Genomic DNA, 57,671 nt, shown 5'->3' with positions numbered 1-57,671 from the left:
GTAAATCCCCCACCCATTTCGAGTTTCCTGTAAAGACGGCTTTATTATAGATTCATGAGCAAATTCGCTAATGATTTTTCCTATGTGAATCTCATTAGCCTTTTCCCAAAATTCTCTGGTGATGTGGGAATTTAATTCCTTGTCCATAGCTTAAATAGTTTGGCCATTGATATTACAATTTCAACTGATGCAAAACTATATTGATTGAAGAGCAGCTACAATCGCTTTTGGGAGGTAAAAAAGGGGTAGTCAGTAATGGTAGAAACTATACCACATCAAGGGTACAATTAAATTGGCTTTTACCACTGATAGTAAAATTACCTTACCTATCAGTTCAAAGATTCTATTATTGGTTCTAAATGTTCTGCTTCCTTCAGGAAAAGAATCAGGGATAAATATTTCTGATATGAGAGCTAAATCTTATAAGAATCAAAAAAAATAGCCCCGTATTTTCGGGGCTATTTCAATTTACGAAGTATAAAATAAACAGGTGTATTACGAATTCACTTCTTTATTGACAGATGTAAAGATAAGAGCAGGTGCTCCCTCTCCCTCTATTATTGTCTGACAATTTTATAAAATCTTATGCCCAGATTATCTTCTATGGAAAGAAGATATATTCCAGGAAACAAATTTGAGTTTACACTATAGTTATCAAATGCTTTTCCCTCTTCCATTATAGCGCCCTGCATATCCGTAATTCTGAACTTAAAATCTCCAATATGATTGATTCTTAAACCTTCATTACCAAATGGATTAGGACTAAGTGAAGTTGCAACACTCTTATTATCTTTTAGATCAGTAATTACTTCGTCATTAAAAACCAGATAATTTAAATTCATATAATTCGAATCAAATACCAGACGTAATTTATGCTGACCTCCTGTTAGATTAATATTGCGAAGCGTTACGGTTTGCCAGGTCTGCCAGCCTTGAGTGTTTGGAATATTAATCGGTCCTGTAATGTCAATGCCATCCACTTCTATATGAAATATTTTTCCATCGCCATCGGCGGCAGCTCTCACATCAAGACTATATGCCCCAGATGATTTAACATTAACGGTGTATTCCAGCCATTCATTCTGCATAATATAGGCAATATTATATCCTCCTCCCTCATCACTACATAGTTCTATCTCTACATCTTCATTACTTCTGTAATTAACAGCTGGTGTGACCTGGCTCCCCGGGGTGTCATCAAAGTATGCATATCCATTTCCACCAAGATCAAATTCTTCCAGCTGAATTGTACCTGGGATATTATGAGGTTTTCCGTTAAAAGGGCTTTGAGGAATATTAACTTTAACTGCTACAGCTGCTGAAGTTGTCTTATTTCCTGAGTTATCAGTAGCCACAGCAGTAATGGAATATGAACCTGCGCTTACATTTGTCCATGAATAAGTATAAGGCGATGAAGCATCTTCTCCTAACTTGGCTGCACCGTTATAGAACTCTACTTTTGAAATTGATCCATCAGGATCAGAAGCATTGGCAGTTATATTTATAGTAGCAGGAGAAGTGAATATTGAATTATTAGCTGGCGCGGTAATGCTCACTATTGGAAATCCAGCTGGAGCTTTTCCAACAAAGGAGGTCATGCTTTGAGCATCCAGACTTACTTGAAACGACCCATCAGGATCGTTGATATTACCTTCTTTCAGAAGGTTCTTTGATCCTGATGTCACGTATCTTTCCCATGTCTGAACCTTAGTACCTGGAATTGACAGCGTAATGGTTTTCGAAGAAGTGCTTCTGTTTAAAGCAACAATAACTACATCATCACCTTTTTTATAGGCAGATACATATACATCAGTAGTAGGATTTTTGGTAGCATCAACTCTGTAATATCCCGGGCGTACAAATTTAGAGTAATGCGTCATCATGTATCCTCGCTTGCTGATGGTACCATCTTCTTTCATAGGACTGTATTGTCTTCTGATATACCACCATACATATGCCTGAAATTCCGCATCTGCCAATGCACTGTGAATATGAAACCCAGTTTCAAGTGCTTCAGGCCAACGATCTGCAGATTGCGCTTCACTATTGGGATGATAAACCTCCGTCATCCATAGTTCTTTTCCTGCACCTTTTTGCTTAAAAAGCGGATAGGTAAAATTACTGTACGCAGTTCCGTAAAGGTGCGCTCCCAAAATATCCATATTGGCCAGAGCCTGAGGGTCATTTAAAATAGGATCAGACATGTTTTTCAGATAAGAAAATGATTCAGGGGATATCACTCTGCAATTGATTGAACCTGCATTTTCCTTCATAAAACGCAGCATCTCCTGTGGAGTCCACCAGGTCCAATCGTGCGCATAATCCGGTTCATTCTGAACAGAGATTGCGAACAAGTCTACACCATTATCTTTCATGTACTTGACAAAATCATTCAAGTGTTGCGCATATGCACCATACATATCAGATCTCAATCTCTTGGCATTTGTCTGTGTCCCACGAGTAAAGGTTTCAACCATGTTGGCTGGAGGATTCCAGGGGGAGGCAAAAACGATCGCTCCTAGTTCTATTGCTCTTTTGGCAGTGGCTAGTTCCCTTGACCATTCACTTGGTTTATCAGAAACCCAGATACGAAGAACAGACATACCCATTTGTCCTGCTCCATTACCAAATGCAGTTTCTCTTTGTGAAGCTGTTAAATCACCAGCCCATACAGGGTGATTGATTCCCCCAAAACCACGGATGTACTGCTTTTGAGAAGACAAGGTAACAGTTGCAGTTTGTGCAAATACATTGATGCTAACAAGCAGTGCTAAAATCGATGTTATTAAATTTTTTCTCATGATTACCAGATTCTCTATAACTCTTTGCTGTTAATATTTTCTACTTATATAGTTTGAAGTCCGATAAGTTATCCATCAATAATCCATCTATTCATGATAAGCTAACTTACTCATTCTATATGATCTAAAAATTTCTATTCTACAAAATAAGGGATCAGATTGTAAACATATTTAGAAAGAATAATAAAATAATCGACATAAGATTGAAGCCATCACCTAAAGTGATGGATTCAATTATGCAGAAGATTTAGTTATGAGGTTATTTGGAATGATGGGCGATCCAATAAAATTTAAAGAATAACTATTTTGTTATAGTAACCGTTCCTTCATCTACACTTCCATCAGAATATTCTATTGTAAAAAAATACAAGCCAATTCCTAAACTAAGTCCCATATTACTTTCACCGGACCATTCCTCCGGATGAAAATTCTGCACCCTGGATTGATAATAAACTTTACCACTTTTCTCAATGAATACAAGATTAACAGGATCTTTATCTCTATCATATGGAACAGACCAGGCTCGGTCATATTCAGGATTAAAGACATAAGCCCGTGATGTTCTGCATATCTGTTCTGTAATCACAACTTTGTTTGTATTTTCAACAATACAATTCCTGGAATCTTTTATCTTAAGGCTATATGTTCCTGATGATAGTTCATCAAAATGTGATAATGATTGTTTATCATTCAAGATAAATGTATAAGGCGGTTTTCCACCTTTAACAGTTTGAGGATACAGTTGAACTCTACCAGTCTCTTTTCCTTTGCAGCTTGCTGTTACAGCAAATCTGACATCTCCTTTCAGGTCTTCACAAGGATCTGCAAGAGTCACAACAGAAGTGTTAATCTTCTTCTCTTCCCCACTGGTTACACTATCCTTTAGTGTTAATCCTGGTTGAGGGATCATTACAAGTTCATCCTTTTCTGGGAATTCGGAAGGCGCTTCCCCTTTTGATCGGACTGATTGTTTATCAGAGTGAATGGTTAATTTTTCTTTTGTAATTTTATCCGACTTTGATAAAGGTATGGTTTCAGATTCCTGAGCCTTTTCAGAAGTTACAACCTGCTCATGTTTTGAAGGCACATTTACAGGGCCATCAGGTTCTGAGCTAAGATTATAATATATATATATTCCTCCTGCAAGACCTATTAATAAAGCCAGGGCATATATATTCCAATTAGGCCTGGACTTATATAAGTATAAGTCCTTACGCATCTGCTCCTTTAGTTTTAAAGTTTCCTGAGCAATAACCAATTCATCAGCTAACAAGGAAAGCTCAAGACTCTTTCTTAACTGCTCATCCGAAGCAAGTTCATCTTCAAACAATACTCTTTCCTCTTGGCTCAACTTGCCTTTGGTATAGAGTTCTATCTTTTCTATTATTCCACTATCTGAGCTCATTCTTAAAAAAATTTATCATTGTACCATCATTTTCAACAAGCTCCATGAGCTTCTGCTTACACCTGTAATGTGTACTCTTAGCCACCGTTTCTCCTGCAAAATTCATTTTCTGAGCCACTTCTTTCATGCTCAGATTGTCATATATCACGTACTTGAGTATCTGTTTGCATTTATCGCCAACTTTACTCATAAACCGTTCTATCAATTCTTCTTTTTCCTTTGTAATGATCACAGCCAGATGGCTCTCTTCCAAAGGTTGCATGTGCATTTTTGAAATATCTAATTGCTTATTTCTTCTCTTTATTCTATTGATCCATAAGTTTCTGGAAACAAAATACAGAAAACCATTTACATCTTTGCCCTGTTCAAACTTACCAAGCCGCACTGTTGTAAAAAGTGATACTACTGCGTCCTGAAAAATATCTTTTGCTTCGTCTTCATCACCATTGTTCATGCAAATATATTTCATAATCTGTGGTAAAGCCGACTGATATAAATGATTAAGGACTCGAGAATTCTGGCCATTTAGAATAGCTTCAATAATTTCCTGATTTTTGTCCTTTTTTAGCATATTCTTCCTACAAACAACGAGTTTAAAAAGTAAACACCTGTGTCAAGAGCTGAAGAAATCAATTTCATGATTGGTAGAAAACCCAATTACTACTTATTGATTCTGAAAGCCAAAGAATTACACCTTCATTTTCAGAAATATATTATTCCCTGATAATGTAATAATGAAGGTTTAACTCATACTGATTCGCAACAGGGTATACGTTGGATTGGGACATGAGGTACGCCAGAGAGAAGTCAAAATAATTTTTATAAAGGTTTATTTTATAAAGGTCGAGGATTAGACCTGATCCTTTGTCGGTATAATGAAAAGCGCTGACGCCTACGGTATTGGACAAAACAATACCTGCCTGAAGAATATAAGAAGATGAAATACCAGGGACCCAGTTGCACCTGGCAGCACCACGAATTTGCGTATTAGGTCCAATATCAAAAAACTTTTCACCATATAGATTAACATATCTATTTATTAGAAAGGTATAATTGATAGGCGTAACAGTAGGGTTATTAAAATCGTTGAGAGAAACACCCATACGAAAAGTAGGAGAATATAATGTGGCACTCCCCTGACCTGTCCAGGTGAATGAAGAACCTGATGCGCCTGCAGAAGATGCGTCAAAATTGTAGTTGATCATATGAATTGCAATACCTCCGGAAAGGTATAAATTCTCTTTCAATGGAATATGAATAGCATAGCGTATTATTGCTCTTATTCTGTTGAAATATTCTCCTTCCCGATCATTATAAATACCCCCTCCGATGATATGCTTCTTATTTACAGACCTTTTTGTTTCATTCTGTCCCTTTTGCAAATTTACATTTGCATCAGCATAATATGTTCTGATTGCCGAGTATCTTCCAAAATAAGACCTGAAAACAAAATTTGACTGAAATTCATTGTCGAGACAAATATGAGAAGGGACGTGTAATTGAATATTTTTGGGAAAGTGTATAAACGACTCTGAAAAATTGCTTTGTGTAAAAGCCTTCAAAGAGCATAAACATATATAAATCAACAAAAAAAGTCCCTTTGTGTACATTTTAAACACAGACTAGTGCCGTGATTTTAGTTTTATTTTTCCGAAATTTCAAAAATACATTTACTTTTTTATTTTTCGTTTGTAGAAAAGTAAATCAGGAAATAAAATCTTAAAATATTTCTTCGCAAGAAGATTTATATTTACATGTTTAAGCCTTCAAAGGTTGTTGAACTACCTGAAAAGCAAAGGAAAAAATATGAAATTACTCATGAGGTCCTACATTTTAACATCTTTATTCTTGTGTCTTAGCTTCATTGCTCAGGCACAAACAGGTCCCGCAGGAGTAGGTATGAATGACGGAAGTTCATCACTTAAACTATGGCTGGACGCAGGAAACGGAACATTTTCAGATACCTTACAAAAAAGTAGCGCCAAGCCTGGTGACAAAATTTTATTCTGGAAAGATCTGAGTGGCAGCAACAACCATGTAATGTCTGGCAGCGATACAACCAACCCGGTATTAACAACTTCAAATCCCCTTTTAAATAATCAGGATGGGATTCGGTTTTTCAGAAATGATGGCAAAGGGAACAAAAAAAATTTCCTGGTATCCAAATCTTTCTCTAAGACCAATGATATTACTATTTACTGCATCTTTCATGCATTAACCAAAGCAGGGGGAACAAATGTAAGTCCATTCAAAGCTACAAACTATGACAGTAATATGTGGTATTTCGGAGCGGGCCTTGTTGACGGAGGAGCGAACGGATTTACAAACGACATAAGTCTTGCTTTTTGTGATACCAGTATTGCAGCTGGTGCCGGAGACTCTACTTCTTCTACGGATTATTGTGTAAAAGCTCCTGCATCATTGAATAAAACATATTTTGCAGTATTGCAAAAAGAGGCTTGGACAGGGAAACTTAAGATCGGGCATAACACAAACACAGACTCCGTTTTTCAGGCTGGTACTCAACCCATTAATGTACCCACAAGGTATTATATAGGTTCAACATCCAATGCGAAAGCAAATACAGAACCTTCTTTCTTTGATGGATATATTGCCTGTGTATTGGTATATAATAAAATACTCAGTAGCGCTGAAAAAATTATACTTGAAAACTATCTTTCAGCAAAATACAATATCCCCCTTAAAGACAATGACATATATCAGTTTGATGAGCCGCACTCCGGCAACTTCGATTTTGAATTGGTAGGAATAGGTAAAGCTAATGATGGTACGGCTCAACTTTCAGCGAGAGGAGATGGAATGATAGAACTACTAAACATATCAGAATTGAGCAAAGGTGAATTTATGTTCATTGCTAATAATGGCAAATCTTTAACTTCAGCAAAAGACAATTTACCAATAGGAATTCAATACAGGCTGGATCGCGAATGGATATGTTCTAAAATAGGAAAATCTTCGAAGGTCGATCTTATCATAGACCCAAAAAACATATCTGCAATAGACTCTAAAGATATAAGACTTATAATAGATACAGACAATGATGGTTCTTATACCATGGAGAAAATAGGAGAAGGAGTCATTGAAATCTCAGAGGTGACTCGTGATGGTCGCTACGTCTTCAGAGGAGTGGATTTGAAACATGGCAATCGCTTTACCTTAGGAAAAGTTAACACAGATTTTATTAACAGTGAGGCTGATTATTTTTCTCCCAATGGTGACGGAGTGTCAGATACGTATTATATTTCTTGTGCTGGCAAAGCCAATATCTACGACAGAAATGGGAAACGGATCAAAACCCTTACAACTCCTGCTTTCTGGGATGGAACCAATGATAGAGGAGAATTACTGGCTCCAGGATTATATTTTTTAAATATTAATGAAGATCTTCAAAAAACTGTCACGTTGATCAGGTAAAACTCTATTAGCTTCGATTTAAATTCATCTCAAGCACTTAAACTATCAGCTGCCAAGGAATATTTCATGGATTCCACCACTATTGTTGGTTTGCTGACGTTTATTGAGGAAATTTAAACTAATTTTTAATATAAGATTTCTCGAAATGAAGCATTTCCATCTATTTTTTTTCTCCTAATCACTTCTTTTTGTGTTCATAAGAAAACTGAAAACATTAGACTTAACCTGGAATTAATTGAGGCTGCTCATCATGAGCTAGACTCGTCATACATTCTCAGCTTGCTTGAAGAGGGAGCTGAATTAAATTTCCAGGACTCTACAGGAAATTCTGCATTGCATTATAATCTTTCAAATTATGGTCATTGTAAGAATGTTAATATGTTTCTCACAAGAAAAAATATTGATGTCAACCTTCGAAACAAAGCCAGTCAGACTCCAATATTATTAACACTGGACAACGACGTTATAAAAAAATTAATCGCCCTTGGTGCAGATGTAAATGTACAGGATTATTCAGGGAAAACGCCCCTTCATTATGCTTGCAGTAAGAATGATCCTGAACTTGTAGATTTATTGCTTAGCAGTGGGGCAAACGTAAACATAAAAGATAGCCTTGGCCTTACCCCGTTAATCTACTGTTTCATGGAAGTTACATGGCCGAGTTTCAATGGGCCTGTACATGGATGTGGATATCGACGGATAAATAGAATACAAAGAATTGCATCATATAAAACTGTAAAAGCTTTACTGAACAATGGAGCAAAGATAAATGAGCCGGACAAAGAAGGCAGGTCAGCTCTAAATTATGCTATCATACAGAATAACCAACCGGTCTTATTACTTCTTCTATCATCTGGAGCAAAGGTAAGTAATGAGACTTCTGTTAGGGAAAAATTATTGACAAATGCTATTTATGGAGGAAACTCAGAAATAGTAAAATGGCTGCTTGAAGAAGGATTTGATCCTAATCAAAATTATAATGATGGTAAAACAATCTTATATGCGGCTGCAGAAGTTGGGACATCCAAAATGGTACAGGATCTTATTCTAGGTGGTGCAAATCCATCCGTTCCATCCTTCTCGTGTCTGAAATGCAAAAGCGGCAAACAAATTTCTTTTCCTATTCATGCTGCAGCAAATACAGGTAATATAGAAGCTTTGGAAGAATTACTTAAAAATGTTAGTATTAATGTAAATATTAAGGACTATAGCCAGCAGTCACCATTACACCTGGCGGTTGAACAAGATTTATATTATAATTCTTATCAGAATCATAGAGAGCACTTGTTAAGATACACAGATTGTATAGAACTGCTTTTAAAAAATGGAGCGGATCCTAATCAGGTCAACCAATATGGCCAGACTCCATTAATGCTAATTAAGCCTGACCCCTATCTTTCATTAAAAAAGAAAATAAGCAGGACTGATAAAATCAAAATTATCAATTCATTTGCGAATAACTGCACTGACTTTAACATCAGGGATGCAAATGGCGTCAGTGTTTTTATGTATATATCACGTTGTCATAATATTAAAATGGATGAACGAATGTTATTGGCAGGCGCAAACATTAATATCAAAGATAATAATGGTAAAACAGCCCTGGACTACGCTTTAATGTATCAAAATGATTTGAATAGAAGGAAAGATGAGAACGCCAAGAATATTAAAGGAGGAATGGTTTATATTTTAAATAAGGTGGAATCACAAGAAGATGAAATTGACAGATATATCAATTACCTTATTAAAAATGGAGCTAAGAAAGGGAAGGATATAAATTAAAACTAAATATTTCGCTTTTTTCATTAATTAGTTGTATCTGATAAAAAACATTAAAAATGAAAAAGGCTGCCCTTTCAAAGCAGCCTTCAATTTTATCTGATCAAATCCGGAGTTCTATATTCTCACTGTAAGTTAAACCTTACTTCTTTTCTATCTCTACCTCCTGCAACTTCAATCCCGGCCCCGTATACTCCAATTTATTTGTTGTTTGTTCGCTTAATGGTTCTTGCAGATAAACGTCAAGTGTTCTCAGGTCGCGATGCAGCTTGGTTTTAATTGCTCCTTTACCATCTACTTTGAAATATTTCTTATTAGCATAAGGTGCATAGGTATCACCTTGGAAAGTGACCCGAAGTTGCTTTTCATCGACCATCTTAACTTCTTGTATTTGGCCTTTGCCTTCAGAGCTTTTTTCTTCTGTTTCAGTTTCTCTGACCGGCATTGCTTCTTTGGAGAGAATTAAAATCAGTTTACCGTTTTTGAATTTAATATTATCACTGGTAAAATCTACCTTGTTACCATCGAAAGTATGAGATGCGGCAGACCACCTTTCCATATTCCAGGAATTAAAATCATCTGTCCATTTCAGGTTAAAAGTTTTATCTTTTTTATATTCATAATACTTAACATAGTCATATTGCGCAGACCTTGGCAATATTGAATCGTTCCATGGGCCTGTCCAATCATAAAACTCTGAAATCCATATATTCATCATTATTTTCTGCGGTTTATTCATTCTGGCTATATGTTCTCCATCTTGCCTGTATACTTCCTGACCGTCAACACTCCATGCAATATATTCGGGAGTCCAGTCAAAAGCATAGGTATGAAACTCCTCATGAGGGTTAAAAGCTAACACTTGCCTGTGTTCATGCATCTTGTGCCTGCCTTCTATCACATTAAACTGTGCTTCATTATTGTACCTGCCGAGTATTTCCAAATCGATTTCGTTCCAATTGGTAGTAAAGTCAGGATTATCATAAAAGGTGAAAAGTGAGCTAACAATACCGCTTCCTGCTGCAGACTTCATACTTACTTCAAATCTGCCGTAAAGAAATGTTTCATTGGTCCTAAGCTCCGCTCCTTTATATTCTTTCGCTTTCGTTATAAATGGAATACATAACAAAAGAACAAATGAGGTTAAGATGTATTTTTTCATTAAATAAACGTTTGGATTATTGTCTTACAAAGGTACAATGAAATACTTAGCCTATAAACGAGGAAGCCTGTAAAAATTACAGGCTGATTGCATATTTCTGAATTTTATCTGAAAATATCCTAAGCAGAAACGAACTCCTTGGCTTTTCTAAGAAACCCAGATCTAGTCTTTACTTTCTGTATAGATTTGGCTAAACTGTCATAATTAATTACAAACTTTATCCAGTTATAGAAATCATTTTTTTCCTTATTCACGTGGTACATAAAGGTCTCCTCACTCATTTCTCTTAAGCCTTTTAATAGCTCATCTACATTGGTGAATACCTTTCCATCGTTGGAATAAAAGAATTTATCAGGTGTCAATTGTTGTAAGGACATTTCTATTAAAGAGTTATGATTTGTTAATACATGTTAAATGCTTTTAATGATAACATAGTTCCCCTCATATTAACATTTAGGGAAAAATAACTAAACTCCAACTTTTAAAGAGTAACAAATTCAAAGCATATGCAAATAGGATGGAAGATTTCATTTTGTTTATATGATAAAAACATTCTATTAGTTGCATAGTTTGGTGCATCAAAAACAAAAAAAGGGATCACCCGCCGATGATCCCTCAAAAAAAACAACAACTTAAAAAAACAATTACTTCGTTATTGAAGCTTCACAAGTTTTGAAACTTCAATGCTTCCAGATGCATATTCTATAGTCATCAGATATGTACCTCCTTTCAGATCTTGCCCGATACTGCTGGTCTGATCTGCAGGTATATCATTTAATACTTCTACTTCTGCTCCATAGATATTTGTAATCCTTAATTGCTTTATGGCCATATTAGAAGTAATATTAAAGAATTCACTTGAAGGGTTTGGAACTATCCCGGTAAAGACTTTATATCCGCCAGAGAAAATACCAGTAGTAACACTCACATTCAGGGATACAGGATTAGAAGTAGTTACTCCTCCATTGCTGTCTGTTACTTTAACCAATATCACATGATTGCCCGGACTTGCATTCTTGTATTCAAATATATATGGTGATGAATTAGAGGAACCTACCAATTGTGCATCCAGATAATACTCTACTTTGGCAATTGTCCCATCCGGATCATCTACTGATACATCATATGTAATGACATCACCAATAATATTTTCATTAGATACTGGAGCATTAATCGTGATTACCGAAGGCTGATTCGGATTAACAGTAACAGCAGTCGGCGCTGAAGAAGATTTACATCCCGCTCCATTTGTCACGTCTAAAGAATAGTTTCCTGATGTCGTTGCAGTGTAGGAAGCATTGGTTCCTACCTGAGTATTGCCATTAAACCACTTATAACTTAAGCCAGTTCCGTTATTGGCATTCAGCACCACACTATTACCCTCAACTACAGTTGTTGGACCTGAAGCTGATATTGTCGCAAGAGGCAAAGAATTTACTGTAACTGCAATAAGAGCACGGGAACTTTCACAACCGTCTAAAGTCTGAGATACATAATAGTTTGTTGTACCTGGCGCACCGGTAGCAGGAACAGGAGCAGTCCCAACTCCTGTTCCATTTGAAGACCCGGTATACCATTTTAAAGCTGAACCATTAGCTGAAAGTGCTGTTGCACCTTCATTCTGGCAATATAAAACAGGCGATGTTACTTTAGGTAATGGTGGGGTTGGATTTACTTTAACCTCAACAGCATCTGAAGATACCGACTGCCCATTTGCCGTCACTGTTACTGAATAATTTCCGGATTGTGTAGCAGTATAAGAAGCAGAATTTGCCGCATTAATTATTGCATCACCCCTTTTCCACTGATAGGTATAACCAGTGCCGCTATTTGCGTTTAGAACAACTGAAGATCCTTCACAGATAGTAGTACTTCCTGTATTTGTAATTTCTGCTGTTAACTGAAAATTGCCTTCACTCATTTCCACTTTATCTATTACAATACATGTAGAGTTATTTCCTACATAAAATTTCAATTTAGAGACCGCATCTGTTACGGTAGCATTGAACTCCAATGAAAATAACTGGGCACTAGTTGTAAGATCAATTGATTTACTAAAATGAGTAGTATAAGGATCTGCATCTTGCTGAACACTGACAATCATACTTCTTGCAACATCAGCTTTTGCCAGAAAGCTGATCTTATAGTTTTTCCCTTCTGTAATTGGAGTAGCTTGTCTTACTTGTACATGCCATTCTGCTGTTCCAGGAGTTGCAGGACAAATTTTCAATGAGTTGGTACCAGACATGTTTCCATTTGTGATAACGGTCATAGTACCGCTTGCACTGCTATTATTCTGAATTTCCCATTCGGTAGTACCCTGATCGAACTCTCCATTTTTAATCAGTTGAGTTCTTGGATTCCCAACAGTTATAGTAACTTCAGCAGAAGTTACTTTATTACCTGAATTATCGGAAGCTACTGCTGTTAGTTTATAGTTTCCTTCTGCAACATTGTTCCAATCAAAAGAATAGGGTGAAGTAGCATCTTCGCCCAATTTTGTTGTTCCATTATAGAACTCAACTATGGTAATGCTTCCGTCTGCATCACTGGCAGTTGCCGTAAGCGTGATATTTGCACCTGCTTTAAAAGTTGTATTATTGGCAGGACCTGTTAGGGCCACTTTAGGCAATTCACCATTACTTGTACATGCACCTGTTGAACAAGCAGGGTAGCCAACACTGGTTCTGCCGGAAACATAATTCTTAAGCCATGTAAATGCCGGTTTTTCAGTTCCGGAACTGCTCATGATCCCGGTTCCGGTTCTCCATGTAGCACCTGTAATATATCCCCATAGAGTGATACCGGCAACAGCAGGGTGTTCCCAGTATACAGGGAAGTGAGTCTTATAACTGTTTTCCTGCTGAGTATTATTATTTTCTGAGTCAGTCCCACCATTAAGGTCAAGTTCTGTTACAAATACCGGCACACCGCCGGTTGCCATGAGATCCACTGCTGATTTTAACTGAGAAGCGCTTGTCTGATCAACATTGAAGCAATGTGCCTGCGTTCCGAATCCATCAATCAATCCCCTGTCACGAAGAGCTTTGACCAAACCTAACATACTATTTATTTTACTGGTATTGTTTTCCAATCCATAGTCATTAAGGATAAGTTTAGTATTAGGAAACAATGCACGAGCCTGGGTAAATACCCAAATCTGCCAGTCATAGCCAGTGCTTCCTGTACCTCCTAATAATCTCTCAAAAACCGGGTTATCTGCCTGGTGCCCTGCCAGCTGTTCATTAATAACATCCACCTGATCTGTTAATGGGTATCTTTGAGCAACAGCAGTCATATACTCAAGAGCTTCTTCTCTTGCCTCTGTTACTGAACTCAGATTTTTAAACCAGGATGGATATTGACTTGCCCACATTAATGCATGATAGCGAAACATCATATTGTTGTTCTTTGCATGATTATAAGACACATCTGCTCCTCCCCAGTTAAACTGATCTCGTGTTCCTTCCACTGGTCCCCATTTACAACTATTCTCAGCAGTAACACCATTCCAGTAGGTGTTATAGTTAATCTGAGGAGCATTCGGTATAATATTAGCAAGGTATTTACCTTTGCAGGCGCTCATACCCCTTTGTGTAACATTATTATTGCCAACTGTAATAACAATGCCGACAGAGGTAAACATAACTCCTCTATTGTTTGTAGCCCTTGCCTTAATCGTATATGTCCCTGCAGGTACACACCCCCAGACATATTTATAAGTATTATTGGTATGAGATGTAGCTTCTCCTAAAAGTGTTGTTCCATTAAAAAATTCGACCTTTGTGACTGTCCCGTTATTGGTTGATTTTCCCAAATCTGTTGCATACACATGAATCTCAACATCAGTCCCGGCCTTAAAATACGCATTGCTGTGCGGCATCGTAACAGTACACGATGGAGGATAGTTTAATGTTTGGGCCTGGAGCAACGTAATGAGTCCCAGCAGGAAGACAAGAATAAGTAAACCTTTTCCTTTCATATAAAATTTCTTTCAAGTTCAGTATCTGAAAACAGCCTTTTTCATTTTTTCAAAAAATTATTCTATTACTTTTGAAAGAATTAAAGACATAGACTCATATCAAAATCATGGAACTGAGCTATCTACACAGAAAGAAATAAAAAGTAAACCCCAAAAAATTTTATTTGATCGAATAATTATCCTATTCTGCCTATTAAAAAAAGGAAAAGGGGCTCCAAATATCTGACAGAATTATAAGCAAGAGGAAGATGACCAGATTAACGAACAACTGTAATATTTGTCAGTTTCTTATTGTCAATAGTTATAACGTAGTATCCGGTATTTACGACTTCACCTCCGGAACCTGTACCGTCCCAAGTTGCAGGAGCAAGAAACTCGCGAATGATATTTCCATTCATATCAAATATCCTTGCAACACCAGGCTTATCAATAAAATAGGAGCTCTGCTGACCACCATCAAGCGGAGATATAACAGGGTCACAATCAGAAGCTCTGTAAATTGTAAGATCCGTATCAAGCAAAATACGGCAACCCTTCTGATCTTTCAGACGAAGCATATAGTTCCCTGCAGGAATATTTGTAAACACACCAGAAGCACTGCGAATAGTATCAATTGTACCTGCTACATTTAAAAAGTACGTAATTGGTGGCTCAGATCCTTCTGTTGACACCTCAACACTAAAGCTTGTACCCTCTTTACAATCCTGACTTAATAATTTATAGCCATAGGACTTAATCTCCATACAGGAACTATTCACATTAAGTCTCCACGATCTGTGGTGAAGTTTAAGCAAAGGCAATGCAGAATTAGTAATTTCTGCCCGATAGTCTCCTGCATCTGAAAGTTGTACCCTACTAATACTAAAATCAGCTGAAGATCCAGAACTTAATAAAGTATTACTCTTATACCATGAATATCTATTTCCACTTAAAGCTTCATCATCGTTTACCATAAAATTTATAGATTCAAGAAATCTTACAGTCCTTTCAAAACCCTCCCCAATGGAATCCTGAGGAGCATAAGTAAAATTCGGAAAACCATTTAATTGTGTTAATGGCAACAGATCTTTAAATGTCAACTTGTTATTAATAACAGATAATTTTCTCAAAGAGGGTTTATTAGAAACGTCAGGAAGGGATGTGAGCAAATTGTCCTCAGCGTATAACTCCTCCAGAGTTGTATTATTGTTTAATTCTGAAAGATTTTTAAGCTGATTTCCCCAGCAATAAATAATCTTCAAGCCTGGCAGTTTTTCTATTCCATTAAGATTTTTAAGTCTGTTACGGTCACAATGGAACTCTATAAGTTTGGTATTCTTCGAAAAATCAGGAAGACTGTCAAACCTGTTCACACCAAACTGAATATTTTCAAGAGAGGTAAGATATTGAAGACCAGAAATCCAAGAAAGCTGATTTCCTGACAGAAATAATTTCTGAAGTTTTGTAGCATTGGGTAATTCAGGAAACGATGTAAGCTGATTATAATACAACTGAATCTGTAAAAGATTTGTATTACCTATAACAAAATTGGCATTGGTGATCTGGTTATAGTTCAGGTAGATGTACTCAAGATTAGCGATAGCAGAAAGATTTGGTACTGTCTTGATCTTATTATTGGAAGCATCAATTTTAAAAACAGATCTAAAATTTTCTATGCCTGTCAGATCCGAAATGTTTGCATTGGTCAGGATAAGATCAAAGAGAAAATTATTAGCAGCTGGAATATTCAATTTATTCCCAAGCATCACCGAAGGATATCTTGACAATAACACATTTCTGAAATTTGTATCCGGCAGAGTAAAAGTCTGAGAATAGGCTTTATTCTCTAAAAGTATCAGAGTCAGGACTATGCTTATCAGCTTTATTATATTTTTAAAAATTGCACTCATTATCTGATCACTGTTATCTGACCATTTTCCTTTTTGCCATTAGTGTATTCAGCAATATACACGTAAAATCCCGTTTCAATCATGGAACCGGAGTTACTGATGCCAGACCATTCATAGACTCCTGATAATAAACCGGATTTAAATACCATTTGTCCTGCCTGGTTATATATGCTAAGATAATAACTATTCCTTTCATTCCCATTAAATGTCCATGTCTCTCCTTGTGCAGGAGAGAAAGAAATACTTGCAGGCTGACAGTTTTTTTCTGGCAGCTTAACATTCCATTTGCCCTGGCAACCATTTACATCAATGATCCTTAAGGTATAATTGCCTGAATACAAGCGATCCAGATCTGAAGCGTCGATTTTTTGATTTCCTGAATAAAGCTCAAACTTATAAGGACCTTCACCACCCTGAACTGCACTCTCGTCAATTTCAATCCTTCCATCATTTCTAGCCTGACAAGCTTCAGAAATGGACCATTTACCTTTTATTATTGTTTTTGAACAAGGGTCGATATTCATTTCTGACTTCAGATATGTATCAGAATCAGGTTCTTTAACTGCTTTATTAGTCTCGTTCCTCGTTTCAGAATAGTTCTCAATAACAGCAGTATCCACTCCAACTTTACTTATTGACTCAGTAGTGTTTTGAATTTCAACATGCTGATCATTTTTGATTACGTCTGAAGGTTTGCTATTTTTCTTACCTACTGCCTCCGGTTGTTCTTGCCTACTTGGAACATCATTTCCATGCTTATCAATCAGTTCCTGGCGATGAGCATTTTCAGGTGAAGTCAACTCATTTTTATCGTTGACAGCTAATGCAGCATTTTCTTTACTCTTGTCTTTCAACAGAAAATAACCTCCGGCGATAGATAAAAGACCAGCAATCAAAATTACACTAAAGGTTTTACTTAAACCTTTACCACTTGTTCCTTTATCAATATTGGCGATATCTTCAGATATTTGATTCCGCAGCTCGTGATATGCATTTGCAGATATCAGTTCATTTACTTCACTCTGAAAAGCAACATCTTCTGCCAAGCCCGGATCATTTGAAAGATTTTTGGTAAAATCTTCAAGCTCCTTCCCGGTAAGCTCTCCGCGCAGATAGCGATCTATCAGATGATATTTTTCCTGTTCCGTGCTCAATTTCTAAGAAGATTTTCCAGTAACTTATTTCCTTTAATCAAACTGATAAGCGTTTGCTTACAACGATAATGACTGGCCTTGGCCACTTGTTCATTATTATAACCAAGCTTTTCACTTATCTCTTTCATAGACAACCCTTCATGATTGTAATAGTGAAGGAGCTCTCTGCATTTTTCATTTAATTGTCCGAACAACTTATTAACTGCCGCTGATCGTTCTTTTGTGATGAGGTCAGAGAGAGAATCTTTTCCGGACTCTGCAACTTCAAAGACTGACATATCTTCGTAATTTGAAATGCGTTTCTCGTCCCGCAACTTATTCAGCCAAAGGTTTTTTGCTACTGTGTAAACAAACGCATCGATCGCATGTCTTTCATCAAACTTACCTTTTCTGACCTGATTAAACAAGATAATCACAGCATCTTGAAATATGTCACTCGCCTGATCCATGTTTCCCCCATGTGTAAGAATATAATGCCTTACCTTTCGTAAGGTAGTTTCATACAAATAAGATAGCACCTGACTGTTTTTGCCAGACTTTATACTTGCTAATATTTCTGGGTCCTTGTTCAAGATTCGATTGGTATTACACTGTCAAAAGAGAAAAGTAAACTTTACTTTCCTGCTTTTTTTCCAGACGGCTAACCCTGATTTTAAGTTACACGTTATCAACGGAAAAATAGAACTGTGTTTATCTCTCTTAAACTTAATATTTTATTGGGGGCAATTAAAATTGATTTATTTTCCTTTATTTTAGGAGTTTTTCAGGACTAAATATTAAATACAATTTTCCTTCCTTAATTAACACGGTAAAAAATGCAAACTCCTAGACTCGTCAGTCTGCTTCTGATTTTGCTTTCTTTTTTGCCCGGACAGGTTAAATCCCAGTCTGTGGGAGGATCTTTTCTGACCTTTGATCAGTTCTTTCAAAACTATGCAATGTTTAATCCCGCAAGCGAAGACACTTCCGGAAAATTTAAATTAAGGATTGGGAATAGTGCATTATACGGATTGTTTGAAGGAGTTAACAGAAGATATCTGGACCTTGATTTTAAACCTGAAAACAGGAAATCGCTTTCGTACAGCAAAATCGGCGCCCTTGTACAAACAAACAATGACGGACCATTTATAAAGCGAAGCAGATATTACGGAAGATACTCAAGAACTATAGCAATAGGCAGAGAACAATATGTTTCACTTGGTGTTGCGCTTGGTGCCGTATCTCTGACACTCAGTGGTTCTCAATCTGTGGGTGGAGGTACTTCTACTGTATTCGATGGGTATGCGGGAATGTGGTATCATTGGAAAAAATTAAAACTAGGAGCATCGGTAGAACAATTCACTCAATCGGTTCTAACCCCGATACAACAAAATTTTAAGCTTGAACCTGTGCTGAATTTCAATGGTATATATAGCTTTGACATCAGTCCGAGAATTACAATGTATAATCATCTTTATTTCCGCAAAGAATACCAAAACGCAGGTTCATTTGAATATGCTCCTGTATTATTGATGGCAGAAGTAATTGAGGCAGGCGCCAATTTTAAATTCAAGAGAGGTATAGCCATCATGCTTGGAATTAATGCTCATACATTAGACTATGGCACTATTAGTTTTATGGGATCTTTTCTGATTAGCACAAGACAACTCTCTACTTCTGCAGATAATAAATTTGAAATTACAGCAAGGTATTCTTTCTAAGTATAAGTAAAAGTAATTTTCTTTACTTCTGAGCACAATTTCATTAAACTTAATCAACTAGCTCCTCCTCAAATTTTAGAATTGAAAAAAAATCAAAAAAACTAAAAAAAATTTTGCCATAAAAAAATAAGCTCTTCAAAGTTAACTGGCCCTACACCTACTAGGGTTTTCCCTGACATATTTACAGCTTTTCTAAAAAAAGACTATTTTTTTTACATTCTCCCTCAAAAATATCAGCAATCAGTATTCTCGTTTTAAAACCTTCTTAAAGTAACACTTCTCAACATTAAGAAATATGCTGAAACCATTAAAAGCAAGTTGAAATTTTCATTACATAGTCATTTTCTATGGACTATCCGGACAACAACCGTCATTTTCTGTGGAAAAGCCCCAAAAACCTCAGGCATTTTGGAGTTTTCAGAAACTTTAAGCATTTTAAAATCAATAACTTATTACTCATTTTTACGGTATTAGAACTGATTACAGTTATTTTAAAATATAAAATCTGAATCTTATGAGAACGAATAACACAGATATAAAAAAGACAATTGGCAATTACTTTCAGTATTTCGCTCTTGTTGCGTTCACATTATTCTCAATATATTTCTCATTTTCATATTACCGCTTATACCACCTCGATTCCCAGGAATTAAATGAGCTGACGGGTAAAGTGGAAGCGATACGTATGAAGGAAGCCAAAGGCAAACAAGGAAAACCAGAAGTGTGGATCACAATGGCTGAAACAGGCCAATTCAGAGTAGCTTACGGGAATAACAAAACCATGAAAGAAGTAAGCAGCCTGATAAAAAAAGATGATGCAATCACAATATATCTGAAAAAAGCCCAGAATGCCTTTATAGATTTAGGCAATGATAATGATGTGCTTCAGCTTGTAAAAAATGGAGTTATTATTTATTCATTGGATATTCCACAGAAAAATTTTCAGAAGTACTTCATGTTTTCAGCCATAATGAGTATTCTTCTGCCATTAGGCTGTGTGTTTTACTGGGTAAAATCAAGAAGCAATATGATGGCTAACCTTCATCATCCCACTATTTAATTACAAGAAAGGCGGAAGAAATAAAGACAAAAAAGGTCCTTCAATCTTTTGAATTGAAGGACCTTTTTTATTACTAAAGATTAAGGTAGAGTTATAAATGATAATGATAAAATTAAAGGATTTTCAAAAAGGGGCTTTGCATTAGGTATTCACCTAATGTAAATTCAATGAAAAGGAAAAAACAAATAGAAACTGCTTTTGGATTGAAGGATGTCTGGGAGCAAATTGACTAAATTCAACCATAGCTAAAAGACAAAGGTGTTGGAAGAAATTCAGAAATCACCAATGGAAAGATAAATAAACAATGTTCATTTGCGATACCAAAGAGCTTCTAAGAAACCTGAAGCTTTTTTTTTAAATCATTTTTTAAATCCAATGGCTTGAAATTCTATCTTGCATTGTCTGTCATTTAATAAATACATAATCAATATACAATAGTAAGATGAAAGTCCACACTACCAATTATATTAACACCTTTATTGAAGTAGCTGATGATTGTCCTGCAGAAACAGGTGAGATTCCACCGGTAAAGAAATCTGAAAAAACTATTGCCGCCATTCTATTTGAACTGATCAATGAAAATCCATATCGATATACATCTGACGAAATAATATTTAAATGTTTCGTGATAAAAAACAATATAAAAGAATCAGAAATATCGAAAAACAGGGAAGCCTTCTTTTCTAAAGGACAAGCTTGCTTACGCTCATCTCCATTGACAAAAAGGTATGGATATGGAATTCACTTCAATGGAGAAGGGAAAATTGCATTGTATGGTTTAGAAACTGAAGAATATAAAAAGTTATCAAAGGATAAAAATTTAAGAGTCGTTAAAGCAATGCGCTCAAAAAAAAATAAATAATTTCAAACCAGAGGAAGATTTCTGATAAATCTTCAATTTAAGAATTGTATGTGCGATCTAGCTCTGTTGTCAGCCCTCTTATATATAATAACAATGGTCTTCATTATGAAGACCATTATTATTATTTCACAACATATTTACTCCTTCTTTTCCTTAGGCTTCTCAGATTTTGTCTGACCTTTAGGTGGCCTTTCGCTTTCACGTTGAGTAAAAGCCTTAGACTTTTTCTGATCTTCCTGCTGGACAGGTTTAGCCTCTTCAGTAAATCTGACTTCATTGGCAGCTGCCATCTTCTCTAATGCCTGATCAATTGTAAAGCTAGCAGCTTTTTGCCTAGGTGGAAAATCCTTAAAGGTATTTGCAAATTCAAGAGCAATTGATTGCGCAGCATAAATCAGATATGCATGATGGATAAACCAGTCATAATAAGTATTTGATGTAATGTCTGCTCGTTCAAACGGGTCTGTTCGCAAATTATACAGCTTAGGCAACCTTAATGGAGTGAATGGCTCTCCCCAGATCCTCAAAGTTCCCTGAGCTCTTTGCTCCATAAAAACCATCTTCCAGTTATCATATCTTAAGGCTACAAGATTACCATCATCATCGAAGTATATAAAGCCCTTGCGCGGACTTCTCACTTCTTCTCCAAGCAAATAAGGAAGAAGATTATACCCATCTATATGAACTTTAAATGTTTTATCACCAGCAGTGTGTCCTTTCTTAAGCTTTTCTACAATATTTGGATCTCCGGCCATAGCCAGGAAAGTAGGCAACCAGTCATGGTGATGAACGATCTCATTGGAAACAGTTCCTGCCTTTATTTTTCCAGGCCATCTTATAAGCTCAGGCACACGGAATGCGCCCTCCCAGTTAGTATCCTTTTCACTTCTGAAAGGTGTCATTGCACCATCAGGCCAGGTGTTCATATGAGGTCCGTTGTCAGTACTGTAAACGACAACAGTATCTTCAGTAATACCCAGTTCATCAAGATAATCCAGAAGTTGTCCGACATTTTTATCATGATCAATCATTGTATCATGGTATCTGGACTGCCATCTTCCAGCCTGACCTATGCTCTCGGGCTTGGTATGGGTATATAGGTGCATATGAGTTGTATTAACCCATACAAAAAATGGAGTTTCAGCATCCGTCTGTTTCTTTATAAATTTCTTTGCTGCATCAACGAATTCGTCATCACAGGTCTCCATTCTTTTTGTATTTAGAGGACCTGTGTCTACGATCTTTTGCTTTCCAACTCTCCCCCATCTTGGCTCTTCAGTCGGGTCGTCAACATCAGTAGCCCATGAATGGATTACTCCCCGCGGACCAAATTGCTTTCTGAAATTGGGAAAGTCTTCCTCCGGCGGGTAATCGTCCATTTCAGGTTCTTCTTCAGCATTTAAGTGATAAAGGTTACCAAAGAATTCATCAAACCCGTGAACAGTTGGAAGATACTTATTCAAGTCTCCCAGGTGGTTTTTACCGAACTGTCCTGTTGCATAACCAAGTGGCTTAAGCAATTCAGCAATTGTAGGATCTTCCTTCTGAAGACCAATTGAAGAAGCAGGTACACCTACTTTTGTTAACCCAGTCCGATATCCACTTTGCCCTGTAATAAAGGACGCTCGTCCTGCGGTACAACTCTGCTCTCCATAGGAGTCAGTAAACTTTAAACCTTCATTTGCCAATCTATCAATGTTTGGCGTACGGTACCCCATTAGTCCGTCTGAGTAACAGCTCAGGTTAGTAATACCGATATCATCTCCCCAGATGACTAATATATTGGGCTTCTTATTTGCCATAGTATTTAAATCTCTTTATCAATCCCCTCAACACTCACAAACTATGAGCTTTCTACAAATCTAACCCTGGTAAATTTGGCATTGTTAAATATCAAAGGGAACGGTCCCTATCGTTATTAGCCTTTTATAAATCTTCATAATCGCTGATTAAAACTCATTACTATCTTACTTCGGTAATAACAAATTCTTTCTAAGGAATATAACTTTTACAGGAATATCATTTTTTAATCAAAAAATAATTAAATCATGATTTAATTATTAACTCAAAGGAAAAAATAAAAACCAAATGTAAATTATTGCATACAAAGACTATAAAAGAACCAACAAACAAAAAATTAAATTGAATTATTTTTTACTAAAATTACAAAGTATTTAAATAAATTTTGATATATAGCTGACATTCAAAATTTTATCCAAATCATTTTTAAACCCTACAAATCCTATGAAAAAGATTTTCATTATCGCTTTCCTATGGATAGGAATGCATTTAAATTTATTTTCTCAGCCGGTTTTCCTCAAGGAACTTCCCGAATCCAGCAAGTCCTTCTTTGAAGGAAACGGGAATCTGTACTTCTTTGCAGGAGATTCCTTATGGAAATCCGACGGCACAGTTGCAGGAACTGTATTTGTTAAGAAAATTGGCGAAACACCTATAGGTTATCCCAAAAACAGCAATGCCCTTTCAATTAAGGGAGCCAGTATTTTTTTCACACAAGACGCTCCATCTTCCATAGGAGTATGGAGAACTGGAGGTACCAATGCAACGACATTAAAAATCCGATCATTCAATTCTATATCCCCCATTTCATCATATCAAAACAATCTCTATTTTGCAGCCAATGATGGAGTTAACGGAAGCGAGTTGTGGAAACTAAGCTCCTCATTTAACTTTTCACTGGTAAAGGATATTAATCCGGGCAGTGCAAGTTCGTTCAGTAACAATCTTGGTTACAATGGCAATGTCCAGATCATACACTCGGTCATATCGGATAATATCCTCTACTTTACAGCTTCCAATGCATCCACAGGATTTGATGTTTATAGAACGAATGGCACTACCGCCGGCACTTCAATATTAAAAGATTTTCCAAATCCTTCTTATTTATTGAATGAAGTAAATGGCACAGTCTTTATTGCTACCAATTATGTTGAATCCTTAGAGTGGGATTTTAATGTCTCCGAACTGTGGAAATCGAATGGGACGACTGCTGGAACTGCTCTGGTAAAGAAAATCACCATAGATGGATATTCATTTGGCTTTACAAAAAGTTTCATTCTAAAAAATCAATTGGCATTTCTCCATGAAACTGAATATAGTACAGATTTGTATACCTCCAACGGAACTGAAACCGGGACAACATTTATAAAAGGATATTCTCCCAAATGGCGCGGTAGAGTCCTTCATTCATTTGTGATCAATGATGCTTTAATCCTGACGGAAGGGTATGATTATTTTGTTTCATGGATTAGCAGGACAGATGGAACCCCTGAAGGGTCTATAAGACTTGCAAATTATAATCATGCTTTTAGTGATGGATCCGAAGAATTTATAAAGGTAAATGAACGCCTCATATATATTGATGGTAATTGGCCATACCCTGATCCCACATCAGAGGAATTTAATCAGCTATATGAGACTTCAGGATACCCAGGAGTAGGCTCAGTGAGGCGAACCAAAGATATTTATCCAAATGGCAATTCGTATCCAAACTCCAAAAATCTGACAGAAGTGAACGGAAAATTATTCTTTACAACCCAAGCTTCCGGATCATTTACTCCGTCTGGAAAATTCAAGTTGTGGGTTTATAATCCTGATAAACCGAACACAAATACACCTTACTTTACGCTCGTAAATGCTGATACAGATAAGGACATTGGACTTATAAGAGAAGGAGATACATTATTCAGACCTACAGGAGGAAACATTAATATCAGGTACAATGCAGCAACAACAATTGGTAGTGTCATTCTAAAGGTAAACGATGTTCCAAGTAGAACTGAAAATACGGCACCATATGCTCTTGCAGGAGATAATAATGGTGACTATTCAGCATGGGCTACAGGTCCAGGGCAATATAAAATAACGGGAGTTACTTATTCCGGAAACGGCGGCAAAGGACTTCAGGGAGCATCAACATCTGTAAATTTTCTTCTTAAGGAGTTTATTCCTAATGTTGCTCCGATAGTAGATGCGGGACCAGACATGACATTCTCCTATCCGGCCGGAATTATAAAAATAACAGGAACCTGGTCAGACCCCAATGAAGATGCACCATACAGATACTGGCAATTGCGCACTGACTCACCTTGCGACCCTATATATTGCCCAAATAGATATAGAAGTAACGGAGACACACTGGTTTTAGAAAATTTTATACCAGGTGAATACATATTCAGATACATAGCAACAGACCGCTCTGACCTTTCGGATTATGATGAAGTCAAGATAACCATTACCGGACAGGCAGTGATAAACTTTTCACTTATAAATGCAGACACTGACCAAGAGATCACATATGGATTGTATGATGGAAGAATTATTGACCTTGCCTATTTATCTTCAAATATTAATTTCAAGGCTAATGTTTCTCCTGCTTCTATTGGAAGTGTAAAGTTTATTTATGATGGTGTTGTCCGAACTGAAAACATTGCCCCTTATGCTTATTTTGGAGACAACAAAGGCGACTATAATCCAGGAACGTTGACTATAGGAAATCATACATTAAGCGCATGGCCTTATACTGGCAGAAATGCTACCGGAACCCAAGGGCATGGACTCACCTATAACTTCACAGTTATAAACTCGGCGGCAAGATTAGCAGAAACTGAAAGTATGAAACTAACAGCCTATCCCAACCCATCCTCTGATCAAATCAATATTTCAATACCAGAATCAGGCGATGGGCCTCTCACTGTTTCAATATACAACAGTCAAGGATCATTAGTTACAAACCTTTTCGAAGGAACATATCAGAAAATTGAGATGGTATGGAATGTAGCAGACCTTCCTGATGGAATATACCTCTGCAAAATGAATACTTCCGCTGGAACCAAAGTAGAGAAGCTTGTGGTAAAAAGATAAGTCCATTTAATAACTTAAACAATAGGTTACTTAAAGTAACCTATTGTTTTTATATATTTAAGGAAAGGTGATACAAAGACTTATAGGGAGTAAAATTTAAACAATAAATTCTTTGTCAAGAATCAAAAGATCCCAGTCCATTACTTTACTCTTATTAACTTTTTTGAGCACCTGCATTCTGGAAAGTATCTTGTTCTTAAAATTCTGACAAGTGATGCTTTGGAGTTCAAGCATTCGGGAGAGTTCGGAAGCAGGAATATCAGTTCTGGTCTGTGACACCAGATAGAGCATATAGAATGCTTTTTGAAGCGAGAATTTGGTCCTGTGAAAAATCGTGTTCGCTGTTAGTGATTCGTTGTAATTGCATTTAGCGCATCTCATGTCAAATTTTGCTTTGCCTTTAATTGATCGCGTATTACCACACATTTTGCAAAAAAAACCATTTTTTTCTTTAAGATCCAAAAGATAACGCATACAAGATAAATCGTCAGGATATGCTTTCTTAAATGCCTCAAAATCCACGTGGGTATTCATTACCACTGATTGTGCAAATGCACTTAAATGTTTCTGAAGTTTGTTATTAGCAAGATCAAGAGCGATATTCATTTTTTGATTCTCTTCAGCCCTTCTTTCCAGCTCTACTTTTGCTTTATTCAGCTCTAGTGTTCTTTCCTTTACCCTCTCTTCAAGTTCCCTGTTTACCTTTTCTCTTAACAGATCGTTTTGCTCCAGCTGAAGGATCAGATTTGCCTGAACAGCATTCTTTTCCGCATAAAGCTGCCTAACTTTCTCCGCAATACATATGGATAAAAACATAAGTTGAAAAATGACTCCGGCATTGATGGCATAAACAGAAAAAATATTGGAAGGAATGAGGGTAACGCTTTCCAGAAAGCAAATCACGCCGGTAAAATTCAACAAAGAGAAACCAACAACAAACCATTTTGCTGAATTATTTCCTGCCCTGTAAATGTGAATTCCATAATAAAACGCTATCTGATAACAAATAAGGTCCAGCAGAAACATATACTCCAAAGGCGGAAAAGCCAGCTGAATAAAAAAACAGAAGATCCGAAAATAAATAAGTATGCGAAATAATCTGTATACATTAGATGCATTCTTTTTCAATTCAAAAAAATCAATAAAAAACTGGAGCATTGAAACAGTGCATATAAACAAGCTTACAAATGGAAGATAAATATTAAACCCTGGATGATTAGACCAGATATATTGAAATCCTATTCCACTTCTTGTAAGAAAAAATATTGTTACTGCCAGGGCATAACTTACATAATACAGATAATAAGCACTTCTGAGAATTATAAAATATAAAATGTTATAAAAAATCATAAGCAGTAAAAGACCATAAAATATGCCGAACATGATGTATTCATTCAAACCATATTTTATAAATCTGGCATAAGACCTTATTATCGGCTCCATAAGATTCAGACTTTCCGATCTGAATCTCATAAATACTGTTACTGCTGTATCACTTCTGAAGGCAATCGGAAAACTAACATTTTTGTGACCTATCTTTCTTGAAGAAAAGGATGTGTTGAAACCAGCTTTATCTTCATTGTAAACTCCATTCGAATCAGGATAAAAAAATGAAATCTCATCGATATCAAAGTCAAACATCTCAATGAGGTAGCCCTTTTCATTAGTTGTGGGATTGATGATCTTAAATTTAAGCCAGTAGGCTGAGCTGGCTCTGGTATTTAATAAATCCTGGGCAGTACTTGTTTTAAAACTCTTTCCGTCTTCAGCAATCCTTAAGACTTCCGAAAAGGTTAAATTTGCAGACTTATCCTCCCAATAATCGACATAAGAACGTGTTACTGACCATTCTTCAGTATCATCAGTTAATATAATAGGAACAGATGCATTAATTCTTGTAATATGAAATATGCAAAGCAGAATTGCCAAAATAAGCCTACCAAGATATGGCCTTATTAATAAAACAGCCTTTCCATGTAGGGCTTTCGCAAAATTTAAATAAATATTATACCTCACCTTTCACTAAAAAATCACTAAATCATACAGTTAATTTAGTCCTGCATGATGAGATACTTGCACCTACAATTTTTCTCATAACCATTTGAAACATTCTGATATGATCTTTGTGCGGTTTTCAAAGAATCAGATCAGAATTCTAAACTTTTAACTATACCTCAACTAAAAAAGCGAACTAACCACCTCCAAAAGAAATTTCCCACTCTTTTCTAATTGTACAGCTAAATAAACTCAAACCCGTCAATATTCAAAATCGACGATAAAAATAACTACTCAATTTACAAAGATAATTGAGCCACTAGTTTTAATAAAGGGTCTTTCTTTCTTACTGAAACCGGAATTGATGCTCCATTTTCCATAATCAGATAGCCACCATCACTTTTAATATACTTACTTATAAAGTTTATATTTATTAGATATGATTTATGAATCCTGTAAAACAGATCTTCAGAAAGCTTATCAGCAAATACCTTAACATTCTTTGACACAACCAGTTTTTTTCCATCCTCGAGATAAATATTTGAGTATGCCCCGTCTGCTTCTATGTAACATATATTTTTGACCTTTAAAAATATACATTCCTGCTTATCCATTACCACAATTTTCTGTTCAGCAGGCTGGCTATTCTGTTCAATAGCCGATTTGTCAAGAATCAGATCTGAATACATTAAATCATTGAAGTTAACATTTTTCATAAAAATCCCTCAGTTTTTTAAATAAGTAATACAAATTAAGAGAGCGATCTTCTATCAATGAAAAAAAGGAGTTAAAATCCAGTGGATTGAGCAGGATTTACCCTTAAAATTCCCTTAAAAAATTATAGTTAAAAGACGTAAAAAATATTCAAAAGCCTTTAAAAATCGTCAGAAACCTGGTTTTATAATTATTTAAAAGACGTGCAATAAAACATTGTTTTAGAAAAGACAAAGAACTGAGACATTACCAGATTTGATTTCTACTTAAAACATTAACCACCCTCATAAAATAGCTATAAATCAATAAGATACAAAAACAAAAACTCTTTCATTCATGAAAAATCGAGTTTTGCATCAACTTGACTCAATTTTATCTTATAGATGCCAGGTATTTAACCGCCTTAATTCCCGGCATGAAAAAATAAGACCCTCCAATTACCTTTGTAAATGCTGGTACATCTTTGATCCTCTCCCTCACAGGTTCTGCCTGGATTGTAAAAGTACCTGTTTCTGATTTACATCTTCCCAATGGATTGCCTGAAATCGGATCAGGATCATTATAAAGACCTTGAAATTTAGAACTGTTAATCCATGTATCCTGGATAAATTCAAACTGACGACTTAGACTGGTATTAAAACAAATAAAATGGAGTCCTCTATCTTTAGCTACCTCCGGATGAGCTACAATTTCAGCTGGGTCAAAAGATTCAATATAAGTACCATAAGGTCTTCCTCGCCTTAGAATTTTATGTCTTTTATTAATAAGATCTGATTCCTCAGGAGTCGGACCTTTGGAATTTCTAGGATTTGACCTTCGCACATGTGACCCAATCGGACACTTAAACCCATCTCTGTCAGCATGATAAAATTCAAAAGAATTATCCTGGCCTAAAGCAGGATTATCACGTTCCGGACATTTTACCAATGGGGCACCACTTGGCCATCTTCCCATCATTTTTGAAGCCAGCCTTACTCTTTTCTCCTCATCACTTCCACCTTCACAAGTAGCATCCTCCATAAATTTCCAAAACTTTAGCACATCCTGACTGATCTGCCTGAAAACCATATAAGTACCATTCTTCCCAAAATCATAATTATTGCTTCCATCCTTAAGAAGTGGCAATAAATTATATGGAATTCCATCCCCGGAAACCCATGGACTGTCAGGCAATTTATGGTATTCATTCTGATAGCCCAGTATGAACTCCCCTGGCTCTACCATAAATCTGGGATCTCCCTGTTTGCTAAAGCCTTTGATCAAAGGCTGAGAAATACCGTCTTGAAAACCAAAATGTTCTTTTCTTTTCTGAAAAATTGACAAGTTACTATCTAACCTCTGAATTAATCTTACCCCATCAAGTTTAGAAACTTGAATTGCACAGTCATCCTCAAGATTTTTATCCAAAGAATAATAAAGCATTAGCATTATGTGTACCTCCTCATTCGCAGGACCTCCCCATTGCCATTTTATTGTATCACTTTCCCCAAGGTCTCCTAAAACCCTTTTGCGATGGTCTGCTGTCATCCCCTCTTTGAACTCTCTCGCAAATGACCTGAGCGAAGCCTCATCCATTCCTAGTTTTTTAATTCCTGTATAGGTGAAGGCAACTTGCACCGCTCTTTGAGTCGGCTTTGAAATACCATCCGTAATTTCTTCTGAAATGACTCCTAGCCACTGCCTGGCCTTAGCAACATCTGTGATATTCAAAAGAAGAAAGCAAGATGCTGGGAGCTCACTATACCCCCTTACAATAAGACCTTGTATATCATTAAATTCTATATTGCGGACCATATCTTTAAAAACGTTTTAGCCATTCTTTGATTTCTTTATCGGACATTTCCTCAAATAATCCCTTCCGTATAGCGCTATTATTATTTATATTCTGAACGGATAGCAGCTTGTATGCACTATACCAAACCTGCGTAGGAATCTGGTGTGCCCGTGTCCAGGTTTTAAATTTTTGTTCATCTGTAGCCCCTTCAAAAATCAGGAATTTAGTTTTGGGGAAATCCACCGTATTGCTCCATACACCTGTAAGGCCCACAGCGGCTATATCTACAAAGTCTCCAAGGTAATTTTCCCAACTTCCATCAAAATTACTGAAAAACAATAACCGTCGCCCGTTGTCAATAATAACCCAACGGGCAAAGTGAATGGAAGGAATGCTGCCGAGCTCGCCCTTATTATATTTATATATCGCCAACAGATTTATAATAAACAAAACAAATTTCAAAGTAATTAGCCTGAGCCATCCAGGCTTTATGTCTACCAGATGAGTAAGCTGATTCTGTACGATCTTATCTTCCTCTCTTACAAGCTTAAGAATCTTATCGTCTTCCAGTACATTTTTCTCAGAAGAATCCTGACGTTCCTTAATTCTAATGGGTATTATCGCGCATATTGCCGCAAAAATAGCAACTGGCGCTAAAATTAGAATGCAAAAAATCTTTGAAACCTGAAACCATACCTTCCATATCAAAGATGGATTTTCATTATTCCGTATCCAAGAATATTGTTTTTCATTGTTAACATATTCTACGATCTTATTTCTTAAAGCAGAGGCATTGATACTTTTATCAGATTTAACTTGCTTGTCGATGAAATTAGCAATATCCTCTCTTAACTGGGCCTCCCTCAGGATACGTGGTACTGAGCGATATGGAGATCCTTTATAAAAGGCAGCACATGGAATCTTATGCTTTTTTATAAATGAAATAAGATTATCTCCTCTTTCAAAGCCCTCACAATGTTGATATATTTCTTCAAGCCCATCACCCGCGATTTGGACCAACTCCTCTATGTGCCTGCTTAATGGCTTATCATAATTCGTAGAAAACACAAGAGCCGGCCTAATGGTATTTCCTTTCAGATCCTTTGCTTCATCCAGAATTACAAAACGAGAAAAGTGTATTGTACTAATTCTTTTAAAGGGTACGATAGGATTCGTTTCTATATTGTTAGGTGGTGTATGAATTTCATAGAGCTTTGACCTTAATTGCTCTATCATATCAGGTTTTATATTGGCGTAAACCGTAAGTGCCCCGTGGGTAACCATTTATTATGTGTTAAATTAATCTAAGGAAGTATTAAAGAATTATACTAATGGAGGTCCTCTTGTACCCATGAGCTGTGGGCTTTACAAAAGTTCCTGTTCAGGGATTTGAGAGCAATTAAGAAGTTTTTTTCTTAAAAATCAAAATTTAATTTATTCATTTGCAGCAATTTCGATGACTGCAGGCTTTGTCTGTCATGTACAACTCCATTTTGGCCATGTTTTAAACCAGGAGTAGGAACGAAGATAAAATAACTCTGATCGATTCAATAATGATAATGAGATCTTGAATAAGTCTTAAAAGTTTATCAGCGTACCATTGTTTAACATTTATCATAAACAATAATACGCTGAAAGCTTTTGATGGACTAATACTACTACTATAACTTCTTTAACAATATCCTGGACTTGCTAAACTTTACAGCTGCATTTAAAAAGCTAACCATATATGGCCAATCTGCTGCAGAACAATGGTTTTGTGTATAGTATTTAGATGTCTTAATAACAAGCTTATTCTGCTCCAAAAGTGCAGCAGAAATGAAACCTCCATACGCATTGGACACATTGATATTTAAATTATCTATTCCCTCAACAATATATCCTTCTGGAATAAGAATCATAATTTCTGAATTAAATGTCCTTGCAAAGCCCATATGAATATCTCTATCCCTTTGAAGTTGTTCCTCTGAAAGCTCGGTTTGCTTTTCTATAAATTTACCCACCTCCAGAATATAATTTTTACCCGCTTTTTTCGTGGCATTGTCAATAATGAATTCGTCGGAATATTCCGTATCTGGCATATCTTCCCACATTCCTGCCGATTTTATTGTAAGGTTTTTATATTCTGAGATTTTCGTATCAAGCTCCAATTCAATATCGACCTCAACTCTTCTATCTCTCTCATAATTTTCCTGATCAGTTTGTTGTTCAGACTTTTCCCTGAGGTAGGAGTATTCATTTACAAGAGCCTTTAACTCAGAATAACTGAAGCTCTGATATTGAGGTTTATCATATTCTCTCAGATAATCGTGATTTGTAAAAATCAAATACTGGTGATATGCTTTGTTATTCCCCTTGGCAGTTACATCTCTTTTCACCTTGACTTTAAAAAGATCTGAAGAATCAAAACACAGATTATAACGAGAATATGTCAAATTGCTTTCCTTATGGGAGACAGGAATTTGCTCATTAATCCTTGATGAGGTAATACTCTTGGGATATCCCGCCAGTACAGCCTCCATACCTTCAAATAAATAAGGAATCTCTCCTGGAATGGAAAATGGAGTAGGCCGCGAAAGATAGAATCCGGAATCTTTACCAACTTTAAGCAATAAGTCACAACTACTCATATTTACCAGATCACAGAAGGGCCCATAATTTCGGGAAGGTACAATCATAATTTCATGGTCAATATTATATCTCTTCATATATTTATTTAAAAGGAAGAAAAATCTTTCTGACACGTAATGATTATCCATAGGACTCCCCTGCTCTATGTTAAAATAAGCCTTCTGAAATATGGGACTTCTTAGCAGATAATAGATCTCCTTAACTATAGCGCTCTGACTTTTTCCCTTTCCTGAAATTTGATGCACAAAATCCTCTATATAACGAATATCCTGATTATTATAGTCAAAGTTTTGCAAGGCATCTCTTGCCACTAAGGCTTCGTCTTCATGAACAACAGCTTTGCCATTGGTTATCTTATACCTTACTTCTGCGGAAGACCTGTGGGGAAAATCCCACAATATCTCAGGAGCTCTTCCACGCATAGTATCTATAAGGGTATAAATATTATCTTTACCCTGTTGGTTTTTTATAAATTCAGGAGCCCCTCTGAAAGACTTACTGTTAAATCTAATCTGTCTTGGCACTACAAACCTGATCTGCTTATATACAACAGGATACTTTTCTTCGAGAAGATCACTTTCTGTAATATTCGGAGCTTCAGAATCCTTAGACTGAATCGCTATAAAAAAATCAATAATATCACCCTGATCAAGATCCGGAACAGCCATTTTGGAATCCTTTTCACTCCCGATGTCAGTTTTTACAGCAGAGGTCAGGTCCATCTCTTTCTCTTTACCGTCAGGCTTCACAATCTTAATTGCAACAAAAGAATAGGCATTGGTTTTGCCGATAAGATTGGTTGTAATTTTATTCTTGTTAAACGTAAGTTCTGAATATTCTCTCACTGACGCTTTATCCTGAAGAAGTACGCGATAGTGTATGACAATATTTTCAGTAAAGCTTTTTCTTACTCTGCCAAAACTACCCAGATAGTCAATGCGTGTTGCGAGAATCACTGCTGATTCATTTTTCCAGCGATCAGGAGCTTTCATTTGTCTGAATTCCGGACCTGCATTGTCCCAATGCATTTGCTTTAATTTTCTTTCAAGATCCTTTTGGGCAAAAGACAATTGCAAAATCGACGTGAATACAAACAACAAAATCCCCCTTTTCATATTATTAACGCTTCAAAATAATTTGACTACCATAGTGCTGAGTTAATTTCCTTATTGCTTCATTCCATTGAATAAAAGAGTCTTTTGAGATGACACCATTTTCAATGACTATTCGCTTCTTATATAAAATTCTGTTTGGCTCCTTAACATAAAAAGCGTGAACAGAAAACTCCTCATGTTCTATTTTCAACTGTTCAGGAAGAAATAAGACAGAATCTCCATCCTTTAGTTCCAACTCAACTTCAAGTACTTTATAAATCATTTCACCAAAGTCAATATCAGATTCTCTATTTTCATCTACAATCCAGTTTTTAAAGTCTTTGGATATATCTATATCAATGTATAATTCATTATTAAATGAACTAATTGCCGCCATACACTCAAGCTCTGTGTTAATTTCAAAAACACCTACACGTTGATTCAAATCGGATAACTGAATATTATTGACTCTCATGTTTTTATTTTCATCAATAAGGCAATTTTTAACCAGCTTATCTTTGGTACTTCCTGATGAAAAGTGATATCCAAATAAAAAATTTCTCTTTTTTTCTCCCTGCAAAATATATTTATATGAACCAACAAGCATCCCGCTTTCCATTGAAAGTCGCACTTGTCTTAACTCCATTTCATTTTCTTTAGAACCTTCTGGAATTTTTTCCAGAATATAATTCTCCCCATCCTCAATAAGAATTTGTCTGCCCTGTATCCTATCTGCAACAATCCCAAGAGGCAAATACTTTTCGGTAGCATCTAGAAAATACTTCTTCCCATCGAGTAATACTGTACAAATCATATGATTGTCCACTGCAAGTGAAGGTATTGAATAATCGTACTTAATCCGTTTTGTACCTATCCACGAAAGCCGCGCATCATAACCAGCGTATCGAAGCATTTCTTTAGTGAGATTAGCCATTCCCTTACAGTCTCCATACTTTTTTTGAAAGACAGAATGTGCTTCATCTGGTTTAAAACCTGCAAGGCCATTTTCAAAGGCGATATATCTGATGTTATCCTGTACCCAATAAAATATAGTACCGATCCTTTCATCATCTGTCATTTTGCCCTTAAGTATACTGTTTACCAATGGAGCAAATACTTCAGGCTGCACAGAGAGTTGACGTGTCAGGCTTCTATACCAGCCATAAAGGTCATTCAGACTTGAAAGTATATTTACCTTTTCCCCTTCACTTTGATAAGATTTGACAAGTATTAGCAAATGAGGATATATAAACTGAATACTCCTACCCAGACGCACATTCTCCATAGCAGATAAATTACTTATAGAATACTCCACTATTCTGAACCTTCCTTCTGGCGTTACATATTTCTTTACCACAAATTTTTCAAAGTTGAATTCTCGTATATCAACCTCTATGTCTAATGGAATTTTCAATATGATCCTTTTATTTATTATAGGATACCTATCGTGAAAATAAACTGAAGTCAGATATTTGGAGTCATTATAGACCTTGCTTAAGTGGGTTTTCCATATTTCACCTGCTTCTTGTAGCTTCAATTTATGGGAGCAGAATTTATTATCATCAAAAAAATATTCTGAATTGGTATAATTGCCGCAAACTCTATCAGAATTAACCGATTTCTGATTAAGACTACTTTCACATGAAAACTCTTCTATATCAGAATTGCTGTCATAAAACTCTACCTCATTGATAAAAGTGTTATATCTGAGTGAAAGTAACTTTTGGCTTTTATCTTCCTTTATTGTTACTTTATTTTCAACTAGATCAAATTCATATTCCGATTCTGAATTAATAATAACAGCTTCGCTTTCTTTAAACTTATGCTGGTATAATGAGACCAGCTCATTTAATTGTTGACCGAATAACGCAGAAGGGAAGAGCCAAAGGAAAAAGAATAATTTCTTTTCAACTAATAAATATGCATTCCTGCCTGTATACATAACCTTGATACCCGAATATACATAGATAACAAGTCTTCGGCAGTTAGGTTATTTTAATTTCTCTTAGAAAAAAACAATAAGGAAGTTCAACTTAAAGATGATGGTTCTTTAAGGTAAGCCTGACAAAAGAATAAAAATATAATAGGTATTATCTCGAAAAAAAAGGAAGTTAAAAAAGGTTATTTGCGTTTAAAAATCTACAAATAACCTTATATGATGATTTATTTCATTGATACAGACAAATCATTTTTAGAAATGAGGTCGTGAGCCTCTACAGTAAGAATGCTATGTTGATTATGCATCTGTTGCATTGCCTTCTTAAGAATAACAATGCCTTCTTTTGAATTACCTGCCTTATATTTTAAGAGTCCCGAAAGACACATTAATGAAGGATTATTCAGTTGAACTGAAGTAGCTTTAGTCAAATAATAGTTAGCGTCTTCATATTTCCCAAGCTTATAATAAATAAGAGCCAGCGCTTTGTTTAAATCAACATGCTCAGGCCACCTTTCTTTAGCTCTCTCAGCATATATAATAGCAAGATCAAAATCTTCAAGAATTTCACAATATAATCGAGCTCTCACAAGGTCATAATTGTAACCTGCTTTTTCTCCTTCTTCTATTGTATTTACAATATCCTGAACTTCTTTTCTGGCATCATTTATTCGACCTGTATTCTTATAAACCCGAGCTATATCTTCCTTAAATAACATTACCGGATTTCGCTTATATGCAGCTTCCAGCATTGCAACAGCACCTTCATAATCTTTATTTGCTGCTTTGACCCTTGCTATACCTGCTTTAGCAAGCGCATATCCTGAATCCATAGCTAGAATACTTTTAAATATTTCTTCAGCCCTTATAAAATCAGATTCTTTTTCATATAAAGTTCCTAACCTGTATTGGGCGGTCATAGTCAATTTATTAAATGCCTTGTCAGATTCCAAAGCTCTTTTTAATGACTCCTTAGCCTTAGGTATGTCTCCCAATATTTCTTCCAAGGTAGCTATACGTATATACACATTTAGTCCATAACCGGATGCTTCCATGTCATTAGCTACTTGTCTGGCATTGATATAATCTCCCATTCCGATCAATGCATCAAACTTTATTTCATATAGCTCTTGATTTTTATTTCCTTCTTCTGAAAGTTCATTGCAGATCTCCAATGCCTGATCAAATTGATTTATAACCAATAGGAGAGAGGCTTTTTTCAACCTTGCCTCAGTTCTAATGACATCTGCTTCAGCTGAATTATCAATAACAAAATTTAAGAGATCCTGTGCTGCTGGATAATAGTAGGAATGCTTTCCTGAAATACTACCTTCATTAATATAAATCTCCGCCAGCCTGAGCCTCGAATAATTATCATATGAATTTTTTCTTATCTTTATATGAAGCTCATCGACAATTGTTTTTATATTCTTCCATTCATGTGCATCTGAGTCTGCAACATTACGATCCAATAATGAAGGTATTTTTTCAATTTTTAAGCTTTTATATGCTAAAGCTCCTGCCGCACCAAATATTATAACAAAAACAGGGATAATAATCTTTTTCATAACAATCAAGACTCCGAACTGACTAAAATAAGGCTTATTTTTTCATTAACTTAAAATTCTCAGAATTACTATTTCTTCTGAGGCATTCACTAACCCTTATTCATTCAATTAATATTACTTTTTAACGCAAAATTATTTGGACCTCAAAATTAAATAAGATATTGATACCATAAAGATTAATTGCATTTTCATTTTCAACCTATGCCAGTCAGTATTGTTATAACTATTAAAAAATTACTTTTTTTTCTTTAAGAAAGTCAAAAAAGCATTTTTTTCTGCTTAATGCTTTTAATTAAGTTTGTCTAAGTTTTAATTCAGAAATGATAAATAATCTAAAATAATGTCGGAACCCGGAACATTTTTTTAAATTTATACCTTATTAATGTTCGATGAAGAATTTAAATGGCATACAGTCGCTGAGTGTTGTGGGAATAATTTTCAGCATATTTGTTCAGATAACCCTATTTTTTATTGATAAACATATTCATAATATCTGGGCACTATATCCTTCCTGGGCTTTGGTATTTTTTGTGGGATATCTTGTAAAAAAATTTGGAAAAGATGAAGACCATGAACATTAACATGGTCTATCTTTATTATGCACTGATGCGTTTATAAAGGCTTCAAGATTAGGGTCTCCATAAATGCCAAAGGCATCTATAATGGTTCCCATTTTTCCGTCTTCTGTTTCTATTACATATAATACAGCCATATCATCAGGATTAGTGATTCCTTCAAAACGAAAATTGTCTACTACTTTTACCTGATCCTGCTTATAAGATTTACTATCACCTAAATCCACCAAATGATCTTCCACATATTGAAAATCTACAGTATACCCCTTTTGACTTAGCTTTTCCAACTTCTCCACCATTGGAGTTCTGTAGTTTGGCATTTCCGGGTCTTTTTCCTTATACGTGCTCTTCATAATATCTTCTCTCCTTTTGAACTTGGCCCTTTTATAGGTAACAGGACTCCTTTGCAAAAAGTTGAGAAGGTGGAACATTTTATACAGTCATATGAACATTAATAGGTAAAACTGTATGGATCTTCGAATTTAAACTGGTAAGATAATTCACGAATAAGCTTATCAGGGTTAATGACTTTATAATTATTATGCGTTAAAGAGTCTGCAAAATGAGGCTTTTCAAAGTTGTAAGTTTCCGCCAGAAATGTATAAAAATCCTTTTTTAGTGGATGCCTGGGAGCGCAAGCATTAAAAATATTATTCCATTTCTGCTGCCTTATTACTTCAAACAAAATCTGAACGGCATCATCTCTATGTATTAAATTTACAGGCTCATGACCAAAAGTCAGTTCTTTTTTCCCAGCAAAATATTTTATCAATATGCGATCATATCCTGTGAGCCCTCCAAACCTCACCACTGTATATGGCCTTCCAGACTGCACAAATATGTTTTCAGCATTAAAGAGCAATGCATAACCACTGTCTTTAATATCCATAACATCTTCTTCTCTGAGCTCTGAACTTAAACTTTTATAAATGGAAGTAGAAGAAGTGAAGATCAGCTTAGTTCCAGGGGACGTCTTACTTACAAGAAACTCAAGGGATTCAAGATATTTCTGTTCGGATTGCTTTTTCTGAGAAGGTGGCAATGTTACAACAAGAACGTCTGTATCAAAAATATCTTGATCAACTTTGAGATCCTCTAAAAAATTGACCAGAAAAGCCTTGATTCCCAAACTTCTAAGTTGATCGATTTTATTCGCAGTTGTTGTGGAACCTTTTACTACAAAACCTTTCTCAACAAGAAGCTTTCCCAAGGGCAGTCCTAGCCATCCGCAACCTACTATACTTACTTTATCCATCATACCTAAATTTTCTTAAATATAATAAAGGATTAATAGCTTAACTGCATATGATAATATCTTCTTTGCACTCAACAGGGATGGTAGTATTTTTATACGGAGAGGTTCCGATATCCTTCTTCTTCCCGATTTCAATAGCAGATTTCAACGTCTTCTTCAATGGTTCTGGAGAGTTTACCACGGATAAGAATATTGCAAATCCAAATAAAACAATAAATGGCAGAATCATCATGACTCTGCCTTTTTTAGGGCCTTCCATTGCAATGCTATTTAAGAATTAATCTATAGAATAAGAACAATTGTAGATTTTTAAGGGTTTCATTTTTAGTAGCCCTTTGCCAGCAAAAGATAAAGGACATTAATACAGAGTATAGCTTTATGTATATAGATCTCATTTCAGCGATTGAGGATGCCCAACCTGCATTTTTTTTTACTCCGGATATTTCGGGATTTACAAAATTTATAAAAAGCACCAAAATCGAAAAAAGTAAAGAATACATTCATCAGTTATTAGAAGTTATAATAGATTCAAATATTCTGAATTTTAAAACTGCTGAAATACTGGGAGATGCTGTAATGTTTTACAAAACAGGAGATCCACCCGGATTGGATATACTTGAATCTCAGGTAAAGAAGACGTTCCTTGACTTTCACCTTGCGTTACTGGATATAAGAGAAAAGAGCAATATCGAGCCCGAAGAACTGTCCAACCTGACTATAAAAATCATAGTTCACTATGGCTGCATCACTACTACAGAGATTAAAGGTATGTTAAAACTAGTTGGACCTGATGTTATCTTGGCACACCGTATATTAAAAAACAATGTTAAAGAAAAGGAATATCTGCTCATGACAGACCAATACCTACTTACTCAAAATGAAGATATTATCAAAAATAGTTTTACATGGTCAAAGCTTCGAAGTGGATATAAAACTTATGACTACATTGGAAAAGTACATTATAAATTTTTAAGTCTCAGCCATCTGAAGGAAGTAATTGATTCTAGGAAAACTTTAGATGGTATTGCTTTATAGGATGATTGCCGATCTTCAGATATATCAGTATGCTTATGAAAACAAATACGGTTACAATTAACCCAACCATAAAAAAAGTGTAACTGTATCTTAAGAGCTTATATTTTTTCTGCAATACTAATCCCAGATAATATAAATCATTGATCATGTTAGAATATAAGAGAACATCTTCTTTCATTACTTCCATTATAGACACTTCGAATTCAGAGAGACTGAGATGTGTGAAATTTCCAAAGAAAAGAAGATTATGCTTGTCATTCCTTACATCCCCTCTTTCAATTCTATTTGTTACTTTTGGCTTAGCTGACTGAATCGCAAATATCACGCTTCCCAGGCTAGTAGCTATTAGTGTTATCGCAGGAAAAATCAAAGCAGGATTTTCTTTAAGGCTGGTGCCAAAAAAAGAAAATTTGGCTCCTACTACAGTAAGCATCAGGGAGATTATTATAGTATTGATACTAATCATCATATTAGCCTTGTTATCAGCTATAGAACTAAGGTTAATATGATTTCGGTAAACGCTTCTGAACATGGTCTCTATACCACGCTTTGGCTTTTTCCCTTTAATATTTTTCTTTTCTTCATTTTGCCTGTTCGTTTCAACTCTTTTCTTTAGAGTTACAATATTCGATAGTCTTTGAGCTCCATAGAGCTCCTCTGCTTCCCTTGTATAATAGGAAACAGAAGAAAGAAACTTAAGCTGATTTTTATCCCATTCCTCATCTGAGCAACTGCTCATCCCAATATTTTCCCATTCCAATTTCAAAAGCATTGTCTTAGAGGTAAATTCCTTATCACCAGCATGAGAAAAATCTGCATCACATAACAGCATTTCAAGCTTATTTTGGGGAGCCTCCGATCTAGACGTTGCTTTTATACAGCTAAGCACCTTAGCTGTTTTTCCCTTATCGTAATTTTCCCTGGTAAGAAAATCTTCAGCAATACGCATACTTTCAATCTCATGATCCTTATATCCATTTATAAATCCTGTGTCATGAAACCAAGCTGCCAATTCAAGAATTTCCAATTCTTCTGTGCCGAGACCTGCAAGCTTTCCAAGCTGATTGCAGGATTTAACTATTTCACTTGTGTGATAAAAGTTATGATACAAATATTGAGGAGACAATTTATCCCTTAATAGATTAAATACAAAAGGGACTACCTCTCCTAATATTTTAGTAGTATGTTCCATCTAAAAAAAACACTTAAAGTAAAATAGAGTTAATGAAATAACCGGATATAGCTGGTAAGTGTTTACATATCCTTGTCTGATCATAATCTATAGTACTTTCAGTAATAACTGACCAAATTTTCCGAATTCCGACATGAAGTTTTTTCTAGCAATAAATGTTTTTATTCTTTCAATATTGAATGTTTCTTGCATAGATTTACCTTACTACAAAAAAGAAGTAAGAAACTGGAAAACAATTTATCCGGATAGTACTCGACCGGTATTTTCAGTTTATCTTATTGGTGATGCGGGGAGCCCTTCCCTTACAAATCAGGAGCCAACTCTGAAACTTCTCGAACAAACCATTGATAGCGATACAAACAGTGCAGTTATATTTTTAGGAGACAATATTTATTTCGACGGAATGCCGGATCCTTCTGCCAACTCTAGAGAAAAACAGGAAGCTAAACTAATAGAACAACTTAAAATATTTAAGAATTATAAAGGACAAGTATATCTGATCTCAGGAAATCATGACTGGGATTATATGAAAGCCGGAGGATTAAAAGCAATCAAAAGACAGGAAGCTTTTGTAGAAAATTATTTAAAACAAGACAATTCATTCGTTCCTGATAATGCTTGTCCGGGGCCATTTACAAGAATGATACATCCACAGATAGCCTTTGCTGCAATAGATTCTCAATGGTGGTTACATAAATATATTAAGCCATACGGAGCATGCGGCGATTGTGATGCAGAAGATGAAGATGATATGATCGTTCAACTAAAAGACTTTCTTGATAATAACAAAAACAGACATAAACTCATAGTAGCTCATCACCCTTTATACAGCAATGGAAACCATGGAGGCTATTATACTTTTCTGGATTATATGTTTCCTTTAAGGATCATAAGAAAAAATCTATATATCCCTCTTCCTGGTATTGGAGCTATTTATCCTTTATATAGAAAATTCGGAGGTGTGGATCAGGACATTTCACACTACAAATATCAATACTTCAAATCCAGAATAACTTCAATAATAGGCGAATATGATAATCTCATTTATTCTGCGGGACATGATCATAATCTTCAGCTTCATGTAGAGGGCAAAATCAACCATGTTGTAAGCGGGGCAGGTAGCAGACTAAATCCTGTCTCAGCAGGAGGGAATGCATTGTATACCCAACGTGCAAAGGGATTTGCCAGGATTAACTACTATAAGTCTGGACAAGCTTGGATTGAATACTGGATTCCTGAAGGAGATGGTTCAGAGGGAACCATAAAATTCAGGCATAAGCTTTATGAAAAAAAGACCGGAGCATTAGAGCTGTTCTGTTCTCTATCTGAAAAAAACTATAGAGACTCTTCCGTTACTATGGCGGCCTCCGGACAATATCAAACTTCTAAGCTACATCAGTTTTTATTTGGAAACCACTACAGAAAAGACTGGACACAACCTATCACAGTTCCTTATGTCAATCTCAGTAGTGATGAGGGAGGATTAATACCTTATGGAATCGGAGGTGGAAAGCAATCAAAATCCCTTAAGTTAAAAAATCTGGATGGAAGGAAATTTGTACTAAGATCCATAAATAAAAATCCAACTAAAGCTATCCCTGCATCATTCAGAAATACCATAGTGCAGGATTTAGCACAAGATCAAATCTCTGCTCAGCATCCTTATGGCAGCCTTATAGCAGCAAAGATTGCTGAAGCAGTAGGAATATATCACACTAATCCAAGAATAGTATATATTCCCAATGACAGCTGCCTTGGACCTTACCGTGAAGAATTTAAAGGCAGTCTGTCATTTCTGGAAGAAGACGCAAATGATGACCATTCCAATGTTTCCAGCTTGGGTTATTCAAAAAACATCGTTGGTACAGACAAAGTATTTGAAGAAATTGAAGAAGATAATGACAATGTAGTAGATCAAAGATTTTATTTAAGAACACGACTTACAGATATGTTGATGGGGGACTGGGACAGACATGAACGCCAATTTCGATGGACAGATGTTCCTACTGAAAAAGGAAAAATATACAAAGTAATTCCTGAAGACAGAGATCAGGTTTTTTATAAATTTGATGGAGTATTCCCCTCTATACTCAGCAGAAAATGGGCCATCAGAAACCTTCAGAGCTTTGATTACCAATATGGAGACATTGTTGGTCTTAACCTAAGCGCCAAAAATATCGACAGGAGATTTTTAAGTGCTCTTGATGAAAAAGACTGGATAGAGATAGCTGACAGTATCAGCAAGGAACTCACTGACAAAAAGATTGAAGAAGCTGTTAAAGCACTTCCTGATTCTATATACCCAATACATGGACCGGAAATTACAGCCAAACTGAAAAGCAGAAGAAATTTGCTGCATCACGCAGCGCTTAAATATTATCATGCCCTGAACCAATATACTGACATTTATGGAAGTGATAAAGATGAGTATTTCAATGTAGAACGAATAGATGATTCCCAGACGAGAGTTACCATCAACAAAATCAATAAAGAAGGAGAAGTATCCAAGAAATTATATGAGAGGACTTTTAAATTAGATGTAACAAGGGAAATCAGATTATATGGACTTGGAGGAGAAGATAAGTTTGTTCTAAAGGGCGATGTAGATAAAGGAATGAAAGTAAGAATAATAGGTGGTAAAGACCGGGACACCATACTTGACTTCTCAAAGGTGGATGGCTTTGGCAATCGCACATTTATCTATGACACAAACTATGATACTTATATACAAAAAGGGAAAAGTACAAGCAATCAAACTTCATTCAAAGAGAGTATAAACTACACAGGTCTGGATGAGTTCAGGTACAAATACCTTGGGCCCCAGGCAACGCTATATTATAATCCTGATGATGGATTCTATATTGGGGCAGGAGTTTTGTACCAGACATATAAATTCAGGAGTTTGCCTTATGGAGCCAGTCACCGACTCATGGTAAACGTAGCAACCCACACACGTTCAAGAAAATTAGAATATATAGGTGAGATCAAAAACTTTATTAAGAAATATGATTTGTACATTCATGCATTATCCTATGCCCCTGCTTTTGTATTTAACTTTTTCGGATATGGTAATGAAACCCCTGGCAAAATTACAGGAATTGATTTCTATAGGGTACGTTTGTTGCATACAGTGATTAATCCAGCATTATCAAAAAATATCACCAGCTTCTTTAAAATAAATCTTGGACCACTTTATGAGTATTACAGAGTTGAAGACAACTCTGGCACATTGCTATCTGAAACACTTGGAGAGTCTAACCCTGAGATATACAAAGGTCAACAGTTCCTGGGCTTAAGAACTTCATTTGTTTTAGGGACAAGAGACAATATTTACAATCCTACAAGAGGCATATTATTAACTGCAGAAGCCAATATCAGCAAAAGACTCACATACACTAAAGGTTATTACAGACACTTTAAAAGTGAATTTGTAGTATATATTACACCTAACCTGCCCAAACAACTTACACTTGCCATGCGAATTGGCGTTGCTGCAACAGGAGGAGATTTTGAATTTTACCAGGGCAATAGTATAGGTTTAACACAAAACGTAAGAGGATACAGAAAAACAAGGTTCATTGGAGATGATTCTTTCTATCAGAATGTAGAATTACGAGGAGAACTTTTCAACTTTAATGCATACATATTTCCTGCAAAAATCGGTCTAATGGCCTTATTGGATAATGGTCGTGTATATGTACGGGGAGAAAAATCCAGAGAATGGCATACATCTTACGGTCCAGGAGTGTGGATGTCGATCTATGACAGGTTTGTAATGAATGCAACCTATGCTTTTTCAGAAGAAGACCAGTTATTTAATTTCAGGCTAGGATTCTTCTATTAAAAAATGCGTGAAAATATTATTCGTGACAGTAAGATTCCCAATCCTGTAATACCTTTAATATCTTTTCTTCAGTAAGCGGTTTAGTAAGAAATTCACGAACCTTAAACTTTTCTATTTGCCTTATATCATTCTCATTAGAAGAAGTGGAAAGCATAATGATGTTAATATTTTCCTTATTAGGAAGATTTAGAGTATTAAATTCTCTCAGAAACTCTATTCCATCCATTACAGGCATTTTAATATCAAGAAAAATCAGATGAGAACAGTTATTAAAATTCCTGCAAAATTTGTGGACATACTCCAGCCCCTCATATCCATTGGTGGCTGTGGTTATATTACTTGCTACGTTTAATTTTCTAAGAAGACGTTGATTTATGAAATTGGTAATATTATCATCGTCTATCAAAAGTACATTTTCAATTTTCATGCATAATGGAAGTTTATGGTTTTAAACCCCAAAGACTGCTAAAGTAATTTATTAACAGACAATTGTGAAAAATGTTTATAACTTTACTTTCTATTCTGAGCAGAATCAAAAAAATAATTAAATCTAAGGTCCTTAATAGCTAATATAATTAAATTTCCCCCCTAATCTCCCCCACATCCCCCACAGCTGCTACACGAGCTTCCGCAGGAACTACCTCCACTGCCACAACCCGATGAAGAACCATCTCCTCCCAAACTGTTACTTTCATTACCTGCATTCCGTGCAGAAATAAATGTAGGAGCAAGTAATAATGGACCCGCCATAAAATATTTCCAATCCCAATCCTCAATATTTATATGATCATGAGCTGTTGATGCTTTGTAAAAGTCAGGAATAGTTTCTTTTAATATTTGTTTAGTAAGACGTTTGAGAAAAAATATAGTCAATATAAGATAAGCTATTAAAAATACTACCAACCAGAACACAGGCTTTTCTCTTGATATTCCTGTAAAGAGCCTCACAGTACCTGACATGAACACCATTGATATGATTGCAAAGTTCATGTAGTATAACCTTCCAAAGAATTTTGATTTGATATAATATTTTTGAAATGCATCCATTGATCCCGCAATGGAAGAAAATACATGCCGCCCTTTAAGAAGTCTTAAAAGTTCATTATACTTAATTCTACTATGACTTTTCAGGGTCTCCTTTACCACAAATTCATAAATGTTCTCAGCTACAGACTTTGCTTTATTCTTCAATCTGTATTTCTTACTAACATTAATCTTATCTTCTTCAATCATTCGACTCACTATGCCATCAACAAATGGTGACAGATCACAATTTTCAGCATAGATTAACTCAACCGGTGTAAGTTTTTTTAAGAAAGCATATTGAGGTAGTTTATTCAAAAATTCTGACTGCTTTCTCTTATTATAAAAATCCAACAAGCTAAATGATGCCCCACAGCCCAATAATAACATCCACATATAGTACGGATTACCAATTTGTATAACCAGAGGTCTAAACAAATAATAACAAGGCGTTGCAAGAATGACAAAGGCAAAGATGCCTATTAATAAAAAAGTCCTTAAATTAATTGAAGCTTTAGGTAAAGAAAGTGGTCCGTATATATCCGTGTAATTCCATATTTCTTCTGGTTGCTTCCCGAAAGTCTCTTCATATATCACCTTCGTTCTCTCTTTAGCGGCAGCAAATTTCCTATGGTCTTTACTATTATGAGTCGACGGAACATGCTCAATCTTTCTGCCTAACAGATTACAGAATTCATTATAGGACTTTGTAAACACAAGGTGCTGGTGCCAAACAACATCCACTATTTCTGATGGAGATACCATTTTGTCAGAGGTTGCAGCCAGGTACATAAACTTTTTGTATTCCAATATAGCAGACATGGCAAAATTTATTGTCCACTTATTTTCATTTGCAAGGCGGGTAGAAAAACCATAAACATCTGTGGGTTCATCAAGTGCAAAATTTTCGACGCTTTTCCACAATGATGTATTAAATACAATTGACATAAACAAGTCTCAATAATTCAGTAGAATTTTACTTTAGGCGATTCAATAAAGTTACAAAATAAAAGAAAAACACCTAGTGTTCTAAAATCACTCTATATCAAAAAAAATTATACACTGATGCCTAAAAAACTGAACTTAAAATAGCAGGAATCGATCAGGCTGGATGAGTCCTGCTATTTCTCAGGGCAAATCTATTGCTCAGCTATCTTTTTAACGATTTCCAATGCCTTTGGAAAGGTTTTATTAAAATACTCCTGATATTGATTGGTTACATCAACTTCCACATTAAGCTCAGTTATACCATCATTCTCAGAGAGGAAATAACTTTCCTTTGCTCCTTCCCAATCTTCACTTTCTTTTGATTTTGGCTGTTCCTTGCCTTTTAAAATAGTTCCCAGATGTCTGAAGGTCATTTGATCATTGGGTTTCTTTGTTTCTATCACACTAAACATGCCATCGCCCTCAGAAGTCAAAAATTTTATTTTACTTCCTTCTTTCCAATCGCTTTCTGCATATGAGCCTGGACTAAATGCATCTGTCCATTGGCGGTATGAAACATCAGACCAAAGTGCATCCCACACTTTATCTTTTGATGCATTAATTTGTACCGAAAATTTGAGTAATGTCAACGTAACCATAGAAATATCTTTACTGATAAAACAACTTTTGATTTCAAACTGGTTTCAATTCTTTTTATTTATAACTATTTGGATTTATCAAAGCTTACCATCCAACTGGTCCCGAATTTATCTTCACACATGCCAAAATAAGAACCCCAGAATGTATCTGCTAAAGGCATAGAGACTTTTCCTCCCTCCGATAGGGAACTAAAAACTTTATCCGCAATAGATTTGGAATCGGCACTAAAACTTAGGGTAATATTACTGACAACCGGGACTTCACCATATTCAGGATTTGAATCACAGCCCATAAGTATATTTTCTTTTTCTTTATTGATTGGAAGAGAGATATGCATGATTCTGTCTCCAAACTTTGTATCTATTTTAAGATCTTCAGAAGGAGGCATGTCCTTATATTTCTGAATAGTAATAAATTCACCGCCAAATACGGATTTATAAAAGTTAAATGCTTCCTGGCAATTACCGTTGAAAGTCAGATAAGGGTTGATTAATGACATTTGCGTTATAAATTAAGAGTTAAATACTAATACAAAGTAATCTTTCTTAAGTTAAAAAACAGGGGTAAAAAACGACATTTGTAAAGGCCATTTCAGCAAATCAATTCGAAAAACAAACTAAAAGCCCATGAACATTTCTAATCAGGAACCGTCTTATCTAAAACAAAAAAGGGCTATCCTTATTCGGAATAGCCCTTCTAATATTAGTCATCACAAGAATTACATGTGCAACGCTCTGTTCTCAGTAGCAGCAAGACATGCCTCTTTAAATGCTTCCGTATATGTCGGATGTGCATGAGACATTCTTGAAACATCTTCCGCAGATGCTCTGAACTCCATTGCCACAACAGCTTCTGCTATCATATCAGCAGCTCTCGGACCAATGATATGTACACCAAGAATTTCATCTGTCCCTTTATCTGCTAGAACTTTTACAAAACCATCCGTATCCATACTTGCTCTTGCTCTGCCCAATGCTTTGAATGGAAATGATCCTGTTTTATATGCTCTTCCCTGCTCCTTTAATTGATCTTCAGTAAAACCTACTGCAGCCACTTCAGGCCATGTATAAACTACCCCTGGAATCAGATTATAATTAATATGTGGTTTCTGACCAGCCATGTATTCAGCGACAAACACTCCTTCTTCCTCGGCTTTGTGTGCAAGCATTGCACCTCTGACTACATCACCTATTGCATAAATACTAGGAACAGAAGTTTCCAAATGATCATTTACAGCAATTCTTCCTCTTTCATCCAGCTTTACTCCTGCTTTCTCCAGACCTAAGCCTTCTGTATAAGGCCTTCTTCCTACGGATACAAGACAATAATCTCCTTTGAATTCAACTGAATTACCAAGCTTATCATCTGCTTTTACGGTTACTTCTTTTCCTTTTACAGTAGCACCTGTAACTTTATGATTGAAGTAAAATTCAAAGCCTAGTCCTTTTAATACCTTTTGCAACTCTCTTCCAAGAGCTTTATCCATTGTAGGAATAATTGAATCTAAGTATTCAATAACCGTAATCTTTGTTCCCAGTCTTGCATAAACAGAACCTAGCTCAAGACCAATTACACCACCTCCTATCACAATCATGTGCTTAGGAATTTCTGTAAGATTAAGCGCTTCTGTAGAAGTAATAATTCTTTGCTTATCGATAGCAATTGACGGCAAAGAAGATGGTTTTGAACCTGTAGCAATAATTGTCTTCTTAGTGGTGATGGTTTTGTTTCCATCAGCTCCGGCTATCTGAATTGTATTTTTATCCAGGAATGAACCAAGACCAGTATAAACATCAATTTTATTTTTCTTCATTAAAAAGTTGATGCCCTCTACCGTTTTGCTCACGACATCGCCTTTTCTCTGTATCATTTGCTTAATATTCGCCTTCAGGTCTTTTAACTCTATACCATGCGATTTGAAAGCATGAGCTGCATTATGATAATGCTCTGAAGAATCAAGCAATGCTTTGGATGGTATACAACCTACATTAAGACAAGTACCTCCAAGCGAAGTATATTTCTCAACCAGAGCTGTTTTCATTCCTAACTGGGCACATCTGATGGCAGCAACATAACCGCCAGGACCCGAACCAATAACTACAACATCATATGTCATATGATCAGAAATTTAAAAAGTTAAAATTGTGAAATGTTTTATTCGAAATATCTGACAAACTGCCTCAGGCTTCTTCGCTCAATATTGGCATTTTCGTCCTTTGCAAAACTTATAATCTCGCCATCCCTGGCATCTATAACAACGTGCAGGTAATAAATATTCCCTTCAAAAGCTTCCATTCCTCCACCTGCTGTACCTTCAAAGCTCTTTCCTCTTCCCAGAACATCTGTATAAGGTATAACAGCTGTATATGCAGCTGTACTATCAGATACTTTTATCTTTTCTGTAATCTCCGCAAAATCTGTCAATTTATACTTCTGAGTATACTCTTCAGAAACATATTCGAATGTTTTGAAAACACGTTTCAGTTGAAGCGTATCTATATTCAGTGTACGATCCTTCAGAGTCTGAGCTTTTGCTGCAATAGATTTGAAATACTCCTTATCAGAAAAACTTGGCTCCAGCTTTTTATAAGCAATCAACTTGCTAATCTGCTGAATGGCGACAATAAAGTCCCCTTCAATAGGTGCAGATACTGCTGTCCGGAATTTATAAAACGGCCTCTCAAAATTTTCTGACAAAGCCAGTTCAAAATACCCATGCTCTTTAGCATTCCATAATACAGATCTTGGGTCTACCTCAGGGCTAAGTTTTCCAAGAAGAGGATTTTTCTGAGACCTGAGAGAAGAAAATTCGAGGGTAAAATATTCTGTATTTTTTGCAGCATACAATTTCCTCACTTGTGAAAGGTCCATGAATTCTATTGAAATGGAATCCCAATATTCAGGGACAATCGACTTCAACAAATCATTATTTCTTTTGCCCCAGGCTTGGGTTGTATCTGCAAGTACTACAATTAGTTTTCTTTCCTTAATTTTCCTGGCATCACTCGCCTTTATGTCAAAAATCTGAGCACGGCCTTGTGATGATGCGAAAATCAGAGAAAGAAAAACTAATAGCAGTCTGAAATACATATTTCTTATATACCTAATAATAATCTTGAAGGATCTTCAAGAAGTTGTTTTACTCTCACAAGGAAACCAACAGACTCTCTTCCATCGATGATTCTGTGGTCATATGAAAGCGCTACATACATAATCGGACGAATCACCACTTGTCCGCCAACAGCAACAGGTCTTTCAACAATATTGTGCATTCCAAGTATGGCAGACTGAGGAGCATTGATAATTGGAGTAGAAAGCATAGAACCGAAAATTCCACCATTTGTGATAGTGAAAGTACCTCCTGTCATTTCATCAATAGTAAGCTTATTGTCTCTCGCACGTCCAGCAAGTCTTACAACTTCTTTTTCTATCTGATCAAAAGACATTGACTCCGCATTACGGATTACAGGAACTACAAGTCCTTTAGGTGCTGAAACTGCAATTGACACATCACAGAAGTCGTTATAAACGATTTCCTCCCCCTCAATGTAAGCATTTACCGCAGGGAACTCACGAAGAGCCAGACAGCATGCCTTAGTAAAGAAGGACATAAAGCCCAAACCTACCTGATACTTATCTTTGAACTGATCCTTATACTTGGCTCTTAGATCCATGATTGGCTTCATATCTACCTCATTAAAAGTAGTTAGCATCGCTGTTTCGTTTTTCACAGCTACCAATCTTCTTGACACAGTCTTTCTCAGACTTGTCATTTTTTCTCTTCTCTGGCTTCTTGCGCCGCTTTGAACCGAAGGTTTAGAAGTTTCTGCAGGTTTCGCAACCGGAGCACTTTCCTTTTTCACTGCTTCAGCATTCAAGGCATCTTCTTTAGTAATTCTTCCATCCTTGCCTGTACCTGCTACTGCAGTAGGAGAAATACCTTTTTCTGCAAGTATCTTACCTGCAGCAGGTGAGGTATGCCCTTTAGCGTAGTCAGTATCTCCTGTAACAGGAGCAGCTGCAGTTTTTGCTCCCGCCTTGACACCTGATATTTTACAAATCGCAGCTCCAATCGGAAGAACAGCTCCCTCCTGAGCAATAATTTCTAATGCACCGGAAGCTTCAGCTGTAAGCTCAAAAGTTGCTTTATCAGATTCCAATTCGCAAAGAACTTCTTCAGCAGCAACTGCTTCTCCATTCTTTTTAAACCATCGGGCAAGTGTTACTTCTGAGATCGATTCTCCAACAGTTGGAACCTTCATTTCTATGACAGAACTTCCTGAAGTTTGAGCAGGAACTTCTTCTTTTGCGGCTTCTTTAGGCTTAGCTTCACTCTTGCCACTTGGCTCAATTTCGCAAAGAAGTCCGCCAATTACGACAGTTTCGCCTTCTTTCGCTTTGATACGAAGGATACCTGCCGTTTCAGCATTTAATTCAAAGGTCGCTTTGTCCGACTCAAGTTCACAAAGAAGCTCATCTGCATTAACAAAGTCCCCGTCTTTCTTATTCCATCTTGCAACCGTTACTTCTGATATAGATTCCCCGACTACCGGGACTTTTATTTCTAAAGCCATTCTCTTTATTATTTAGTGAAAAAGGTTATTAATTCAATTATTATGCAAAAGCTTGTTGTACAAGGTCTTTTTGTGATTCATTATGAGCTTTCAGGTACCCCACCGCAGGAGAAGCAGCCTCATCTCTGGCAACTACATCTATATCGGCTTTCTTATACAGATTTCTCAATATATACTCCCATGCTCCCATGTTTACCGGTTCTTCCTGAACCCAAAGGACTTTGGCACCTTTGTACTTATTAAGAACAGTATTCAACTGATCCTGAGCAAGTGGATATAATTGCTCAAGTCTTACGATAGCAACATCGCTTCTCTTATTGTTTACCTTCTCTTCAAGTAGATCGTAATAAACCTTTCCAGTGCACAATAAAAGTTTTTTCACTTTTTTAGGATCTGCCTCTTTGTCGTCAATTATCTCTCTGAACTTTCCACTTGTGAATTCACTCATCGGAGAAATTACTGCAGGGTTTCTTAACAGCGATTTAGGAGACATAACGATCAAAGGCTTTCTGAACGGCCAGGTCACTTGTCTTCTCAAAGCATGGAAGAAGTTTGAAGGCTCAGTTATGTTTGCAACAATAATGTTATAATCAGCACCTAGTTCTATAAATCTTTCCAGTCTTGCACTTGAGTGTTCGGGGCCTTGTCCTTCATAGCCATGTGGCAACAGCATTACAACTCCATTCTGCCTTTGCCACTTGGTCTCGGAACTTGAAATAAACTGATCAATCATTACCTGCGCTCCATTGGCAAAATCACCAAATTGTGCTTCCCAGATCACTAGCGCATTAGGATTGGCCATTGCATAGCCATACTCAAAACCAAGAACAGCGTTTTCAGAAAGTAGTGAGTTGTAAATTCTAAAGCTTTTCTGGTTATCTGCAATGTTATTAAGAGTAAAGTATGGCTCATTTGTTTCAGCATCTTTCAGAACAGCATGCCTGTGAGAGAAAGTACCTCTCTGAACATCCTGTCCGCTTATTCTTACAATCTTTCTGTCAAGAAGAAGCGAACCATAAGCAAGTAATTCAGCACTAGCCCAGTTCAATACTTTAGTTTCAAAGAACTGCTCTTTCCTTTCCTTAAGAAGTTTTTCAATTTGCTTCAAAGGCTTGAAACCATCCGGAATAGTTGAAAGAGCATTACCAACTTTATCGACAGTTTCCTGTGAAATAAATGTTTCCGGTGATTGTTCAAAATCAGCAGGAGTAGAGCGTCTTAGCTCTTGCCACTCTTTCTCCATTTTCTGGAAAGTATATGGAAGAGCTTTTTGCTTCACCTGATTCAAACGATCCTGAAGCATCTCTCTAAACTCCTTATCCATATTTTTCGCAAGTTGAGCATCAACATCACCCTTATCAATAAGTTTTTTGTTGTATACTTCTCTTGGATTCGGATGTCTTGCAATAATATTGTACAGAGATGGCTGTGTAAATTTAGGCTCATCACTTTCATTGTGACCGTGTCTTCTGTAGCACACCATATCAATGAAAATGTCTCTCTGGAATTTTTGTCTGTATTCTGCTGCTACCTTCATACAGAAGACCACGGCTTCAGGATCATCACCATTAACGTGAAGTACCGGAGCATCTATGATTTTTGCGACATCTGTACAATAGATACTGGAACGCGCATCATCAAAGTCTGTAGTAAAACCAACCTGATTATTGATCACAAAGTGGATTGTTCCACCTACATTATACCCCGGAAGCTTAGACATCTGAGCGATTTCATAAACAATTCCCTGACCCGCAACAGCAGCATCACCGTGAATCAATACCGGAAGGATTTTTTTGTAATCGTATTTATAGATTCTGTCTGCTTTTGCTCTTACATAACCCAGAACTACAGGATCTACAGCCTCAAGGTGAGAAGGGTTGGGAGCAAGCTTCAGATAAACTTTCTTGTTATTAACAGTAGTAACCTCACTTGAATATCCCATGTGATACTTCACATCGCCATCACCCATCGTAAGGTCTGGAACTGCTGTACCCTCAAACTCATTGAAGATATGCTCATAGGTTTTATTCATGATATTGGCAAGAACGTTTAGTCTTCCCCTATGTGCCATACCAATCACAACTTCTTCTACACCATGTTCAGCTCCTATATTGATTAAAACATCAAGAGCTGGAATTGTAGTTTCACCACCTTCCAGAGAGAATCTTTTCTGACCAATGTATTTCGTGTGAAGGAAGTTTTCAAAAACAACGGCTTCATTCAGTTTATAAAGAATCCTTTTCTTTTCCTCAGCAGTTAACCTATAATTGAGAGATTCCTTCTCTACTTTATCTTTAATCCACTCTAAAATTTCAGGCTCTCTAATATAAGAATATTCGAAGCCTATCGGGCCTTCATATATATATTTTAAAGTCTCAATAATTTTGCGCAAAGAAGCTCCTGGAATCCCCAATTGCTCACCTGCCTGAAAAGGAGTATCAAGATCAGCATCTGAAAGACCAAAATCCCTGAGATCGAGTAAAGCTTTTCTGTCTTTTCTTTCTCTTACAGGGTTGGTTTTAGATTTTAAATGGGCTCTGCTTCTATAGGAATGGATTAACTGACTGACTTTAATTTCCTTTAGAACTGCATCTGAAGAAACTGTTGCGCCCTTTGCGGCATGACCATTAGTTTTGCCACCATTTTCTCCGAACTTCTGAGTTGAAAAATCAAAACCTTCGAAAAATTTTTGCCAGCTGTAATCTACTGACTCAGGATTTTCTTTGTAGCTTTTGTAAAGTTCATCCAGGTAATCTGTGTGAGCATTACTGATATATGAATATTTTTCCATTTAAATTATAATTATTAAAGCAAATATGCAATTTTTATTCTAATCCACATAATCGAACATTCGCATGTTCAAATATCTCTATAATTCAATTAATTAACCTCTTACAAAGTCCTCCAGATACGCGAACTTTTCTGTAAGCTTTCCTCCCTTTGTTATAGTTGCTTTCTCAATTGTTCGATCCTTATCATCACCAAGAAGGTTCGGGAGTACATTTTCAATCAGTTGTCTTCCAAAGTCTTTACTTGCATCTCTCGCAAGTTCCCCTGGAAGATTATCAATTGCCATCACAGTTATATTATCATGATTTGAAAAGGCCAATTCCAACTCCCCTGTAAATGGATTGTAGTCATATACGGGATCATTTATCGTTGAAGGGCGTTTAGTACATGGTATAGAACCGTCTATATCACAGGTAATATCTGCAATGATCTTTATCCTAAAATCGTCTCTCAGCATATCTTCTTTGGTAAAAAGTGCTGGAGCCTTAGGATTCCAATATGCACCGGCAATAAGAAGATCCGTAACTTTTTCATATTTATAAAAAGTTGAATAAAATCTTTCAGGATGGCTATAAAACTCCTCCCCGGACCATGCCTCTCCATTTCTTTTTTTATGATAATCTGCAGATCTGAGTTGACAATAAACCGGATAAGAGAAATTTTGGGCCAGGAAATCAGAAGCTGAAACTTTGGCAATTTTAAGCTCCTTTAATATTTCAATCGCCCCATTACTTACTCTTCCACCGCCTGTTAAAGCAATTTTAATTGGAGGTAAGGTCACTTTTTTTAGTTCTTGTTTTAATTCCGAATAATCAAAACAAGCATAAGCCCTTTTCAAATCATACAGACCAAATCTTTGACCATATGTATAAAAAGCATTATAAGTACCAACAATCCCGGCATATCTGCCAAAAGCGATAATTCTGTTACTATTTTTATCTGTCAAAACCTCATAGTCAATAAGCCTGATTCTCTTTTCAAGGATCGTCTGCAATAATTTCTTATTGTGAGGTTGTTTCTTAATAGTATGAGAAAAAAAGAAATAGGTTTTATCATGAAGCAAAAGTGGAATAGGTACTTCTTTCACTCCAAAAAGAATATGACAACAAGATAAATCTTCCTGCAAAGGAAAACCAAGCGACTCATACTCAGAATCTTTAACACAACGTTCAGGACTAGGCTGAATAAAAAATTTAACAAAAGGATATTTTTCGCTTATTGCCTTACATTGTTCCGGTAACAAAGGAACTCTCCTGTCTGTTGGAATTCTGCCTTCTCTTAGAATTCCTATGTTTATCGTTTTCATGGCTAAATTAACATTTAAAAATCCTCATACGGACAAATTTTCCCTTGCTGTTTCATAAACAGGTCTAAATATCTTAATTTGCAAGGAAATTTGAACCTGAATTCTCTCAATATTTTATGTACAACAACAAAAAAGTCGTGGTAGTGCTGCCGGCATATAATGCGGAACTTACATTAAAGAAAACATTTGACGAGATTCCCTTTGATATTGTCGATGAAGTAATTCTTGTAGATGATGCAAGTAAAGACCAGACTGCAAAAGTGGCTAGGGAAATAGGGATAAAACATGTGGTTGTTCATACTCAGAATAAGGGTTATGGTGGAAATCAAAAAACCTGTTACGATACTGCCCTGAAACTAGGTGCTGATATTGTTATAATGCTACATCCTGATTATCAATACACGCCTAAACTGATTCATGCCATGACCAGCATAATCGGAAATGATTTGTATCAGGTAGTCCTGGGAAGCAGAATTCTCGGTAAAGGTGCTCTTAAAGGAGGAATGCCAATGTATAAATATATTGCCAACAGATTCCTTACCTTGTCACAGAATATTCTGATCAATCAGAAATTAAGTGAGTACCATACTGGTTACAGAGCTTTTTCGAAAACCGCACTGGAAGCAATAGCCTACCATAAAAACTCTGATGATTTTGTTTTTGAC

General features: G+C 36.1%; 42 protein-coding genes and 1 pseudogene (2 of these 43 cut by a window edge). 10 read left to right on the top strand and 33 right to left on the bottom strand.

Going from position 1 to position 57,671, the window contains the following annotated elements:
• From MYP_RS10025 to MYP_RS10005, 5 genes are all read right to left on the bottom strand, one after another.
• On the bottom strand, positions 1 to 147 hold the 5' end (the start) of the coding sequence (locus tag MYP_RS10025; RefSeq protein ID WP_045462321.1) for an IucA/IucC family protein. The gene continues 1,680 nt to the left of window position 1, outside the view; 147 of the gene's 1,827 nt are visible here — the first part of the coding sequence; its start codon is at positions 145 to 147; its stop codon lies off the left edge, out of view.
• A 410-nt stretch (positions 148 to 557) separates the two neighbouring features.
• Positions 558 to 2,801, bottom strand: a complete 2,244-nt coding sequence (locus MYP_RS26875; protein WP_156140472.1) for a carbohydrate-binding protein — start codon at positions 2,799 to 2,801, stop codon at positions 558 to 560.
• A 301-nt stretch (positions 2,802 to 3,102) separates the two neighbouring features.
• Complete coding sequence (locus MYP_RS10015; protein WP_045462318.1) at positions 3,103 to 4,206, bottom strand: hypothetical protein; 1,104 nt, start codon at positions 4,204 to 4,206, stop codon at positions 3,103 to 3,105.
• On the bottom strand, positions 4,193 to 4,777 hold the full coding sequence (locus MYP_RS10010) for an RNA polymerase sigma factor (protein WP_045462315.1): 585 nt from the start codon (positions 4,775 to 4,777) through the stop codon (positions 4,193 to 4,195). The genes MYP_RS10015 and MYP_RS10010 overlap by 14 nt, the downstream gene beginning before the upstream one ends.
• Positions 4,778 to 4,919: 142 nt before the next feature.
• The gene (locus tag MYP_RS10005) at positions 4,920 to 5,768 is read right to left on the bottom strand and encodes a type IX secretion system membrane protein PorP/SprF (protein ID WP_045462312.1); all 849 of its coding nucleotides are present in this window, start codon (positions 5,766 to 5,768) and stop codon (positions 4,920 to 4,922) included.
• Positions 5,769 to 6,024: 256 nt separating this feature from the next.
• On the opposite strand from MYP_RS10005, the gene MYP_RS10000 reads away from it, so the two are divergent.
• Positions 6,025 to 7,641 (top strand): gliding motility-associated C-terminal domain-containing protein, encoded by a 1,617-nt coding sequence (locus MYP_RS10000; protein ID WP_197060049.1) that lies wholly within the window; start codon positions 6,025 to 6,027, stop codon positions 7,639 to 7,641.
• 279 nt (positions 7,642 to 7,920) lie between these two features.
• The gene (locus MYP_RS09995) at positions 7,921 to 9,423 is read left to right on the top strand and encodes an ankyrin repeat domain-containing protein (protein WP_045462306.1); all 1,503 of its coding nucleotides are present in this window, start codon (positions 7,921 to 7,923) and stop codon (positions 9,421 to 9,423) included.
• A 139-nt stretch (positions 9,424 to 9,562) separates the two neighbouring features.
• On the opposite strand, the gene MYP_RS09990 is transcribed toward MYP_RS09995, so the two are convergent.
• The 6 genes from MYP_RS09990 to MYP_RS09965 all read right to left on the bottom strand — a co-directional run bounded on the left by MYP_RS09990 (position 9,563) and on the right by MYP_RS09965 (position 18,179).
• Positions 9,563 to 10,582 carry a family 16 glycosylhydrolase gene (locus MYP_RS09990; RefSeq protein ID WP_052430071.1) on the bottom strand — a complete coding sequence of 340 codons (1,020 nt, stop codon included), beginning with the start codon at positions 10,580 to 10,582 and terminating at the stop codon, positions 9,563 to 9,565.
• 119 nt (positions 10,583 to 10,701) lie between these two features.
• Complete coding sequence (locus MYP_RS09985) at positions 10,702 to 10,959, bottom strand: hypothetical protein (RefSeq protein WP_045462303.1); 258 nt, start codon at positions 10,957 to 10,959, stop codon at positions 10,702 to 10,704.
• 275 nt (positions 10,960 to 11,234) lie between these two features.
• Positions 11,235 to 14,564 carry an endo-1,4-beta-xylanase gene (locus MYP_RS24920; RefSeq protein ID WP_052430070.1) on the bottom strand — a complete coding sequence of 1,110 codons (3,330 nt, stop codon included), beginning with the start codon at positions 14,562 to 14,564 and terminating at the stop codon, positions 11,235 to 11,237.
• 257 nt (positions 14,565 to 14,821) lie between these two features.
• Positions 14,822 to 16,453 carry a hypothetical protein gene (locus MYP_RS09975; RefSeq protein ID WP_052430069.1) on the bottom strand — a complete coding sequence of 544 codons (1,632 nt, stop codon included), beginning with the start codon at positions 16,451 to 16,453 and terminating at the stop codon, positions 14,822 to 14,824.
• Positions 16,453 to 17,607 carry a gliding motility-associated C-terminal domain-containing protein gene (locus MYP_RS09970; protein WP_045462300.1) on the bottom strand — a complete coding sequence of 385 codons (1,155 nt, stop codon included), beginning with the start codon at positions 17,605 to 17,607 and terminating at the stop codon, positions 16,453 to 16,455. The genes MYP_RS09975 and MYP_RS09970 overlap by 1 nt, the downstream gene beginning before the upstream one ends.
• Entirely contained in the window at positions 17,604 to 18,179 is a 576-nt protein-coding gene (locus MYP_RS09965; protein WP_231570027.1) for an RNA polymerase sigma factor, read from the bottom strand. The genes MYP_RS09970 and MYP_RS09965 overlap by 4 nt, the downstream gene beginning before the upstream one ends.
• Before the next feature lie 243 nt (positions 18,180 to 18,422).
• On the opposite strand from MYP_RS09965, the gene MYP_RS09960 reads away from it, so the two are divergent.
• The 3 genes from MYP_RS09960 to MYP_RS09950 all read left to right on the top strand — a co-directional run bounded on the left by MYP_RS09960 (position 18,423) and on the right by MYP_RS09950 (position 21,229).
• On the top strand, positions 18,423 to 19,307 hold the full coding sequence (locus tag MYP_RS09960) for a type IX secretion system membrane protein PorP/SprF (protein ID WP_052430068.1): 885 nt from the start codon (positions 18,423 to 18,425) through the stop codon (positions 19,305 to 19,307).
• 514 nt (positions 19,308 to 19,821) lie between these two features.
• Positions 19,822 to 20,367: a hypothetical protein gene (locus MYP_RS09955; protein WP_045462294.1), complete on the top strand. Its 546-nt coding sequence runs from the start codon at positions 19,822 to 19,824 to the stop codon at positions 20,365 to 20,367.
• A gap of 442 nt (positions 20,368 to 20,809) precedes the next feature.
• Complete coding sequence (locus tag MYP_RS09950; RefSeq protein WP_045462291.1) at positions 20,810 to 21,229, top strand: DUF6157 family protein; 420 nt, start codon at positions 20,810 to 20,812, stop codon at positions 21,227 to 21,229.
• Positions 21,230 to 21,366: 137 nt separating this feature from the next.
• On the opposite strand, the gene MYP_RS09945 is transcribed toward MYP_RS09950, so the two are convergent.
• A complete protein-coding gene (locus MYP_RS09945; protein WP_081990464.1) occupies positions 21,367 to 23,031 on the bottom strand; it encodes an arylsulfatase in 1,665 nt (554 codons plus the stop codon).
• Between the two features lie 442 nt (positions 23,032 to 23,473).
• On the opposite strand from MYP_RS09945, the gene MYP_RS09940 reads away from it, so the two are divergent.
• A complete protein-coding gene (locus MYP_RS09940) occupies positions 23,474 to 26,113 on the top strand; it encodes a T9SS type A sorting domain-containing protein (protein WP_045462288.1) in 2,640 nt (879 codons plus the stop codon).
• A gap of 96 nt (positions 26,114 to 26,209) precedes the next feature.
• Here MYP_RS09940 and MYP_RS09935 read toward each other — a convergent pair whose 3' ends face one another.
• From MYP_RS09935 to MYP_RS26905, 8 genes and pseudogenes are all read right to left on the bottom strand, one after another.
• Positions 26,210 to 28,042 carry a 7TM diverse intracellular signaling domain-containing protein gene (locus MYP_RS09935; RefSeq protein ID WP_197060048.1) on the bottom strand — a complete coding sequence of 611 codons (1,833 nt, stop codon included), beginning with the start codon at positions 28,040 to 28,042 and terminating at the stop codon, positions 26,210 to 26,212.
• Positions 28,043 to 28,407: 365 nt separating this feature from the next.
• Entirely contained in the window at positions 28,408 to 28,824 is a 417-nt protein-coding gene (locus MYP_RS09930) for a LytR/AlgR family response regulator transcription factor (RefSeq protein ID WP_052430067.1), read from the bottom strand.
• 370 nt (positions 28,825 to 29,194) lie between these two features.
• A complete protein-coding gene (locus MYP_RS09925; protein ID WP_045462282.1) occupies positions 29,195 to 30,616 on the bottom strand; it encodes a Dyp-type peroxidase in 1,422 nt (473 codons plus the stop codon).
• 4 nt (positions 30,617 to 30,620) lie between these two features.
• Positions 30,621 to 31,880: a hypothetical protein gene (locus MYP_RS09920; RefSeq protein WP_045462280.1), complete on the bottom strand. Its 1,260-nt coding sequence runs from the start codon at positions 31,878 to 31,880 to the stop codon at positions 30,621 to 30,623.
• Between the two features lie 377 nt (positions 31,881 to 32,257).
• A complete protein-coding gene (locus tag MYP_RS09915; protein WP_045462277.1) occupies positions 32,258 to 34,342 on the bottom strand; it encodes a DUF3857 domain-containing protein in 2,085 nt (694 codons plus the stop codon).
• Positions 34,343 to 34,346: 4 nt separating this feature from the next.
• Complete coding sequence (locus MYP_RS09910) at positions 34,347 to 36,263, bottom strand: transglutaminase-like domain-containing protein (RefSeq protein ID WP_045462274.1); 1,917 nt, start codon at positions 36,261 to 36,263, stop codon at positions 34,347 to 34,349.
• A gap of 221 nt (positions 36,264 to 36,484) precedes the next feature.
• Positions 36,485 to 36,976, bottom strand: coding sequence for a tetratricopeptide repeat protein (locus tag MYP_RS26910; RefSeq protein WP_370568873.1), 492 nt, complete (start codon positions 36,974 to 36,976; stop codon positions 36,485 to 36,487).
• A 24-nt stretch (positions 36,977 to 37,000) separates the two neighbouring features.
• Positions 37,001 to 37,849, bottom strand: a pseudogene (locus MYP_RS26905) (tetratricopeptide repeat protein); the annotation flags it as partial.
• A gap of 365 nt (positions 37,850 to 38,214) precedes the next feature.
• Between MYP_RS26905 and MYP_RS09900 the strand changes: the two are divergent.
• A complete protein-coding gene (locus tag MYP_RS09900; protein WP_045462268.1) occupies positions 38,215 to 38,406 on the top strand; it encodes a hypothetical protein in 192 nt (63 codons plus the stop codon).
• On the opposite strand, the gene MYP_RS09895 is transcribed toward MYP_RS09900, so the two are convergent.
• From MYP_RS09895 to MYP_RS09885, 3 genes are all read right to left on the bottom strand, one after another.
• On the bottom strand, positions 38,403 to 38,753 hold the full coding sequence (locus MYP_RS09895; protein WP_156140468.1) for a hypothetical protein: 351 nt from the start codon (positions 38,751 to 38,753) through the stop codon (positions 38,403 to 38,405). The genes MYP_RS09900 and MYP_RS09895 overlap by 4 nt on opposite strands.
• A 98-nt stretch (positions 38,754 to 38,851) precedes the next feature.
• A complete protein-coding gene (locus MYP_RS09890) occupies positions 38,852 to 39,658 on the bottom strand; it encodes an NAD(P)H-binding protein (RefSeq protein ID WP_156140466.1) in 807 nt (268 codons plus the stop codon).
• Between the two features lie 37 nt (positions 39,659 to 39,695).
• A complete protein-coding gene (locus MYP_RS09885; protein ID WP_045462264.1) occupies positions 39,696 to 39,914 on the bottom strand; it encodes a hypothetical protein in 219 nt (72 codons plus the stop codon).
• 119 nt (positions 39,915 to 40,033) lie between these two features.
• Between MYP_RS09885 and MYP_RS09880 the strand changes: the two genes are divergently transcribed.
• Positions 40,034 to 40,690 (top strand): DUF2652 domain-containing protein, encoded by a 657-nt coding sequence (locus tag MYP_RS09880; protein ID WP_045462262.1) that lies wholly within the window; start codon positions 40,034 to 40,036, stop codon positions 40,688 to 40,690.
• On the opposite strand, the gene MYP_RS09875 is transcribed toward MYP_RS09880, so the two are convergent.
• Complete coding sequence (locus MYP_RS09875; RefSeq protein WP_045462260.1) at positions 40,659 to 41,882, bottom strand: Pycsar system effector family protein; 1,224 nt, start codon at positions 41,880 to 41,882, stop codon at positions 40,659 to 40,661. The two genes, MYP_RS09880 and MYP_RS09875, sit on opposite strands and share 32 nt — an antisense overlap.
• Positions 41,883 to 42,015: 133 nt before the next feature.
• Here MYP_RS09875 and MYP_RS09870 point away from each other — a divergent pair, with 133 nt between their 5' ends.
• Positions 42,016 to 45,726, top strand: a complete 3,711-nt coding sequence (locus MYP_RS09870; protein WP_045462258.1) for a metallophosphoesterase — start codon at positions 42,016 to 42,018, stop codon at positions 45,724 to 45,726.
• 16 nt (positions 45,727 to 45,742) lie between these two features.
• Here MYP_RS09870 and MYP_RS09865 read toward each other — a convergent pair whose 3' ends face one another.
• The 9 genes from MYP_RS09865 to MYP_RS09825 form a co-directional block, all read right to left on the bottom strand.
• A complete protein-coding gene (locus tag MYP_RS09865; protein ID WP_045462255.1) occupies positions 45,743 to 46,153 on the bottom strand; it encodes a response regulator in 411 nt (136 codons plus the stop codon).
• Positions 46,154 to 46,314: 161 nt separating this feature from the next.
• A complete protein-coding gene (locus tag MYP_RS09860; protein ID WP_045462252.1) occupies positions 46,315 to 47,697 on the bottom strand; it encodes a hypothetical protein in 1,383 nt (460 codons plus the stop codon).
• A gap of 191 nt (positions 47,698 to 47,888) precedes the next feature.
• On the bottom strand, positions 47,889 to 48,335 hold the full coding sequence (locus tag MYP_RS09855) for an ATPase (RefSeq protein WP_045462249.1): 447 nt from the start codon (positions 48,333 to 48,335) through the stop codon (positions 47,889 to 47,891).
• 65 nt (positions 48,336 to 48,400) lie between these two features.
• Entirely contained in the window at positions 48,401 to 48,835 is a 435-nt protein-coding gene (locus tag MYP_RS09850; protein ID WP_045462246.1) for a VOC family protein, read from the bottom strand.
• 219 nt (positions 48,836 to 49,054) lie between these two features.
• Positions 49,055 to 50,452 carry a dihydrolipoyl dehydrogenase gene (gene lpdA / locus MYP_RS09845; RefSeq protein WP_045462243.1) on the bottom strand — a complete coding sequence of 466 codons (1,398 nt, stop codon included), beginning with the start codon at positions 50,450 to 50,452 and terminating at the stop codon, positions 49,055 to 49,057.
• Between the two features lie 38 nt (positions 50,453 to 50,490).
• Positions 50,491 to 51,426: a hypothetical protein gene (locus tag MYP_RS09840; protein WP_045462240.1), complete on the bottom strand. Its 936-nt coding sequence runs from the start codon at positions 51,424 to 51,426 to the stop codon at positions 50,491 to 50,493.
• 5 nt (positions 51,427 to 51,431) lie between these two features.
• On the bottom strand, positions 51,432 to 52,910 hold the full coding sequence (gene odhB / locus MYP_RS09835; protein WP_045462237.1) for a 2-oxoglutarate dehydrogenase complex dihydrolipoyllysine-residue succinyltransferase: 1,479 nt from the start codon (positions 52,908 to 52,910) through the stop codon (positions 51,432 to 51,434).
• 40 nt (positions 52,911 to 52,950) lie between these two features.
• Entirely contained in the window at positions 52,951 to 55,701 is a 2,751-nt protein-coding gene (locus MYP_RS09830; RefSeq protein ID WP_045462234.1) for a 2-oxoglutarate dehydrogenase E1 component, read from the bottom strand.
• Positions 55,702 to 55,794: 93 nt separating this feature from the next.
• Positions 55,795 to 57,006: an NAD(P)-dependent oxidoreductase gene (locus MYP_RS09825; RefSeq protein WP_045462231.1), complete on the bottom strand. Its 1,212-nt coding sequence runs from the start codon at positions 57,004 to 57,006 to the stop codon at positions 55,795 to 55,797.
• A 116-nt stretch (positions 57,007 to 57,122) separates the two neighbouring features.
• Between MYP_RS09825 and MYP_RS09820 the strand changes: the two genes are divergently transcribed.
• Positions 57,123 to 57,671, top strand: partial view of a glycosyltransferase family 2 protein gene (locus tag MYP_RS09820; RefSeq protein ID WP_045462228.1) — the 5' portion only. 195 nt of this gene lie beyond the right edge of the window; 549 of the gene's 744 nt are visible here — the first part of the coding sequence; its start codon is at positions 57,123 to 57,125; its stop codon lies off the right edge, out of view.

Origin of the sequence: Sporocytophaga myxococcoides, from assembly GCF_000775915.1 — a bacterium.
GTDB classification, from domain to species: Bacteria; Bacteroidota; Bacteroidia; order Cytophagales; family Cytophagaceae; genus Sporocytophaga; species Sporocytophaga myxococcoides_A.
The sequence above is the reverse complement of the archived record's forward strand: the minus strand, read 5'-3'. Positions and strand labels throughout refer to the sequence as shown.

What these genes read in the sequence shown, in the direction of transcription:
- MYP_RS09895 (WP_156140468.1), bottom strand. Translation starts at nt 38,753, where the DNA reads ATGAAGAGCACGTATAAGGAAAAAGACCCGGAAATGCCAAACTACAGA.
- MYP_RS09855 (WP_045462249.1), bottom strand. Translation starts at nt 48,335, where the DNA reads ATGGTTACGTTGACATTACTCAAATTTTCGGTACAAATTAATGCATCA.
- MYP_RS09945 (WP_081990464.1), bottom strand. Translation starts at nt 23,031, where the DNA reads ATGGCAAATAAGAAGCCCAATATATTAGTCATCTGGGGAGATGATATC.
- MYP_RS09860 (WP_045462252.1), bottom strand. Translation starts at nt 47,697, where the DNA reads ATGTCAATTGTATTTAATACATCATTGTGGAAAAGCGTCGAAAATTTT.
- MYP_RS09925 (WP_045462282.1), bottom strand. Translation starts at nt 30,616, where the DNA reads ATGGTCCGCAATATAGAATTTAATGATATACAAGGTCTTATTGTAAGG.
- MYP_RS09885 (WP_045462264.1), bottom strand. Translation starts at nt 39,914, where the DNA reads ATGGAAGGCCCTAAAAAAGGCAGAGTCATGATGATTCTGCCATTTATT.
- MYP_RS09850 (WP_045462246.1), bottom strand. Translation starts at nt 48,835, where the DNA reads ATGTCATTAATCAACCCTTATCTGACTTTCAACGGTAATTGCCAGGAA.
- MYP_RS09950 (WP_045462291.1), top strand. Translation starts at nt 20,810, where the DNA reads ATGAAAGTCCACACTACCAATTATATTAACACCTTTATTGAAGTAGCT.
- MYP_RS09910 (WP_045462274.1), bottom strand. Translation starts at nt 36,263, where the DNA reads ATGTATACAGGCAGGAATGCATATTTATTAGTTGAAAAGAAATTATTC.
- MYP_RS09930 (WP_052430067.1), bottom strand. Translation starts at nt 28,824, where the DNA reads ATGAAAAATGTTAACTTCAATGATTTAATGTATTCAGATCTGATTCTT.
- MYP_RS09875 (WP_045462260.1), bottom strand. Translation starts at nt 41,882, where the DNA reads ATGGAACATACTACTAAAATATTAGGAGAGGTAGTCCCTTTTGTATTT.
- MYP_RS09880 (WP_045462262.1), top strand. Translation starts at nt 40,034, where the DNA reads ATGTATATAGATCTCATTTCAGCGATTGAGGATGCCCAACCTGCATTT.
- MYP_RS10000 (WP_197060049.1), top strand. Translation starts at nt 6,025, where the DNA reads ATGAGGTCCTACATTTTAACATCTTTATTCTTGTGTCTTAGCTTCATT.
- MYP_RS09975 (WP_052430069.1), bottom strand. Translation starts at nt 16,453, where the DNA reads ATGAGTGCAATTTTTAAAAATATAATAAAGCTGATAAGCATAGTCCTG.
- MYP_RS09915 (WP_045462277.1), bottom strand. Translation starts at nt 34,342, where the DNA reads ATGAAAAGGGGGATTTTGTTGTTTGTATTCACGTCGATTTTGCAATTG.
- MYP_RS09870 (WP_045462258.1), top strand. Translation starts at nt 42,016, where the DNA reads ATGAAGTTTTTTCTAGCAATAAATGTTTTTATTCTTTCAATATTGAAT.
- MYP_RS26875 (WP_156140472.1), bottom strand. Translation starts at nt 2,801, where the DNA reads ATGAGAAAAAATTTAATAACATCGATTTTAGCACTGCTTGTTAGCATC.
- MYP_RS10010 (WP_045462315.1), bottom strand. Translation starts at nt 4,777, where the DNA reads ATGCTAAAAAAGGACAAAAATCAGGAAATTATTGAAGCTATTCTAAAT.
- MYP_RS09830 (WP_045462234.1), bottom strand. Translation starts at nt 55,701, where the DNA reads ATGGAAAAATATTCATATATCAGTAATGCTCACACAGATTACCTGGAT.
- MYP_RS09900 (WP_045462268.1), top strand. Translation starts at nt 38,215, where the DNA reads ATGAAGAATTTAAATGGCATACAGTCGCTGAGTGTTGTGGGAATAATT.
- MYP_RS09955 (WP_045462294.1), top strand. Translation starts at nt 19,822, where the DNA reads ATGAGAACGAATAACACAGATATAAAAAAGACAATTGGCAATTACTTT.
- MYP_RS10015 (WP_045462318.1), bottom strand. Translation starts at nt 4,206, where the DNA reads ATGAGCTCAGATAGTGGAATAATAGAAAAGATAGAACTCTATACCAAA.
- MYP_RS09960 (WP_052430068.1), top strand. Translation starts at nt 18,423, where the DNA reads ATGCAAACTCCTAGACTCGTCAGTCTGCTTCTGATTTTGCTTTCTTTT.
- MYP_RS09920 (WP_045462280.1), bottom strand. Translation starts at nt 31,880, where the DNA reads ATGGTTACCCACGGGGCACTTACGGTTTACGCCAATATAAAACCTGAT.
- MYP_RS09825 (WP_045462231.1), bottom strand. Translation starts at nt 57,006, where the DNA reads ATGAAAACGATAAACATAGGAATTCTAAGAGAAGGCAGAATTCCAACA.
- MYP_RS24920 (WP_052430070.1), bottom strand. Translation starts at nt 14,564, where the DNA reads ATGAAAGGAAAAGGTTTACTTATTCTTGTCTTCCTGCTGGGACTCATT.
- lpdA (WP_045462243.1), bottom strand. Translation starts at nt 50,452, where the DNA reads ATGACATATGATGTTGTAGTTATTGGTTCGGGTCCTGGCGGTTATGTT.
- MYP_RS09940 (WP_045462288.1), top strand. Translation starts at nt 23,474, where the DNA reads ATGAAAAAGATTTTCATTATCGCTTTCCTATGGATAGGAATGCATTTA.
- MYP_RS09865 (WP_045462255.1), bottom strand. Translation starts at nt 46,153, where the DNA reads ATGAAAATTGAAAATGTACTTTTGATAGACGATGATAATATTACCAAT.
- MYP_RS09840 (WP_045462240.1), bottom strand. Translation starts at nt 51,426, where the DNA reads ATGTATTTCAGACTGCTATTAGTTTTTCTTTCTCTGATTTTCGCATCA.
- MYP_RS09985 (WP_045462303.1), bottom strand. Translation starts at nt 10,959, where the DNA reads ATGTCCTTACAACAATTGACACCTGATAAATTCTTTTATTCCAACGAT.
- MYP_RS09990 (WP_052430071.1), bottom strand. Translation starts at nt 10,582, where the DNA reads ATGAAAAAATACATCTTAACCTCATTTGTTCTTTTGTTATGTATTCCA.
- MYP_RS09890 (WP_156140466.1), bottom strand. Translation starts at nt 39,658, where the DNA reads ATGATGGATAAAGTAAGTATAGTAGGTTGCGGATGGCTAGGACTGCCC.
- MYP_RS26910 (WP_370568873.1), bottom strand. Translation starts at nt 36,976, where the DNA reads ATGTTATTTAAGGAAGATATAGCTCGGGTTTATAAGAATACAGGTCGA.
- odhB (WP_045462237.1), bottom strand. Translation starts at nt 52,910, where the DNA reads ATGGCTTTAGAAATAAAAGTCCCGGTAGTCGGGGAATCTATATCAGAA.